Below are 57,671 nucleotides of genomic sequence, written 5' to 3' on the forward strand. Positions count from 1 at the left end.
ACTGGATCTTAGCGATGTCACCCCGAGCGTGGCCGGCCCCAAACGCCCGCAGGACCGTATCCGTGTGCCCGAGCTGCCAAACGCCTTCACCGAGTCGCTCACGGCTCCCTCCGGTCCCACCGGCTTCGGACTCGACGACGATCGGCTGGACGACACCGGACACTACGACGACGGCACACACGAATTCGACATGACGCACGGGGACGTGGTAATTGCGGCAATAACGAGCTGCACCAACACGTCGAACCCGTCCGTGATGCTGGGCGCGGGTCTGCTCGCCAAGAATGCGGTGGAGGCCGGACTGACCGTTAATCCGGCGGTCAAAACCAGCCTTGCTCCTGGCTCGAAGGTTGTGACCGATTATCTGAAGGAGGGCAACCTCCTCCCCTACCTCGAAGAGCTCGGCTTTGCGACGGTCGGCTACGGCTGCACCACCTGCATCGGCAACAGCGGCCCGCTCCCCGACCCCGTCGAGGAGGCCATCACGGACGGCGACCTCATCGTTTCCGGCGTGCTCTCGGGCAATCGAAACTTTGAAGGCCGCATCCACTCGCTCGTGCAGGCCAACTACCTCGCCTCTCCCCCGCTCGTGGTGGCCTACGCGCTGGCCGGCACAGTGGACATCGACCTCACCGAGGAGCCGCTCGGCCAGAATGCGGACGGGGACGACATTTATCTGGAGGACATCTGGCCGTCGAGCGACGAGATCAAAGAGATGATCGAGACGGTCGTGAAGCCGGAGTTCTTCGCCGAGGAGTACGAGGGCATCGAGACCTCAAACGAGACCTGGAACCAGATCAAAATTCCAGAGGGCTCGGTCTACGAGTGGGAAGACGACTCCACCTACATCCAGGAGCCGCCCTTCTTCGTGGACCTGACGCCGGAGGTGCCGGACATCGAATCCATCAACGACGCCCGCGTGCTGGTGAAGGTCGGCGACTCGACCACGACGGACCACATCAGCCCGGCCGGCTCGATTCCGGCCGACAGCCCCGCCGGGAAGTACCTGATCGACAAGGGGGTCGAGCCGCACAAGTTCAACTCGTACGGCGCCCGCCGCGGCAACCACGAGGTGATGATGCGCGGGACGTTCGCCAACATCCGCATCAAGAACGAACTGGTGCCCGGCACGGAGGGCGGCATCACGAAGAACTTCCTGAAGGACGGCGAGGTGACCTCCGTCTACGAGGCCGCGATGGACTACAAGGAGAACGAAGTGCCGCTCGTGGTGCTCGCGGGCGAGGACTACGGCATGGGCTCCAGTCGCGATTGGGCAGCGAAGGGCACCGACCTGCTCGGCGTGGAGGCCGTCATTGCCGCGAGTTACGAGCGCATCCACCGCTCCAACCTCATCGGGATGGGCGTGCTGCCGCTCCAGTTCGCCGACGGCGAAGATGCTGATTCGCTGGGGCTGGACGGGACCGAGACGTTCGACATTCCGGTCGACGGGGACCTGGCGCCCGGTCAGGAAATTGAGGTCACGGCCACGGCTGCGGACGGCACCGAGACGACGTTCACGACGATCAACCGGTGCGATACGCCGATCGAAGTGGAGTACTACCGCCACGGCGGCATTCTGCACTACGTGCTTCGGGACTTTGTGCGGGGGGAGAAAGTGGCTGCGTAGGCGTTCATCCATCATGGGATCCGGGCCTCCCCGACGCGAGGTTGGCGTCTGGGAGTATGGGCGTGGGGGGGCAACAGGGTTCATTACCAGGTGAACAGCCGGGTCATACTACTGGAAGCGACGGTGCCTCCTTTGCCTATGCCCCTCTCGCCCAGACGCCCATACCTTTTGGGGTACGAACGGAAGATGAAGGGCATGCGAGTTCTCCTCACTCGGATGAAATGTACAACGTGGATTGCCCTGTCCCCCGTTGTCCTTCGCCCGGCGAGTCAGTAGGTTGTGCTCACGTACTACTCCAAAACTGAACCGCCACCATGGACCGGGATACGATCATCGAACCCTTCCGCATTAAGTCCGTCGAGCCCATCCGGATGACGGATCGGGCGGAACGGGAACGGCTTATCCGCGAGGCTAACTACAACCTCTTCAACCTGCACGCGGACGACGTCATCATCGACCTGCTCACGGACTCGGGCACCTCAGCCATGAGCGCCGCGCAGTGGGCCGGGCTCATGCAGGGCGATGAGAGCTACGCGGGCTCGCCCTCCTATTTCCGGTTCGAGGAAGCGGTCAAAGACTTGATGCCCTTCGAGCACATTATTCCAACGCACCAGGGCCGGGCCGCCGAGCGCATTCTGATGGGCATCGTGGCGGACCCCGACGCGAAAATCCCAAGCAATACGCACTTCGATACGACGCGCGCCAACATCGAGTCCACCGGTGCCGAGGCCGTGGACCTCGTGATTGAAGAAGGCCTCGACCCGGACCTGGAGCATCCGTTCAAGGGCAACATCGACCTCGATCGGCTGGAAACGCTCTTGGAGGACGAGGGAGAAAACGTCCCGATCGTGATGCTTACGATCACAAACAATTCGGGCGGCGGGCAACCGGTCTCCCTAGAAAACATCCGCGGCGCCGCAGCGCTCTGTGAGGAGCACGATGTACCGTTCATCCTCGATGCCTGCCGATTTGCCGAGAATGCTTATTTCATCAAGCAGCGGGAGGACGGATATGGCGACCATTCAGTCAAGGAAATCGTCCGGGAGATCTTTTCGCACGCGGACGGCATGACGATGAGTGCGAAGAAGGATGCCCTGGTAAACATCGGCGGATGGCTGGCGCTCGACGATGACGACTGGGCACGGGAGGCACGCAATCAACTCATCCTCACGGAGGGCTTCCCGACGTACGGCGGTCTGGCGGGACGCGACCTGGAGGCCATTGCCGTGGGCCTGCAGGAGATCGTGGACGAGGACTACCTGGAATACCGCATGGCCTCGACCCGCTACCTCGGCGAGGCCCTCACCGACCTGGGCGTCCCGATCGTGACGCCGGTGGGCGGGCACGCGGTCTATGTAAACGCGAAGGCCCTTCTTCCCCACATTCCCCCGCTGGAGTATCCGGGACAGGCACTGGCCGTCGCCCTCTACACGACCGGGGGCATTCGAGGTGTCGAGATTGGCAGTGTCATGTTCGGCCAGCAGCCCGACGGCAGCGAGGAGCCCGCGCGAATGGAACTGGTGCGGCTCGCCATTCCCCGACGCGTCTACACCCAGAGCCACGTCGATTACGTGATCGAGTGCTTCGAGGAGGTATACGACCGCCGCGAGGAGCTCACCGGCTTTGAGATCACCGAGGAACCGCCGCAACTCCGCCACTTCACGGCCCACTTCCAGCCCCTGGAACCGGACGCCGTCCATCGCGAGACGAGCGTGCCCGAAGAAGTGGCGCGTGCGTCGTAAGTGACCTCGAGTCCGCTTGCCGAATTCGGGATGGGTGTGAGGAGGTATGGAAGCCCCCCTCCCCACTTCCATGCGTCCAGCCGCCCACACCCGAACGGAGCATGCGGAGGTTGTATGCCACGTGATCCGTGAGACCGATTTTCGTGTCACGCCCCCGTCTCCCGCTTCATGCATCATGCCTCCCTCTTCCCTCATCGAAACCGGGCAAGGCGACGCCGGGCCCGCCCCAGAGCGGGCGGCACGTCGTCCGGCGGCGTGAGTTCGCCCCGCAGATTGGTCTGCATCTGGTCGCGCACGGCCTCGGCCGTGTAGCCGTGATCGAACAGGTAGTACAGCTTCGCCAGGGCGGCCTCCGTAGTCATGTCGTAACCACTTACCACTCCCGCCTCTGCGAGCGCCTGTCCGGTAGCGTACAGGTTTAGATCGGCCGTGCCCCGCAGCGGTTGGGTGACGGCCACCAGTACGACGCCCCGGTCGGTCGCCCGGCGCAGCGTGTCTAAAAACGCCTCCTCTTCCGGAGCATTGCCCGACCCGAAGCACTCCAGCACCACGCCCTGCACGGGCGGAGAGAGAAGATTGTCGAGGTGGCGCGCCTCCATGCCTGGGAAGAGCCGAAACGTGGACACCGTCGCCTCACCTAGGGGCGTAATGTTCGGCGAGCGGGCCGGGGACTCGGACGCCGGCACGAGCGACCAGTCGACGTCCAGATTGATGCCGGCCGTCCCTACCGCCGGGTAGTTCGGGGAGGCAAAGGCCGAAAACGAATCGGCGTTCACTTTGGTGGTGCGATTGCCCCTGTACAGTCGATCGTCGAAGCAGAGGTGAACCCCCGCAAGGCGGTCCGGATATTGCCCCAGCAGAAGAAGGGACGTAAGAAGATTGCCTTGCGCATCGGTGCGCGTTTCGTCCAGCGGCAACTGCGCCCCGGTGAGCACGACAGGCTTATCGAGCGGGTGTAGCATAAACGAGAGCGCGGAGGCCGTAAACGCCATCGTGTCCGTCCCGTGAACCACCAGAAAGCCGTCGTAGGTGGAGTAGTGCTCCTGGATGACTTCGGCAATCCGCAGCCAGTCCTCCGGCGCCATGTTGGAGCTATCAAGCAACGGATCAAACTCGTGAATGTCGTACGTCGGCACATCGTCGGCCTGAAACGGCGGCAGCTCCTGCATCTGCTTCTGGAGGTAGCCGGACACCGGCACGTGTCCCTCCGCAGTCTCCTTCATTCCAATGGTCCCACCCGCATAGGCCACGAGAATACGAGGATCGGACACCGCCATAATGTGCAAGAGTTGGATGTGTGAACAGAGTGCGTCACCGTCCAGAATCGCGGTCCCCGATTGCGCCGTCCCCGACTCCCTCCCATCCAAGAGCACCTCCGGGCCGTCCCCTCTCAACGTTCCACTTTTTGCCGCTCCAGACCAACAGAGGGCTGCTTCGATTGAAGACGACACTCGCAACAGGACTCCATCATTACCGGAAATTCAGTCCTCATCCAAGATGTAGATGTCGGCGAGATTTCGGGCCAGCTGGCCGTAATCCAGCCCGTAGCCGATGACAAAGAGGTCCGGAATTTGAAACCCGACGTAGTCAAGCGTAAGATCCGGCTCTGTGGCCGTCGGCTTATGAAGAAGCGTCGCGACCCGAAGAGAGGCCGGGTTGTACTCCTGGAGTCGTCCCTTCATGAAGTCCATCGACAGACCGGTATCTACGATGTCCTCCACGATCAGTACGTCGCGGCCCTCCAGTTCAGCATCCACACTTTTGAGCTCGTGCACCTCGCCGCTCGACACCTTGGCTGCACCGTAGGACGAGAGCTTAATAAAGTCGATCTCACAATCCGTGTTGATGGCACGCATGAGATCAGCGGTAAACATGAACGCCCCGTTGAGCACGCTCACCAGAATGGGCGTCGTGTCGGCGTAGTCCGCTGATATTTGCTGCCCCATCTCCGCCACCCGCGACTGGATGGTGTCGGCATCGAGGTACCGACGAAATCGATCTCCGCGGTAGGTCACGGTGGCGTCGTCGAGTTCAACGGGCGCATCGGTAAGGTCTCGCGTGGCGGGCATATGGTCGAGGGTGGCGATGGACAGAACGGAGCAAACGGTAGAGAAAAAGCTACGCGGGACCTGTGCCGAAATGCAATCGATCGGCACCCCGATCCATGCAAATGTGCCTGAAAATTCTGCCGAGAACGAAGACTGTCCCCTACTGAGCACTCCGACCCGGTCGGCATACACGGCGTCACGGCACAGGACGTTCATGCGGATGCCAGGTGAGCCGTGCGATGTGCGTCGTATCAGAACGGACCCGCACCCGGTGGTCGAGCCGGTGTCCTACGAGCCAGGCAGGGTGTTCATCGGTCGTCAACAGATACACGCTGTCGCGGCGGTGGGAGGGAATCTTGGCGTCGGTCAGCAAGTCGCTCACGAGCCTCGTCCCCTCCATTCCAAGAGGTTGAAGCCGATCGCCGTCCTGCCACGTCCCGACCGATAAGGGATCGACGAGACGGTTCGCATCGGCGTACACGACATTGGGATCGCCGGTATCCAACGTCTCCGGCGGAGCGTCGAGCGGGTCGATGCGGAGTACGCCGCCGGGAAGCGGCACGTCTTCTCCCCACGGCACCGGAACCGGCGGGTGCACCGGTTCGGGCTGTCGTTCCTCCGGCACAAACCAGAGCACCGAACGCTCGCGCCATACGGTCCCGCCTCCAAACTCCACACGCCGGCCCACCTGTGCATCCACGAGGGCCACCAGCTCTTTAGCCACAGCTGAGGACTGCGGGGCCCCGGGCAACATCTCATGGAGGGCCTTCAGTAGAAGCCGCCGCTGCCACACCGGTGCACGCTCCCGAAGCGGGGCGAGTTGGAGCGTGCCGCCGATGTCTCGCTCCTGATAGCAATCCTCCCAGTGCGCCTGCAGGATCGGCGTGATGGTCTCTTCTACGTATTCGCGCATCAGACCGGCGGCCTGCGCAATGCTGTCGGTGGCACCGGGAAAGTTCTTTTGCAATAACGGAAGAATCTCCATGCGCATCACCGCCCGATCATAATCGGAATCTTGATTGCTCGGATCGTCGCGCCACGGAAGATCTTCCCTTTCCGCAAACGCCTCGATCTCGTCCCGCGACACGTCGAGCAGGGGGCGGACGAGCCGAACGGACGCGTTGGCGTTCATCGGGCGGGACGGCGGCATGCCCGCCAGTCCCTCCGGCCCGGCGCCGCGGACGAGGTTGAGGAGCAACGTTTCGGCCTGATCGTCGCGGTGATGCCCGACCGCTACGACCTTGGCTCCGATCTCGTTGGCCCGCCGGCCCATCGCGTCGTACCGGAGCGTCCGCGCCGCCTCCTGGAGCGACTCGTCCTTCTGCTCTGCCCGCACCTCAGCGTCGAGAGACTTTACGCACAGCGGAATGGGGGGAGAGTGTGCCCCGCACCAGTCCTGCACGAGGGACGCGTCAGCGGTGGCCCCAGGCCGCAGTCCATAGTTTACGTGGAGGGCATGCACGTCGTACCCCAGCTGATGCAGAACTGCAAGACACACCATCGAATCTGGCCCTCCGCTCACGCCGACGAGGACCCGTGCTCCGTCCGTCAGCAGTTCGTGCCGCCGGATGTACTCTGCAATCGTGTCGACAAATTCCGGCATCGCTATCGTTGGTGCGTTCGGGCGTAGGTGCGTGTCTTCGACAGCATCCGCTGCAGAAAAATGATTTCGTGCTTCAGAAGGCCAGGACGACTTGACCACTCACACACCCAAAAACGCCCATCCCCCCAAATACCGCATCTCGGCCCATCCAACGCCCTCCCCGGGCGTCTCCCTCCCACGACCAGGACGCCCCGCCAAAATGCTACGCTCTCCCAAACCGCTTTGCAATCTCTTCCAGCGACCACTTTGCGATGGTGGGCGTGCCCGATGGATCGGCGTACGGCATCTCACACTCGAACAAGTCACGGAGGAGCGATCGGCGCTCGGACTCAGAGAGCGGCTGCCCGCGCCGCACGGCACTCTTCTGTGCCATCACGCGCGCCAGCTGCTCGCGCCGCTCGTCCTCCACCGTGTCCTGTGCAGACTTGTACTGCTCCAGAATGTCCTCCAGTACTGCGCTCTCGTCTCCGTCCGGCACGTCGGCCGGCACCCCACGCACCGCCACCGTGCGCCCGCTCATCCGTTCTACCTCAAAACCCAGTGCCCGGAGATCCTGTCGGAGGTCCTCGAACAGATCAACATCGGCAGGCGAGAGTTCGACCGTGTGCGGAAAGAGAAGCTGCTGCGAATTGCCCTGCTCCTCCCGCAGTCGCTCCAGATTTCGCTCATGAAGCACGCGCACGTGGGCGGCCCGCTGGTCCACGAGCATCATGCCGGTGTCCGTGGGCGTCACGATGTAGGTGTCGTGCAACCCCCAAACCGGACGTTGATCCTGCTCCGCCATGGCCTCCCTCTCCGAGTCCGGCTGAGCGTTCACATCGTCGGAGGAGGCCTTCTCTTCGTCCGGCGGACGGTACAAGGCATCGGACTGGTCGCCGGGCGGAACGCTCGGGCTGCCGTTCTCCTGCTTCCGAGGACGGCGGGGCGACGATGGGGATGGGGATTGCGGCGACGATGAGCTTGATTCCGCGTCTGAATTCGACGACCGTCGGGGCTGAAACGAGGTGGGTGTGGAACGCGACCACGACCCTTCAGAGGAAGACCCGCCGGCAGTCGTCTCGGGGCCTTCATCTGGCGAGTCCTCCTCTCCCTCCATTTGGGGCGTAGCGTGCACGCGCCCTAGTGCCCGCCGCACTGCACTCCGCAGGAAGCCGTAGATGCCGCTCTGGTCGTCGAACTTCACCTCCGATTTCTGGGGATGCACGTTCACGTCCACCCGGCGAGGATCCATGCGCAAGAAGAGCGCAAAAAACGGAAAGGCCCCGTCCGGCAACAGGTCGCCGTAGGCTTTCTTCACGGCGTGACTGAGGTAGCGATCCTTCACGTAGCGCTCGTTTACAAACAGGAACTGCTCTCCCCGCGTTTTGCGGTGGAATGAGGGCTCTCCCACAAAGCCCTCGATCGTGAGGTCGCTCGACGAATCCTGAACCGGCACGAGCTCGTCGGCGTGCTCATCCCCAAAGAGCCCCAGCACCCGCTCCTTCATGGCGCCGAGGAAGTCGTCCGACTGCGCGGCGGCCAGGTCGTAGTGCTCGTGGCCATCGTGCTCAAGGCGAAAGGCGACGGTCGGATTGGCAAGGGACAGAAACTGTGCCGTGGTGGTGAGGTGCTTCAGTTCGGTGGCCGGCGTCTTCAAGAAGTTGCGTCGGGCCGGCACATTGAAGAAAAGATTCTGGACGGCCACGGACGTGCCGTGTTGAATTGCACAAGGCCGCTGCTCCATAATTTCGCCTCCCTTCACTCGCACGAGCGTCCCTGCGTCGTCCTCCACGCGCTTCGTCTTGAGCTCGACCTGTGATACGGCGGCGATCGACGCAAGGGCTTCCCCGCGAAAGCCGAGGGTCCGAATCCGCTCCAGGTCATCGACCGATTGAATCTTGCTCGTGGCGTGGCGCTCGAAGCACCGCTCGGCATCGGCAGGACTCATGCCGCAACCGTCGTCGATCACCTGTACGAGCGTGCTGCCTGCATCTTTGAGAATGACCTCCACGGACGACGCCCCCGCATCAATTGCGTTCTCGATGAGTTCCTTTTCCACCGAGGCCGGACGCTGCACCACCTCCCCCGCCGCAATCTGATTGGCGAGGCGGTCCGACATCACGTGAATGATGCCCTCAGACGTAGAGGACTCGGCAGATTCAGCCACGAAGAGACAACGGGATCAGTGGACAAATCACAGGAAAACGACGCGAGCGGGCGTCCCGCGGCACGGCACGCCCTTCTTCTCCAGCATTGAATCGCTCCTCGGATGCGACGAGTCCCCCCCACGCCCATCCTCCGATCCGCAGATTCAATCCGGACTCAACGCGAAGACGAGAGGCGGACGAGCTCTTTTCCTCGACGAGCTTTTAATCCGTGGTCGCCCCTCAAAGCGTGTAATAGAGAACGAGGGTTAGGAGGAGGAGCCCAATCATCACCACGAGACTGAGCCCACTCTTTCGATTGCGGCCCCGTCCCCGAGCACGCATCTTGCGTTTGAGCTCCTGCTTCTCATCCTCGTCCGGATCGTAGAAGCGAGGAGTGTACTCGAACCCACGCGGCCCTCGCCCAGCAGAAAACAAACCCATAACGCGCGATCAATGATCACTAGTGCATGCGGACAAAAGTTACTCTCCGCCCGCCACGCACGTTCCTCTTTCAAGGCGAGCTGCCACTTCCGTACGTCCACACATCCAGACGTACATCCCCCAACGGAGCGTGCAAGCGGAGCTGGGATTATGCGTAGTATTCGACGACCGTCTCCGCCTTCGCCGGCCCCACCACCTCCGCTAATGCGTCCTCGTCGGCCTCCTTCACTTTTGCCACGGAGCCAAACGTCCCAAGGAGCTTTTGGGCTGTCTTCTCGCCAATGCCGTGGATGTCGAGGAGCTCGGACTGGAGCGTCTGCTTCTTGCGCCGTTTGCGCTGATACGTGACGGCAAAGCGGTGCGCCTCGTTGCGAACCTTTTGCAACAGCTGGAGCGCGGGGCTGTCCTTCCCGATGAGCACCGGATCTGAATCGCCGGGACGGAAGACCTCCTCCAGCCGTTTGGCCAGCCCGATCACCTGGAACCGGTCCATGAGGCCCAGCTCCTGCAGCACTTCCGTTGCGGCGTTGAGCTGGCCCTTTCCCCCATCGATGACGACGAGATCGGGCCACGGCCCCTCCTCGTCGATCATGCGGCGGTAGCGGCGCTCCACCACCTCCCGCATCGCCTGGTAGTCGTCCGGCCGTCCCTCCTCGGTCGTGCGAATCTTGTAGGTCCGGTAGTCACTCTTGCGCGGTGTACCATCGGTAAAGACCACACAGGACGCCACCGTCTCCTTCCCGCCATGGTGCGACACGTCGATGCCATCGATGCGGCGGGGCAGGTCCTCCATCCGCAACTCGCCCTTCAGGGCCTTCACGGACTCCGGAATGCGATCCCGCTCCCGCTTCATCTGTTGCGTCTTCCACTCGCCCACCAGCAGCTTGGCGTTGGATTTCGCCATTCGGGTGAGACTCGCCTTGTCGCCCTGCTGTGGCACATTGATCGGCACCTGTCGCCCTTTCTCCTGCCGAAGCAACTCCTCCAGCGCATGCGTGTCCTGCGCCGGATGATCGTTCGGATCGTGCGAGAGCAGCACCTCCTCCGGGTAGAAATTCGCATCGGCGTAGTAATTCTCTACGAACGAGAGCATCAGCTCCTCGTCCGTCCGCCCGGTGATGCGCTTCAGGTACTTGTGCCGCTTCCCGATCATCTTGCCCTCCCGTACCTGAAACAGCACACCGCACCCGATGCCCTCCTCTCGGTCCAGGTGCAGGGCAAACACGTCGCGGTCGGCAAAATCTTGACTGACGACCTTCTGCTGCTGTGAGTACTCCTTGAGGGCCTGCACCTGATCGCGCAGCCGCGCCGCCTCCTCAAAGTTTTTTCGGTCGGACTGCTCGTGCATCTCGTCCTTCAGGAGATCGATGAGCGCCTGCGTCTGGCCATTGAGCAGCTTCTCCACCTGCTCAATCGTCTCCATGTAGTCGTCCTCGGACTGCTTCCCCACGCACGGTGCCTTGCAGTTGTCGATGTGATGCTGGAGACACACGTCGTACTTCCCCGCCTCGACCTTCTCCTCGCTGAGATCGAGCGAGCAGGTCCGCAGCTGAAAGACCGACCGGATCGCGTCCATCATCGTGTTCATCTTCGACACGTCCGCGTACGGACCGAAGTACTTCGACCCATCCTGCTTAACGTTGCGCGTCTTGAACACCCGGGGGAAGCGCTCATTCTTGATGCAAATGTAGGGATAGGTCTTGTCGTCCCGCAGGTTGACGTTGTAGCGGGGCTGGAGCTCTTTGATCTGGTTGTTCTCCAAAATCAACGCCTCCGCTTCCGTGTCCGTGATAATGACATCCACGTCCACGGCCTTCTTCACCATGACCTCGATGCGTCCGTCCCGCTGCCGGCTTTGCTGAAAGTACGTGCGTACCCGATTGCGCAGATTTTTGGCCTTGCCCACGTAGAGCACCGAGCCGTCATCATCCAAAAACTTGTAGACTCCCGGATCGGTGGGCAGCCCGTCAAGCTTCTGCTGCAGGGCCTCCGGCTTGTCGTCGAGAATCTCAGTCATAGGGGTAGGAAGCGTCGTACATCACGTGTGCTGCCTCAATTCTGCATAGCGGAAGACGTTTCACGCCAGCCGGGCGTTCCGTCTCCGGACGTCCACCCCACAGGGTCTTTCGCCTCCATCTGCGACCGTCCTCCTGAGATCCGGGGCTCCCCCTGCGGACTAACCGCCGACCTGGACCTCTGACGGCGGATCCGCTCGTTGCCCTTCCGACAAGCTCCTGGTATCCTACAGACCCGAGTCCGGCCGGTTTACATAACGCGTCATATTCGGGAGTATCCAGACTAGATCAGTATATTGCTCTTCTAATTTTCCATAACCGGTTGGGATGACGGAGGATACTCACTGGTCCGTCCCGGCGTATGCCGAACGCGTCCGTGATGTATCACCGAACGCATCGGCATAAGAATAAGTTATACTGAGGCGCTTTACACTCGACCCTTGAACCGATGAGGACTTGCGCCTACTGTGGAAAGAAAGGACAGCTCTCCAAAGAGCATCTGTATCCCGACTGTCTCCAGAGTCGTCGTGATGGTGATCGAGTCTACTCCTCGAATGCAATCTCAGATAAATTCGTCCCGGGTTCTGCGTTGCAGATAAAAGATGTCTGTGAGACCTGCAACAACGGGGTCCTTTCAGAGCTAGATCAGTACTTCTGCGGCCTGTATGACTCCTTTATCGACGGACGAACTGTGCGATCAGGGGAGCAGGTTCAGTTTCGGTATGAGTACGATGATCTGCTCCGATGGCTTCTGAAGATGCTTTACAACAATGCTCGGGCGGGAAAGGCTGCAAAGAAGCACGTTGACAGGTTGCAGGAGTACTCCGGGTACATTATTGGCGAAGAAAGCATCCCTCCCGAAGTTCTTCTCCTCGCCCGACTCACAGTGCCGTTTGAAGGAGAGAATGGGGAAATTCCTCCCTCTCACATGACCTGTGGCCTGATTGAACTTGAGGAGTTCGACTACAGACTTGGTGAGACCTATTTGGTCAGCATTGACAGCTTCTCATTCATCGTGGTCGCTCTTGTCGGGGCTTCGAACCTATTTCGACAGAAGGCCCGCGAATTGCTGAAAGAGGACGCATCACTAGGAGAGACGTCAAGACTTACTCCTGGCGTTGAACAGACGAGGTTAGAAGCCTCCGATGCGACCTCTCTCCATGTCGACGGCCAGCTTGTAATGGCAGATTGGGCAAAGTGGATACGCAGGACTCAAAAGGACTGACCGGGACCTCAGTATAACCCTGCGCTAGAGGTGACGGAGGGCTGATGCCATCATCGAACGAGGTCCCTCAGGCAGTTTCGACTTCGCTGATTTGGAATGGCAACGACTAAAAATGGATACTCCTTCCGACGTTGTTATTTTGTCGGACGACGTTCTCATTGGCGGTTTCCTGCCCTCCGCACCTCAGCTAAATCGTTATGACGCGCTGGACCACTGCTTCTGCTCGTCTCGGTTGAGACAATACCGATTGTCTAAGGCGCCACCGTCTCTCGATCTTAGGATCGTCCGGACGCCTGATATCTGTGGCGGAAAGCCGCGCATCGCAGGACACCGGATTGGTGGACTACGAAATCGTTTGGGAGGTGGCGACCGAGAAGGCCCCAGAATAGGGAAAAGCAATCGGTGCCCTTCTCGAAGAGGAAGATGCAGCCTCCCCCACATTGCAACCGACGACGGGCTGTGGCTTCTTTGAGTGTTGACCGTTTTGCGATTGGGAGGTCTGCCGTCCGCGCTCGTGCCCTCCACGCCGTCCAGAAAAGGGCCCACTGGACGGCCACAGTCGACAGTCTGCTCGCCCCCCGTTTGGAATCAAAACAGTCGCTTACAGCGGAAGGTCGAGCCCGGCCCGACTCTCCCGCAGCGCGTCGGCCGACGCCCGTAGGGCCTCCTCCTCGTCTGTCGAGAGATCCGGGGTCACGTGTCGCTCCACCCCTTCAATGCCCACGACACAGGGCGTGCTCAGGCACACGCCTTCGATGCCGTACGCTCCCTCCTGCCGCACACTCACGGGAAGCACGTTCCGCTGATCCTCCAGGATGGCTCGGACAATCCGGGCAATGACGACGCCAATGGCGGAGTCGGTATAGCCCTTCCGGTCGATAATTTCGTAGGCGGCGTCGCGGGCCTGCTCAAAGAGCGACTGCATCGTATCCGAATTCCAGGGTTCCCCCAAGACGTCCCGGCCCCGAATCGGCTGTCCTCCAATGGTCGCATTGCTCCAGATGGGCACCTCCGTATCGCCGTGCTCGCCCAGGATGTAGGCATGCACGGAGCGCGGATCGACGCCGTAGTGCTGCCCCAGCAATGCGCGGAAGCGCGCCGTGTCAAGGAGCGTTCCCGTTCCAATGATGCGCTCATTGGGCCGCTCACTCATCTCCTGCGAGAGGTCCGTGAGTACATCCACTGGATTCGTGGCGACAACGAGAATGGCGTCGGGGGCCTGCTCGTCGAGCGCCGAAATGATCTCCTGGAAAATGCGGGCGTTGCGCTCCAGCAGGTCGAGCCGAGACTCGTCCGGCGACTTCTGACTGCTGCCCGCCGCGAGAACGATCACTTGCGCATCGCTCATCGCCTCATAGCCGACCGCGCGGCACGTGACCCGGCCTACCAGCAGTTGGCCGTGCATCAAATCCATCGCCTCACCCTCGGCCCGACGCTCGTCAACGTCATGGAGAAGAATTTCACTGGCGAGGCCCTGGTTGAAAAGCGCATAGGCGGCTGCCGTGCCCACATTCCCCGTGCCGACAATGCCTACGGTTCGACGCTGAATCATAATGGGGGCGACAACTCAGATGGTGACGAATGGGAGACGAACGTAGTAGCGCATCCTCTCTTTTCCCTTACCCAGACATCATAATCAAGAGAATCGTCACGAGGAAGCTCACCAGCAGAACCCCAATGAACACGAGAGCCATAGTGCTGCTCGTTTGCGAGTGCTGGGCCGGCCCCGCCGCCACGGGCGACCGCGCCGCGGAAGACGAATCCGACGCCGATTCCGGCACGTCCCCCTCCGGGGCGAGGTCGGTATCGGCCCCGGCGTCGGGATCGGTGGCAAAGCGCACGGGGTCACTCCAGGGCCCCTCCGTATCGTTGGGAAAAAGGGCCGCGACGCGCCAGTGCAGGGTCGCACGCTCCTCGGGCAGTTCGTTGAAGATCGTAAGCGAGGTCGCCTCCACTGTCAGGTCCACGATCGGATCTGCGAACGCCTCGTCGTGGGCCACCTGGAGCCGATACCCACTGGCCTCCGGGACCGCCTCCCACGTGAAGGCCGGAGCCTCCGCATCCACCACATCGTCTTCGATCGGATAGATGGACACCGGCGGGGCGTCAACGAGAAACTGTGCCTCCTGCGATGCGTCCGGCTCGCCCCACGTGAAGTGGGCTGCGGTACTCCAGGGCGCCTGCGGGGCCTCCACTCGCACCCGCCATACGACTGCCCCTGCATCCTCGGGCAGCACCTCGTCGAGAGCAATGTCGGTGGGCGCCTCCACGACCTCGTCGTAGAAGAACGACTCGAAGGCCTCCGTTTCGGCCAGCTGGAGCCGGTAGGCCTCCGCCTCCGGAATCGAGGTCCATCGAAATTCCGACGACGCATCCGGCACGGGCCGCTGAGCAACGGGGTGAGTGGGGTGGGGAGCCGGAAGGGTCGAGGGCGGTACGTCCGGGCGAGAAGAAGTGGAAGTAGCCATAAGGTCCAAGCAATCGTAAAAAGCGGGCACAGCGCGCAACGATAACGTAAGGAAGCCGACCGACCTCGTCCATCCTCCACGGCAACTCTTCGTTAAAATACGGCGTAGGGACTGCGGGACGGCGTAAACAGAACTCCGGCGGGATTCCCTCCGGCCCCGGTCGACGCACAGGTGTGGCTTAGGGATAACTGCTCCAAAATCTCTCACGCGACACCTTTGTCTTCTGCCTCGTACCCGTTATTCTGTATCGTCTCCTGTCGGCGGTCCCTTCCTGTCCCCCCGGCAGGATCCCCCCCCTTCTCATGTCACGACGCGCAATACGGCTGTTTCCATGACGCTGAATATCGACACCATCCTCTTCCCCACCGACTTCTCGGACGTGGCGGAAGGCGCATTCGCCCATGCCGCGCACCTCGCTCTTCGGTACCACGCCACGATTCACGTCTTCAACGTCGTGGCTCCGGACGGAGGAGATACATCCAACCCCATGGACTTCCTCCCTGTGGAGCCGGCCGCCGACACCGACGCGGACGAACCTGCGGCCCAACACGTGGAGGTCCAAACGGCCACTCAGGAGCGCGGCACCGTCCCCGTAGTGTACACCCAAACCGATAGCACTTCTCCCTCGGAGGCCATCATCAACTACGCCGACGAGAAGGACATGGACCTCGTGGTGATGGGAACACATGGCCGCAAGGGCATGGACCGGCTGCTGAGCGGAAGCGTCTCGGAGGAGGTTGTGCGTGGGGCTCCCTGCCCCGTCTTCACGGTGCTTCCCTCCGCGGACGAGGGCAGCGTGCCTACAATCTCCCGCGTGCTTGCCCCTGTGGACCTCTCGGAGCAGTCGGATATGGTAGTGCATCACGCCGCGGCCCTGTCGGACGCCTACGCGGCTCCGCTCGACCTTCTGCACGTGGTCGAGGAGGCGGCCTATCCCAGTGCTTACGGCCTCGATCCCCTCACGCCCTCCCTACCCAATGTGCAGGACCGTGCCCGGGAGGCCCTGGAAACGCTGGCCGGGCGGCTCGACCTGCGCACCGACCCGGTGAACGTGCACGTGCTGGCGGGCTACGCGGCGCGGGACATCGTTGAGTTTGCGCAAGAGCACGAGGTGGACCTCATCGTGATGGCCACGCACGGTCGCACCGGGCTCGACCGCTTCCTGATCGGGAGCGTGGCCGAGAAGGTGGTACGCCGCGCGCCGTGCCCCGTCTTCACCCTTAAAAGCTTCGGCAAGTCGTTGTTGCCGGAAAGCGAGACGCAGGAATCGGAATAACGTGCCCCCGCACGCACCTCGTCGCCCGCGTTCCGTATGATCCTCCCCCTATGCTCCACCTCGAACGTCCCCTCGTCTTCCTGGACCTTGAAGCGACCGGTACCGATCCGCAGGAGGCACGCGTGATCCAGATCGCCCTGCAGCGCTTCGTACCGGCCGACGACGGGGCCACCCTCGACGCCAGCCTCGACCGGCTCGTGGACCCGCAACAGGACGTCCCCTCGGACGTGACGTCGCTGACCGGGATCACCACGGCCGACGTGCAGGGCCACCCGACCTTCGACGCACTCACGTCCTCCCTCGTCCCCCTTCTGGAGGACGCCGACCTGGCGGGCTACAATGCGCTTGCGTACGACCTCCCGCTGCTTCAAGCCGAATTTGAGCGAGCGGGGCAGTCTCTGCCCGGCCCCTCCGACCGCGTGGTCCTCGATCCGTACCGACTGGAACAGGTGCTTCGTCCCCGCACCCTCACCGCTCTGTACGAGCGCTATACGGGTCGGTCGCTGGAGAACGCCCACGACGCTCACGCCGACGTCGAGGCCGCTGGGGCCGTCCTACAACACCAGATGGCCGAGCATGACCTCGACGCAACGCCGGCCGAGCTGGCGAATCTGGCCCGTGGCGACTACCTCGACGATGGGCGAAAACTTAAGCAGGATGGGAACCAGGTCGTCGTCTGCTTCGGCAAGCACAGCGGCAAAACACTCCGCCAGCTCCAGTCCGACCACGCCGACTATTTCGACTGGATGTACCGAACGATCGACGAGATTCGCCCCCACATTGACGACGCCCTAGGCTGACCCCGCCCCCCTGCTTCCGATGGGCGAAGTGCCTGTCTCACTCGATGGGGCTTGTGTGTATTTCGTCGCGCGCCTCTTGCCTGTACGCCCTGCCCCTCTCCCTCTGAACTCATGACCCTGCCTCCATGACGGAGACGATCATTCAGAATCAGTTGTACGACTGGTGCTCGGACAAACGCCATCCGGTCACGATCGACAATTGCGGCGCCTGTACGATTGGCAAAGCGGACCTCTTAAGCGTAACAAAGGCCCGCCTCGTGCACGAGTTTGAAATCAAGTGCACCGTAACCGACTTCGAGCGTGATTTCACGGACAAGGACACGAAGCACAAGCGCCTGGGCCGGGCCGACAACCGACTCATGTCGTTGCCGAACTATTTCTGGTTCGCTACGCCGCCGAACCTGCTGGACCTGGACGACATCCCGGACTACGCCGGCCTCATGATCGTGGACGACGATGGATGCGTTGAAGAAAAACCCGCCCCTCGCATCCACTCCGACAACCTTTCGGACAAGGACCGTCGCTACATTGAACGCGGCCTTACTCACCGCTACTGGCGCCGGCGAAACGACTGAATCGATTGACTTTTCCCGTACAGTGTCTGCACCCCTGCCTGGACTCGAACCAGGACCTGCGGCTTAGGAGGCCACTGCTCTTTCCAGGTTGAGCTACAGGGGCAACTGTCTACTCGCCGGGCGCTGCCCTGAGAAAAAGTCCTATTCCCTCAGGGGCGTGCGTACGCTACGGCGCTCCGTGAACTTTGAAAAACGCTAGCTGGAGACAATCTCGATTTCGATGTCGTAGTCGGCCGTCGTCAGTGTAATGGTACGGTTTTGGTTTGCGAGGCCGTAGTCTTCAATCGCATCGGGAAAAGCCCCGTCCGGCGTGTCCATGTTGAACAACGCATCGGCCACCACCTTCCAGTCCTCCGGGGTCAGGTGAACCGTCGCCGCCCCGTCTTCCGCCACCATCGGGGCGTAGTCGAGCACTCGTTCCAGGTGATTGATCGCCTGTTTTAGATGCTTGTTCTCAGGAATGTCGGGATCGAGTTCAGCCATGTCGAGGGGGATGAGACAACATCAGTACAGAAGAACCAGTCGTCTGCGCTCTACGAAGCGGCTCGGCGGCACGTTCCTCTCCAAGACCGTTTGGCGAGCACATGCAGGAAACGGAAGATCGGGACAGAGTCGCCCCTGCATGCCGTAGCGGTCCGCCGCCCCGACGCTCATATGCGCCCATCAGGCTCAATGCTGAACGCCCCGTAACTACGCCCCGAAACGGAACGGGCTCCACTCCACCGACCTCAACGGCACATGCGGTATCAGCAGCATTTGCAGATCAACATCCCGTTCTCCGCAGAAGAATACAAAAATTTACCAGCGCCGTCCCTGCGAATCGCCGAACGAGTTCTGCGATTACGGCGCTCGCTTTGTATCCTTGTACCGGTCCGTTCCCCCCCTCTCAACGAACAATGCCTGCACCGCACGGGTCTTCGTCCCCGTTGAACGGAGGGATTTTTGTCCGGACCACTGTGGCTCCCCCTTGCACTATGCGTTCTCGTCATGCGGATCTATCTCGACTACCTCCAGGACATTCTCGACCACGGCACCGAGCACGCCGATCGCACCGGCACCGGTACGCTCCGCGTGTTTGGGCGCCAGCTCCGATTTGACTTAACGGACGGATTTCCCCTTCTCACCACGAAACGAGTGTGGATGCGGGGCGTGACGGAGGAGCTGCTCTGGTTCCTGCGGGGCGAGACCAACATTCAGCCGCTCGTACAGGCCGGCGTATCCATCTGGACGGACTGGCCCCTTCAGCGATATCGTGAGCAGACCGGGGCCGAGATCTCTCAGGATGCGTTCGAGGAGCGCATTGCCACAGACGATGCCTTTGCAGAGAAATGGGGCGACCTCGGTCCCATCTACGGGAAGCAGTGGCGCGACTTCGAAGGTCCTGATCGTCGCGTGGATCAAATCCGGCAGCTCGTCGACGGACTGCGCGAGCGTCCGCACTCCCGTCGCCACGTCGTCAGTGCCTGGCACCCGGCCCAAATCGAGGACGCCGCCCTTCCGCCCTGCCACTACGCCTTTCAGTGCTTTGTGGAGGGGGGCGATCCTGATTCTCCAGGCCGGCTCTCCCTAATGTGGCAACAGCGGTCGGTGGACAGCTTCCTCGGGCTTCCGTTCAACATTGCCAGCTATGCCCTGCTCACTCACATGCTGGCCCAGCAGACCGGCCTCGTCCCCCATGAACTGATTTTCCACGGCGGCGACTGTCACATCTACCAGAACCACCTGGAGCAGGTCCAAGAGCAACTTTCACGCGCCCCCTACGAACGCCCCACACTTCGCCTCCGCCCGCAGGACTCGCTCGACGCCTACACAACGGACGATGTGAACATCGCCGGGTACGAACACCATCCGGCACTCAAGGCCCCGATCGCCGTGTAGATCGGCTTCGGACATTTGCCAAACGGCGCGGCGGCTGGCGATCGGTACTGTTCCCCATTCAATCCCCCTTCGCACGCATGCCTCCTTCTGAGTTGCCCGATGAGGATGCTCTTCAACGTTCGGACGACGCCCTCCTTCCCGACGAGGCGCCTGACCCCATTCCGGTGTTGACCGAAGCTGCCTCTCGGGTCCTGCAACGCCGCTTCCGGATCGTGCTCCTCATCCGGAATGCCTACGAGCGAATGCTATCACACTCGGACGTGCTGTCGGCGGTGTGGCGGGACCTCAGGACGATGCTGCGACTTGTCATTCGATGGGTCGACCAGTCGTACCAACGCATCTCCTGGACGCCTCTGCTACTGATCGTTGGGGCACTCATCTACTTCGTCACCCCGGTCGACGTGGTCCCCGATGCCCTTGGGGCCCTCGGCTTTGTGGACGACGTGACGGTGATCTCGACGGTCGTTCAGCGAGTGCGACACGAACTCGACCGCTTCCGTCACTGGGAAAAGACCACGGCCCTCACCGACTGAGTCCGTCTCTCCCTCCAATCGGCTGGCCGTCCCCCCGTCGCAACCGTCATAACAAGCGCCTACAGATTGCCATGACTCTCCAACTGGTGCTCGCCCTCCTCGCCGGACTACTTACCGGAGCCCTCATTGCCTGGTACCGGCGGTCACGGGGAGAGTGACGCGTGAAACGTGATCCCGGAACGACCCGCGAATCACGCCTCACGTGCCACGCGTGACTCACGGGACAATCTGCTCTCCGTTCTCGTCCGTCAGGATTAACGCATCCACCGGGCAAATGGCCGTCGCTTCCTCCAGTCGACCGGCGTCAATGTCCGGCGTCTCGTCCTGAAAGTCGACAATATTCTCCTGATCGATGACGAAAACCTCAGGGGCGAGGTTGGTGCAATTGCCCGACCCAATGCAAAGGGTCCGATCGATGCCCACCGTCATGCCACTGATTTCGCGCTCTCGGTACTCGTCGTCCATGCGTATAGGAAAGATTTACTGAGGAGTGATTCGGCGAAAATCGATATCTGCCACGACACTAGGGCGAACACGTTCCCGGCGTGTGCATCCTTCCCCCGGACGTTACGAACCGGAACCGCCGGTCGCCCCCGCCCCTCCCGACCAGAACCGGCCTCGCCTTCACCCTTCCCCCGACAGGTCCAGCGTACGATCTTCAAGCTCCTGATCCTCCCGTGCCAGTGAATCATCGAGGAGGTTGCCAGCAATCTGGATAAAGTCGCGCTCGGTGATAATTCCAACGAGCCGCTCCTCTCGCACCACAGGAAGTGCCCCAATTTGGTGCTCGCGCATCATTTCGACGGCCTCGCGAGTGGGCAACTCTGGCGAAACCGAGATCGGATCCTCCACCATAATCTCCTTCACCGGAACGCCCCCCTCCGGCACCTCCGTCCGCTCAGCCATATGACGCAGGAGCGTCCGGTGGCTAATGAGCCCCACGAGGCGATGTCGCTCATCCTCCACCAGCACATGGCGGATGCGTTGCCAATCCATGAGGCGCGCCACAAACTCGATCGACTCCTCCTCATGAACGGTGAAGAGCTCCGTCGTCATGTAGTCTTCGACGTTCGTGTCTTTCATGCCCGTCGGGGTGTAGCCTTCCTCCAGCGCCGCCAGGGACCATTCGTGCACAGGAGCCCCCTCCCGCTGACGCTCCACCATACCACGAGTCAGAGCCCCCAGCCGCTCGGCCCGCGAGCCGACGTTCTTCATCCGGGCCATCGAGTCGAGCTGCCACTGCGCGCCGGTTTGCTGCGTCTCTACTCGTTTCTGGATGATGCCCAGATAGCGATCGATGTCGCCATCGCTGATGTCGGAGTTTCGCAGGCCCGACTCCGCCCGGGGCAGTAGCGTATCGAGAATGAGTTCGTGGGCGGGCCGCTTCGAGCCGTCGAGCCACGTAAATTGCGAGGCAAGGCCATTGCGGGCCGCCGCGATGAAGTTGTGACGGGCATCATCGAAGTCCATGTCGCGGGAAACGTCCTTGTACTCGTCGGCCAGGCCTGCCACAAGGCCGTACCAGAACACGGCATTGGCAATTTCGTCGAGGACGGTCGGGCCGGACGGCAACACCCGGTTTTCAATGCGCAGGTGCGGCTTGCCGTCGGTAATGCCGTAGCACGCCCGATTCCAGCGGTACACCGTGCCATTGTGGAGCTGAAGGGCCATGAGGTTGGGGACCTTCCCCTCCTCTAGCATTTTGAGGGGCTCCTCATTAAGCTCCGTCGTCAGCAGCACACGGAACCGTGAGATGTCCTCCTTGAAGATTTCCAGCACCGATTCGTCCACCCAGTCGGTCCCGAAGTGCACGCGGGGCCGCATCTCGCGGAGGTAGAGGTTGCTTGACCGCGTATCCACAGCCTGCTGGAAGAGGGCAATGCGCGTCTCTCGCCAGAGGCGCTTGCCGAAGAGAAGCGGCGAGTTGGTCCCCGCCGCCAGACACGGCGCCGCCACGACCTGCGCTATGTTGTAGTAGCGGGGAAATTCCTCGGGCGACACCTGAAAGTGGGTCTGGAAACTCGTGTTGCACCCCTCCAGCATGATGGAATCATGCTTGAGGAAGAGCTCATCGATCCCTCGAATCTGGTACTGCCCGGGCCCGCCCCGCAAACGGCCCAGTGCATCATTCAGAGCGTAGTATCGGGGCCGCGGCGTCATGTAGTCAAGCGCAAAATCCGACAGGTGTGCCGTGGGCAAGATGCCGGTCATAGCAATGTCGCCGCCCACCTCCTGCGTGAGCGCCCGAACCTTCTCCACGAGCTCCCCAGTGGCCCGCTCCATTTCCTGGAAACAGTCGCCTCCGTACTGGAGGGGATCCATGTTGAACTCGATATTGAACTTCGTGAGCTCCGTCACGATTCGCTCGTCGGTGTTGCGCTCCAGCACCTCTTCGATGATGGGTGCAGGGGCGCCCCGCTCGTCCACCATGAAGAGCTCTTGTTCTGCCCCGATTCGCCGCACGCCGGACTCGAACATGTCCTCATGCAGCATCAATTCCAGGGCCCGCACGTCCTGAATCAAGTGGTTCGTGAACTCCCGTAGAACGGACGGATCCGCATCTCGGTGTACGTTGTGCTCACCCATAAGAGTCGATCGCGCTGTAGTCAAAAAAACGGTTGGAGTCCAGGCGGAGGAAGCGCTTTCCTCCGTTCTTCCCGGAATAAAGATTGCCGGCTCTCTTCGTCGAAAGAAGATCGATTCCCGTTCCCAGTCATGGCACGCTGGCGACCTTCATGCCAACGGACCTCCCACGAAAAAAGGGGACAACGGGACGCAATATAATCAAACTTCTGTAAACCAATCCAGCAGATCGGCAGGATCGGCACAGAAACCTCCCGATCGACACCACCGTTCAGATTGATTGGTTCTTTAACTGTTTCTTGACCGGTTTGCTGCAGGATGATTTCCGATCAGGTTCGTCCGTGGGAGTCCCTTCTTTCCCTCTGTGCATGCCTCACACTCCTTCTCCTCCTTGGTCCTTTCCTCTCTTCTTCGGCTTCTGCTCAAGAGGGCCCGCCTCGGTCAGCCATCTCAAATCGAACCGCGAAGGCGCTGTTCGTGCGTGGCCTTACTCAGTCGTACCTGCAGGACTACGAACAGGCCATCTCGCTCTTCGAAAAAGCCTTGGACGCGTCCCCGCGCCAATCCGCCATCCTGAGCGCCCTAGCGGAGGCGGAAGCGGGTCGCGATAACCGTACGTCCGCCCTCTACTACGCCCGGCAGGCGCAGGAGTACGCCCCAGAGGAGCCCTACTACTACCACGCGCTCGCCGACCTCCTTCGAGACGCCAACCGCCCCGCGGAGGCCAAGGAAACGTACCGCTCTCTTCTCTCCCGCTTTCCCAACAACCAGGCCGCCCGGCTGTCCCTGGCTCGTCTGCAGGCAAACACCGGTGCTCCCCGTGCGGCCTTGCGCACCTATGAGACACTAGTCGACTCTTCGGCCTCCGTACAACCGCAGGCCTACGCCGAAATGCTGTCGCTATACCAACAGGTGGGCGATGAGGACGGACTGGAACGAACACTGAAAGCTCTCGTCGACCTCCGCCACAACACGCCCCGCTATCGCGAAATGCTGGGCCAACTCTACATCAGGCAGGACCGATATGAGGAAGCAATCCCCCTCTTCGAGACCCTGCTTCTAAAGCGCCCCAGCAACCCGCGTCTGCTTAGCCGTCTGAAGATGCTGTACACAGAAACGGGCCAACCGCAGAAGGCACGGACCGTCGGAACGGTTGCCTCGGAAACGACCGCTCCGTCCCAACTCGTGGCCCGGGCCCGCTCGCTCTACAGCCAGGCCCAATCGTCCGACAGCACCGTGACCCAGACGGCAATCGAGTTGCTGCAACAAGCGTTGGACACCGCTCCGACTCAGGTCGATGCGCTGGACCTGCTCGGGACCATCTATCTCGATCGAGGCAAATATGCAGCAGCGGCCCCTCTTTTCCAAAAGGCCATCGACGAGAACCCCCGCGACCCGACCCGCTGGCGCCGCGCAGCAACGGCTCACCTCCGGGCCGACTCTGCCCGTCAGGCTGCTGCCCTGGCCGAGGAGGGGCAACTTCTCTTTCCCGGCCGCTACGATCTTGCACGAGTCGAAGCGTTTGCGCGCCTTCGTCTTGGCGAGTACGAGAGCGCACGGGCTCGTTTTCGAGAAGCCCAAAACCGAATGGACACGACCTCCGTCTCGGGCCCCGAACGCGCCGAACTCCTTTCCGGGCTCGGCCTCGCCCAGCAGCGCCTTGGGCACATCCAGAACGCCCACCGAACCTACGATGCCGCCCTCCGCGTGGATGCAAATTCCCCGACGGCTCTTCGGTACTATGCCTATAGCCTCGCTCAACAGGGCACCCAACTGGACCGGGCGCTGGCGCTGGCTCAGCGCGCTCTGGAGACCGCCGGGCCCACGGCCGATGTTCTTGACACGCTCGGGTGGGTTTATTTCAAGCGAAAAAACTACACACAGGCCGAATCCACGTTCGAGCGCGCCCTCTCAATAGGAGGGGCTTCCGCCCGCGTTTACGAGCATTTTGGCGATGTCCAGCGTGCCCTTGGCAACGAGTCGGACGCTCGTACGTATTGGCACAAGGCGCTCGAACGAGACCCGGACCGTGAATCTGTGAAACGGAAACTCGATTCGAGTCCGCAGAGCTGACGTTCGTAACGCGATCCTCCCGCCTGTCCTCCGTGCTAGAACTGCCCCTGTTCGTGCCCTCTCGTCGTCCGCCGCGCCCCCTCCTGCTTCTCGCACTGGCATGTAGTCTGGGCCTGCTCGGCTGCAGCGGTCCGTCCTCTACCCGGGCTCCTTCGGCTCTCCCCTCCGCCTTTCCCAATCACTCCGCCGATCAGATTCGGACGCGCCTGCAACAACCGAGCGATACCCTCCAGCGGTACGCCGCCGAGGCCCGCGTGTCCGTCCGTACCCCCTCGGAGAACCGATCGTTCAACGCCCAGATCCGGCAAGAAAAGGCCGACTCGCTCTTCATGCGGTTCAGCCTCTTCGGCTTTGAAGGCGGCCGCATGCTGCTGACCCCCGATAGTGTCTTCTTCTACGACAGCCGCAAGCAAACCCTGCGTGTCGGGCCAGTGGCAAAGGCGCAGCAGATTCTCCCGGCCCCCGTTGCCTCCGACGAGGTGTTCGACAACATGCTCGGCCTCGCGTCTCCGGACGGCCCCACCGACTGGACCGTAACAGCCGACAGTACGCGCTACTACCTCTCTGACCCTGAGGAGCACCGGCGCTGGACGGTGGATCCCCGTCACTGGCGCGTCGTCCGATTTACGCGGACGGACGGAAACGGCACGATTCTCGAAAAGCGCCGATTTTCCAACTTTCACACCACGCAGGGGCTGACGCTGCCCCGCCGTGTGATCTTCGAGCGCCCACAGGAAAACTTGAGGGCCCAAATCGACTATAAGCAGATTCAACTGAATCCGTCGCGCTTGTCCTTCACCCTGGGCGTTCCCCCAAACGTGCCCCGCCGCCCCCTCCGCTAAGCGGCACGCCTGTACAACCGACCGGCTTTCCCGATGCCTCCGACGTGGTCTTCCGATAGGAGTAGTGCCCCGCGTTCGGGCCTCCGATGGGGCCTGCTGTTCGTGGCGTGGATGCTCCTCACACTTCCCGTTCAGGCCCAGGAAGACCTGCAGGCCCGTCGTGCCTCCACCGAAGACCGCCTGCAAAACCTGAAGCAGCAAATTCAGCAGGACCAGTCTCGCCTTCAAGAGACGACCAAAGCCGAAGAGGCCACCCAGGAAAAGCTGGAATCCCTCCAGCGCGAGATTGCGCTCCGCGAAGAGCTGGTCTCCACCTACCAGCAACGGCTCGACGAGCTCGAACAAGAACGAACGACCCTTCGCAACAAGCTCCGGGACCTGCAGGACCGGCTCGACGACCTTCAGCAGGAGTACCGGAAACGGGTGGTACACGCCTATAAGTACAACCGCATTCCGGACCTGGCCCTCATCCTTGCCTCCCGCTCCATCAACCAAATGCTGGTTCGCATCCGCTACCTCCAGCGCTTTGCACAGCAGCGGCAGGCCCAGCGCTCCGACGTAAAACAAGCCGCGGCTCAGGTGCGGGCCTCCCGCAAGAAGCTCAAACAGAAGCAGGCCCAGACGGAAGAGCTACTCGCCAACGCGCGTCTGGAGCGCGAAAACCTGGAGGCCCTCAAAGCCGACCGGCAGCAGGTGATTTCCCAACTTCGCTCCCGCCGCTCGGAGCTGGAGGAACAGATCCAGCAAAAGCAGGCCCAGGCCCGCCAGATAGAGGAGCAGATCCGTCAGATCGTCGCCAAGGTAGAACGGCGACAGGAGCAGAAGCCGGAGGCGCAGCAAGCCGAACAAGCCGCTCTCTCCGCCAACTTATCCGCCTCCTTTAAGCAAAACAAGGGGGAGCTGCCGTGGCCTGCCAAGGGGGCAATCACAGAGGGCTTCGGCAACCGCGTCGATCCGGTACACGGCACCGAAACGTATCATCCCGGCATTCTCATCGCCACGAATCCGGAAGAGCAGGTCCGTTCCGTATTCAAAGGCACCGTGAGCGGGGTGGACTTCGTGCCGGGATACGGGACGTATCTCGTAGTGCGGCATGGCGAGTACCTGTCCGTCTACAGCAACTTCTCCACTCTATACGTCGAACAGGGCGACGACGTAGCGGCCGGCGAGGTGATTGGGCTCGCCGGCACCGACGAGCAGCCGCGCGGGGCCGGCGTCTTCTTCGCCGTCTTCGACCGGGGCCAGAGTACGTCGGTCGACCCCACGGCCTGGCTCACCGCTCGGTAGCGGTCCCAACTCATCCGGATTCACAAAAACCTTTCTGCCGGTGGGGACCGGGGATTTGGGATTGGCGGGGAACGGAGCGTATTTTGCGTTGATTCACCCCTTCCTCTGTACGCAACCCCTTCCCCCCATGGCTACCCATTACGACTGTGTCATCATCGGCAGCGGGCCCGGCGGCTACGAAACAGCAGTGCGCGCCTCCCAGCTCGACATGAAGACTGCTATCGTCGAGAAAGATAAGCTCGGGGGTGTGTGCCTGAACGTCGGCTGCATTCCGACGAAGGCCCTTCTCAAAAGTGCCGAGGTGATGGCGGAGTCTTCCCACCTGTCCGACTTCGGGCTGGAACTGGACGGCTCGGTCTCTCCCAACTTTCCGAAAGTCATCGAGCGCAGCCGCGGCGCGGCCAACCAGATGAATCAGGGCGTGCAGTTCCTGATGAAGAAAAACGACATCGACGTGCTGTACGGCCGCGGACGGCTGGCCGACGACAGCACCGTCGAGATCGAACCATCGGTTAACATGGACGGGGAGGAGATCGGCGAGGAGCAAACGGTGACGGCCGACCACATCATCCTGGCCACCGGCGCACGCCCGAACGAGCTCCCCTTCCTCCCCATCGACGGCGAGAACGTAATTAGCTCCACGGAGGCGATGCTCCAAACCGAGCAGCCCGACTCGATGGTGATCGTCGGTGCCGGCGCCATCGGCGTCGAGTTTGCCTACTTCTACCACCACATGGGCACAGACGTGACGATCATCGAGGTGATGGACCGCATCGTGCCGAACGAGGACAAGGACGTGTCCAAAGAGCTGACGAAAGCCTACAAGCGAATGGGCATTGACGTGATGACGGGGGCCGGCGTACAGGGCGTCGACGACAGCGGATCGCCGCTCGAAGTGGAGGTCGATACGGGCGACGGCACCGAACACCTCGAATGCGACCAGGTCCTTTCTGCCGTGGGCGTCGTGGGCAATGTCGAAAACCTCGGCCTCGAAGAGGTGGGTGTCGAGACAGACGGCAACGACATCGTGGTGGACGACTACTACCGAACCAACGTGGATGGCGTGTACGCCATCGGCGACGTGACGGGCGCCCCCTGGCTCGCGCACAAGGCCAGCCACGAAGGCATCCTCTGCATCGAGAACATTGCGGGTCACGACGTGCGGCCGATCGACAAGAACGACATCCCGGCCTGCACCTACTGCCAGCCGCAGATCGCGTCCGTGGGCTATACCGAAGAGGAGGCGAAGGAGGAAGGCTACGACGTGAAGGTTGGCAAATTCCCGTTCAAGGCCAACGGCAAGGCCGCCGCGCTGGGTCACCAGGACGGCTTCGTCAAGACCATCTACGACGACAAGTACGGCGAATTCCTGGGCTGCCACATCATTGGCAACGACGCCACGGAGCTGATCGCGGAGGTCGTGGCCTCGCGCAAGCTGGAAACGACGGGCCACGAGATTATGGAGTCCATGCACCCGCACCCGACGCTCTCGGAGGCGGTGATGGAGGCCACCCGCTCCGCTTACGGCCAGCCGATTAATATCTAAGCTCTGTTCTGCTTCTCTTTCACGGCGCCGTTCCGTAATCGGAGCGGCGCCGTTTTCTTTTTGTGGGATTCCAAAAGAATGGTGCGGGTACATCCCCACTGCAGAACCGAGCAAACGACCGCGCTCATCAGAGACTCGTCCGCATGGGCTGGGGCCATTCGATCTCCACCCCTTGCCCTGTTAGAAACTGCTGAAACTGATCCAATACCGCTTCTCGCTCCCGCACCTCTTTTAGCCGTCTCTCCTCCTCGATGCAAAACGACGCAAGCAGCCCTGCAGACTCTCCGATATTCCACTCCACCGGATGGAGGCGATAGCAGCCATTTGCGATGTGGGTGACCCCAATGTTTTTGCAGGCTGGGATCAGGTTCTTCGTCTTTACCGGAATGAGGGAGCCCAGCGGAATCTGGAACGGAAGAGAGCTGAAGTCGACGTAATTTCGCCCGCCGGTTGACGGATGCAGGTCGATTCGATATGCCCCCACCCCAACCGAGTCCTCAAACTCGGCGGCCGTTACGTCCTCGGTCCCCTCTCCAGTGATGTCCATCCTCGCCTCCGCCCCCACGTGCCGCTCTGTCACTGTAAATTCGGCCTTGATTCGGCGTGCCTCGCGAACGTACGGGTACTTCGCCAGGCCATGGTCGGTCCCTCCCATGACGTCTCCACGCAGACGCAACTCGGGCCACCCCACGCCCCCATCCGGACGGGGGGCCTCTGTCTGCAGCCAGTAGAGCAGCGACCGACTCAACTGCTGTGCCTCGTGTAGATTCTGCTTTCTTTCCTCTTCGTCCACCTCCAGGATATTCCCCAACCAGTAGTCATTTTGCGGCCAATTGACGAGGGAGATGCCGCCCTCGTACCCGGCCCCCTCAAAGTTGGAGGGATCGATGAGGCGCCTGTACTTCCAAAAGTTGAAGCCCTCGCTTTCTCCTGCCGGGTTGAAGCCCGCAGTCGTCGGCTCCAACGTTCTCGGATTCGTGTAGGTGAAGTCCAACAACCGTCCTGGCCACGACGGGTCCAGGTCGGGCTCGTACGAGCGCCAGAAATCGTACATGTCCGGCTTTTCGATGGTACGCCGCTTGCCCTCAACATAGTCGACCGCGAAGCACCAGGTCAGGGCCTGAAAACTCTCAGGATCTGGTTCGTCGGGCGCGTGGGGCTCTCCGGTTTGGTGTACCGATTCCGCCCCCGTGACGTACGCCGTGTCCGTCAGGGGCAACACATCTCCCAACTCCGTCGCATCCAGAAAGAAGTCAGCCGTTATGTCTACGTCCGCCTCCGTCCTCGTATCCTGAACCGTGACCGACTCCACCCGATCGCCAGTGACAGAGGCGGACACCGGCACATGATTCGTCACGATGGTTAGCAGGCCGCTGCTGACGTACGGCTGCAGCATGGACCGCAGCACGGCCAGCGAGATTCGCGGCTCGTGACAGATGCGCGAGACCGCACAACTGCCGGGATTGAAGTGCCGTGTTCCGTGCGCCTCCGCGTTGAGGTTGTATGAGCGACGATAGTAGTCCCTGACCGCGCGACGGTATTCGCGGTACGATTCGGTGGCCCCGAACTGCTCAATCCACGGGTGCTCATCGGGAGGAACGCCTTGCTGCGACAACTGCCCTCCAATCCACTCCGTTTGTTCCGTCATCACGACCCGGTGCCCGTTCCGAACGGCAGCAAGGGCGGCCGCACATCCTCCAACGCCGCCGCCGATGATGCCGATGTCGGCCTGAATCTCTCCTCGCGAAAGCGAATCGACCACATACTCCAGATTGTCGATCCCACGCAGTCCTCCCATCCCCGATAGAGAGGCTCCCATTCCGAGCAGCTGCAAAAACCGACGCCGTTCCATCGTTTGTGCTATCTGTTGAATACGAAAATGTCGTCGAAAGAGCCGTGGTTGCCGTCTCGGATCGGTCGGGTCACCGCGCCTTCAGCACCCATCCCTTCGGATCGATTCGAATTTCTGCCTGCGGCGATACGTCAAGGCGTCCCTCCCCGCCGGTCATCGAGACGGTTTGTTTCTCCCCCGCCACCCGAACGGGAACCGGCACCTCAAACCGTTCGGCCGAATTCGCCCACCGAAGCGTAAGCTGCCCCTCCGTGCGAGTTGAATCCAGCCGTGGGAGGTCAGCCTGATAGAGGTACGTCTCCGCAAACGCGTCGAGCTCCCGCCCGGCAACCGATTCGGCCCTCCGAAGAAACTCGTCGGTGTCCACGTGCCGACACGCCTGCCCCGCGGTCGAGTCCGGTGCAATGAATTGGCGAAGTACCGTTTCGACGGCGTCCTTGCCGATCCTGGAACGGAGCGTGTGGAGAACGAGGGCGCCTTTGTAGTACACGTCGCGCCCATAGATGCTTTGAGCAGAGGTCGGCTCTGTGCGAGCGATGGGTGCACGATTGGCCACCTGACGGCGGAAATAGTCGATGACCTCGTGGTAAGCCTCCGGGCCCCGCAACGACTCGGCGTAGAGGGCCTCCAGGTAGGTCGCCGTGCCCTCGTGGATCCAAAAATCTTTCCAGTCGCGCACCGTCAGGCAGTTGCCGTACCACTCGTGCGCCAGTTCATGGAAGTGTAGCGCATCGAACCCAGCGTCGTACCCGAGTCCCCCCGACCGATTGAAGTCATTCCCATAGGCAATGAGGGTCTGGTGCTCCATCCCCAAGAAGGGCGTCTGTGCAATGCCGTACTTATCGGTCCGGAACGGGTACGCCCCAAGGGTCTCCTCCAAAAATCGGAGATGATCCAGAAAATGCGGCAGATTGGCCTGCGCCTGGGCCGTATCCCCCGGCAGGGCGTAGAAAGAGACCGGAATCGGTGTGCCCGCAGTGCTGGCATACGTAGTGTCGACCGTCTCGTAGGGCGCCACGTTCATCGTGACCGCGTAGGTATTGATGGACGTCGACACGTGCCAGCGGTACGTCTTCGTGCTGTCGGAGGCGCGCGTGACGTCCCGCAGCACCCCGTTCGACGCAGCGACGAGGGTGTCGGGGACCGTAAAGGCCAAGTCCATCGAATCCGGCTCATCAGAGGGGTGATCCTTCACCGGCCACCACAAATCGGCTCCCGCCGTCTGCCCCGAAGTGGCAATCCACGGATCCCCGTTCGGAGTCTCGGCCCAGGTAAGCCCGCCCTGCCACGGCGGATTGGGAGCCACGCGGGGCGTCCCTTCGTACGCGACCGTGAGCGACACCCGATCCCCGGCGGTCTTCAGCCCCGGGAGATCGATCCACAACTCGTTCTCGTCGTTCTTGCGCCGAAACGATCGTGACCGCTGGTCCTCCCCCTGCCAAATGTCCGTCACCGACAGCCGGCGGTCGAGATTCAAGACAAAGACCCCAAGCGAATCAGTGACGTCGGCTTGTACCGTCAGTCGACCGTCAACCGACTGTCGGTCCGGGTGCACAGTGAGGGCCAAGTCGTAGTGCGTCACGTCGTAGGCGGCCTGTTCAGGAAGGAGCCGCCCGCCCGAGTCTTGTGCGGGGGCCGTCTGGCAGCCAGTCGCAAGGACGAACGAGAGGAAGAGAAAGAACCACGTGAACCGATCGGGGTGCATGTAGACGAAAGAGGATCGAACGGGTAGCGAACGCCTCTTGTACCTCCGTTCCTAGCGCTTGTTGTCCCGGCAGGGACTCTCGCGGCCAGACGCGTGGGTACGAGCCTGTCCGGAAGACTGCTACCCGCGAAGGAACAGATCGGCGTAGCCCCAGGCGTATCCGAGGACAAAACCGTAGACGCCACCGAGAGCCGTGCAGAGCAACAGATCGACCAAGAAAACGTCCGTTGCGTAGATGGCCCCGGGCTCTATCAGAAAAAACAAGGCCCCCAATCCACTGCAAAGCGGGACGGTGACCGAGGTTCGTCCATGGATGGTCTCGTAATCGGCCGAGAGGCCGCCCACCTTGTCCAGAATCGCCTGACTGACAGAAATGGTGCGGGGCTCCTCCTTGGAACGTCGTCGCCATTCCTCTTTGTAGGACCGCCGGCGCACGTGTACCTCGTCCACCGTGTCGGCGACATCCGTTTCTTCGTCGGAGGCGTCATATTTTGCCCGCCTCTGCGGATCGCTCAGGAGTTCAAAGGCTTTTCGGACCCGCTGGAATTCCTCCTTTGCAGCGTCTTCTTTCCCCTCCGCCGCCCGATCCGGATGACATTCGAGGGCCCGCTCCCGAAACGCCTCCTTAATCTCTTCCTGACTGGCATCTTGACGGACCCCAAGAACGGCGTAGCAGTCCATCATGGCCGAAATGCAGGTGCGTGGTGGAGTCGGTGGAGAAGGCTCCCAGACTGTTATTAAAATCCACCGGCCGGACGACTGTTGCACGCCGGATCGAATTCATATCCCTGCCCTCACACTTTTCCGCCTCGCTCTACGCTGGCGCCCGTAGTGACGCCTCCGGATCCAGGGCCTCCAGCAGGTGCAGGACAATTTGGGCCGAGGATCGCGCCGCCTCGTGCAGAAACGCCTGAAAATCGATGTCCGACGACCCGTCGGCACGGTCGGAAATGGCGCGCACGAGTAGAAACGGCACGTCGTTAAGGGTGCAAACCTGCCCGACCGCCGCCCCCTCCATCTCGACGCAGTCGCCGTCGAGCTCCTCCTGAATCTGCGCCCGGAGCGTTTCCTCCTGAATAAAGGCATCGCCGGTGCAGACTCGTCCCCTCCGAATCGAATGCTCAGCCAGGTCCACCTCCATGGCACGCGCGACCAGTTGCTCCGCCGCGGAGAAAAACCGCAGGTTGGAGAACGGGATCTGTCCTCGCGGCAGGCCCAAAAATTCCACCGTCACGTCATGTTGCACGCAATCCTTAGCCACAATCACATCCCCAATATCGAGTCCATCGTGAAGTGCCCCCGCCGCCCCCGTACAGATCACCGCGCCGACATCGAAGACATCAATGAGCAGCTGCGTGCACATCGCCGCGTTGACCTTGCCGACCCCGCCCTTCACCAAAACGAGATCGTGCCCGTGATACCGGGCCTTATGGAGAGTACGTCCGGCCTGTTCGCGACTCCCTACTACCGTACAGGCATCTAGATAGTGCTCAATCTCTTCCGCCATCGCGGACATGATTGCAAGTGCCATCGTGCGGGGGCCGTTGGGGAAAGACCGCGAGTACTGCTCCTATCAAAAGGCAGCGTGCACCAAAATGTACAGCACACGCTCCCAAACGCCAATCCCCCTACTCGATCTCTCTGTCCCCACCCATTGCCCTCCCACCCCGGCACGAGCCCCGCCCTTTCCTTACAGCCACAGGACCGGCCGTATTTTTCAGATCGTCATCGACGAGTAGCCGCCGTCCACCGGGATATTGGCTCCGGTGATGAACGAGCCCGCCGTCTCGGAGGCAAGGAGCAGCGTCGTTCCCACCAGTTCCTCTGCCTCGCCGAACCGATTCATCGGCGTGTGGCCCATGATATCGGCAATGCGCTCATCGGACAGGATTTCCTTGTTCTGTTCGGCGGGAAAGAAGCCGGGAGCAATGCAGTTCACGCGAATGTCGTGGGGGGCCCATTCCCGTGCGAGGTTTTTGCTGAGGTTGATGAGCCCGGCCTTCGATGCCGAATACGTAAACACCCGCGAGAGCGGCGTCATGCCGGCCATTGAGCTGATGTTGATGATGCTCCCCCCGTCATCTTGATCGATGAGATACCGGCCCACTTCCTGACAGGCTAAAAAGACGCCTTTGAGGTTGACGTTCATAATGCGGTCCCACTCTGCCTCCTCAATCTCGAAAAACGGGGTTGCAGAGTTGACGCCCGCAGAGTTGACCCACACGTCGATTTGGCCGAATGCGGCATCCGAAGTCTCCACCAGGGCCTGCAGATCGCCCCGATCGGTGGTATCGCACGCCTGAAACAGGGCCTCCCCCGCTCCGTCCGGATTGGAGAACTCCTCGGCTCGCTGAATGCCTTCCTCTTCGTTCCGACCGGCAATCACGGTGTTGGCCCCCGCCCGACAAAGCCCTTCGGCGATGGCTCCCCCGAGTTCGCCGGTGGCGCCGATCACCACCGCAGTCTTGTCTTCAAGGTCAAACTGATCGTTCGTAAAGCTGCTCATCAAAGGGAAAGCCTATATAAATGTCGAATAACAATTGCACCGAGGGACACTCCCCCGAACGGTCACGGCGCTCTACGCACGGACGGGCAGAAACGACGACCGTTACGAACCGCCGAGCTGTCGAATCCGGAGATCGCGGAACCGGTAGATCTTGCCGTCTTCGCCGTGGTGCTGGATCCCGATGACGCCCTCCTGGTCCACCGTGTCTCGAACAGCGGTCGTCATCTCCCCATTCACCCAGATCTTGAGGCTGTCCCCTTCGGCCCGAATCCTGTACTCGTTCCACCCGGTGGGCTTGAACGCGCCCCCATGATCCTCACGGAAATTGACGCCCGCAAGAGAATCGCCCTCCGCCGGATGGAGCCAGCCGCGCCGTCCCTCGTCGTAGAGGCCGCCGGACCACGCCCGATCGGTCGGGTCCACCTCCGCCTGGTAGCCGTACACGCGGTTGGAGTCCACCTGCGCCCGAAACATAAATCCGGAGTTTGACTCTCGATCCGGCAGGCGCACCTCGCCTTCAAAGACAAAGTCGCGGTAGGTGTCCTCCGTCACCAGAAAAAACTTGTCGTCGGCCTGCAGCGCAATCACGTCGTTCTCGACGCGGGCCCGGCCCCAATCGTAGGGATTGCGCCACCCGTCGAGCGACTCGCCATCGAAGAGCGTCGTCCACTCCTCGGCTCCGTCGTCAGGGTCCGAAGAGGCCTCATCTCCGGACGACTGGCAGCCGACCAGCAGGACGGCCACCGGCAGCAGAAACAGGAAAAATCCGTGCCGAAGGGACAATGAATTGATCATGGCAGTTGAGAATCGGTGTGTAACGTCAGAAAGCAACGATCGCTCCTTACACGCTCGGCTCCCAGCCCGGCTCATAGTCGCGACTCCAGAGCGCCATCGCCTCCTCGTCCTCGACGATCTTTCCGGTCTCGGGATTTGTCTGAAGGGTGTGACCGGTGCGCTGGGCAATGTTGCCGAGGTGACACAGGAGAACACTCTTGCGGCCCTCCTCGATTGGAGAGTGCGGATCCTCCTCGCCCCGAATGGCCGCGAGGAAGTTCGCCACGTGCCGATCGGTGTTTGAGCCGCCCCCCACCGTGCCGGTCCCGCTCACCTGCTCGCCGGTTTGGGCCTCATTGGCGTACTCGATGAGATTGTTGTCGTTGTCGTAGACGACGTAACCGCCCCGATCAACGATGAGCGTCCCTTCCGTGCCGTGAATCGAAGCGCCGCGACCGCCTCCGGGATTGCCGTCCGTCCCCTTCACCGGATTGGCGTTGCAACTGCGCCCCTCCCACGTGATCATCTTGTCGTCCCCGAACTCGTAGCTGGCAACCTGTGTGTCGAAGGCCTCCCAGTCGTCGTCGTAGTGGTACCGCCCCCCACTGGAGGTCACCTTGGTTGGGTGATCGACGTCGAGCGCCCAGCGACACACGTCAATCTCGTGCGTCCCGTTGTTGCAAATCTCGGCGGTGCCCCAGTGCCAGCGCCAGTGCCAGTTGTAATGGACGAGGTTTTCCATGTAGTCGTGGCGCGGGGCCGGGCCCTGCCAGAGTTCATAGTTGAGCCAGTCGGGCGCCTGGGCGGGCGTCGTCAGATCCAACGGCCCGCGGTCGTTTGCGTACCAGGCCCGTCCGAAGTACGGCTCCCCAATGATGCCGTCGCGGATCTTCTGAATGGCTTCGATGGAGCGAGGCGAGGAGCGCTGTTGATTGCCCATCTGCACCACGAGGTCCGGGTGCTTCTGCTGCGCGTCGAGCAGTAGCTCGCCCTCGTGGGGGTTGTGGCTGCACGGCTTCTCGACGTAGACGTGCTTGCCCGCGTCCATCGCCATGAGCGTAGCAGGAGCATGCCAGTGATCCGGAGCCGCAATGGCAATGGCATCGAGGTCGTCGTTCTCCAGCATGCGGCGCACGTCGGTCACGCCCTCTGGCGTCCGTTCCTGCAACGGCTCGCCTCCGTCCGGCTCGGTAATCGACGCCACGGCCCGCTCTACAGCCCGCCCGTCCACGTCGCAAACGTACCCGACCTCGGCCCCGGCCGTCCGCGCAAACACTTCGGTGAGATAATGGCCGCGGCTGTTGACGCCCATCACGCCCACCACGACGCGATCGTTGGGCGCCCCCGCCCCGAATGCCGGCGACAACGACCCGGCCACTCCCAGCCCCACCCCGGCCGCAGCTGTTCGCTTTAGAAAGTCTCGACGATGTACCCCTTCGGTGTCACTCATGACGGATGGTTCAGTTGATCAAAAGAGGAAGCAGTGCGGATCATCTTATTCCGCCGCCGACAACTCACGAATTTTGATGTTGCGGAACCAGAAATCATTGCCGTGGTCCTGGAGGACGATGTGCCCAGCCCGCCGGGTCCGAAAGCCTGCGATGTCGGCGTACTTGCTGGCCGCAAAGAGGGAGTCAAATTCGGCAGTGTCGAGGTTGTACTCGGCCACCTTTTTCCCATTAAGCCAATGCTCGCCGTGATTTCCGCGAAAGACCAGTCGGGCCTGATTCCACTCTCCGACCGGCTTCAGTGACTTCTGCTCGTTGGGCGGAATCAAATCATAGAGGCCTGCCGCGCGGTGGCTCGGTTCTTCCGAGTCGGGATGCCGCTTGTCGTCAAGCAGCTGGTACTCGAACCCAAGGGCGGCGTACTGCGGCTCGTGGGCCGTTGACAACGAATCGGACACGTTGTATTTGATGCCGCTATTTCCGCCTTTGCTCGTCTTCCACTCCAGCTTGAGCTCAAAATTGCGGTACGTGTCGGTCGTCATAATGTCGCCGCCCTCCAGCGGCTGCCCGTCCGGAGCGGTGGGCACGTCGCCGCTCTCCACCTTGTGGATGGTGCCGTCCTCGATTTTCCAATGCCCCTCCGGGATTGAATCGCGCCCGAGCCCGGTCCAGCCCTCAAAGCTGGTTCCGTCGAAGAGCAGGGCCCACCCCGCCTCCGTCTCAGACTGGGTCAGTGTGTTCGGGGCCGACGCCTCTTCGGAATCGTCGCTCGTCGACGAGCAGGCAAGCCCGGTAAAGAGGATCGCACTCAGAAGAAGAACGCCGAGGGTGCGAGTACTAGTCATTCGGATGGGTATGTTCATTTCGAAGAATCGGACGTGATGGAGGGGGACGTTCCTTCCGAAATCGCCATCGTTCCCACCCCCTCCACGTGATCGAGAAGATGGCGCCGTAAAACCTCGTAGTGCTCCTCCTCGTGTTGGTCGAGCAGGTCGAAGAAGTGCTCCTTAAATCGATCCCTGTCGTCTTTTTCGGCCGACAGAATGGAGCCGTACGTGATGTGCAGCAGTTGTCGCCCGTTGTTCTCCTCCAAATACGTCTCTTCCAGGGCCTCGTCCGCCACCTCGTCCGGCGCCGGAATCGCACTCAGGTCCGTAGAGACATGGTACGTCTTCCGGTCGTCGGCAAACCGATCGAAGGCGAGGGAAACGATTCGACGGAAGAATGCTGGGTCATGCCGGGCCGGAATGCGGAGCGCCTCCAGAAAGCTCGTCCCGGCGGTCTTAAGGTGGACGTGCTCCCCTGCGTACTCCCCAATGATGGGATAGACGGAAAATTTGTCGCTGCCGGAATGAATGCTGAGCTTGTACCCCCCGAACGCCTGGGCAATGGCGGCGTGCTGCCGAAACGAGAACTCGAATGCGGCACGATCGCCAATGTAGTCGATGCCTTTCTCAAAGTCACCGACAAACCGAGGCGCCAGACTTGTTACCTCGACCCCGAGACGGTCTAACTCCGACGCCACAAAATAGTGCTCATGGGGGGCGGTAGGCGCGTCGGTTTCGTCAACCGACATCTCCAGATCATACGCTTCTCCCGACCGGTGTTTATCGTACTGACCGGCGAGATACTCGGCCAGTTTCCGCGTGTGGGCCAACGCCTTTCCGTACTTCACAGCCGCTCGCATCAACGCCTCTTCGTCGAAGGAAATTTCGACCTCGTCCTCCTCTCCCGCCACCAAGAGTGGCTCCCCTACGTATCGCTTTAGCGCCGCTTCGGGAGAGGTGTCAAGAAGATCCCACGGTAGGGCCGCGTACTGCTCCACAAGGGCATCCATCCCGAGCTCATCGGCCGCCGTGTGTACGTGCTCGGAGGGATCGATGGTGTACATCGTGAAGCCCGCCTGCAGGCACGCATCGATATGATCCGTCCGCTTCAGATGGTCGGCGTCGGCCCCGTAGCCGTCCGTGTATCCCTCCTGGAAGACCGCCCAGCTAGCGTCGTCGAGCACCTCCTGCGGCGGGCGGCCGGTCCGCTCCATCTCACGGATGGACTGCTGCGCGAGCACCGGACGAACGCCTGCCGCCCGGCACGCACGGATGTGGCCGGGCGTGGCCTTTCCCAGCCGATCCCCGCAGCCGAGGGCCGAGGTACGCCCAATTGGTTCTGGAGCCGTCCACGGGAAACGACGCCGAAGCCGACGCGCGTTCTCGGCCGAAAGGGGACAAAGATACACTGTTCGGCCCTCTCTCTGGACCGCGCTATCGTATGAAAACTCGGGGGGCTCGTCCGCGAGAATCACGAACTGCTTCGCTTCATCGCCTCGCACGAGAAAATATATACGTCCGTCTACCGTCCGTACTGAGGAGCGATACACTGTTGCCGGATCTACCTCGGTGTCCAAAAGAAGGCGCCGTAGAGCCCCTTCATCGAAGGACACGTTGCGAGCCTTGGTCGGCATATCAGTACAGTGGCGGTGCGAGAGAAATCGGGGAACGCCGGAGAGGACACAGCCCCCCTCCCTGCTGCTCGTCCGGAAGCCCTTCCGGTTTGTCCAGTGATGCATATCCCCGTCACTTAACCGATTAAGTAACCGCCAGAGCGTCCAAAGTCAAGACGAATTGAATCGATCGACTATCCCTCTCCTCTCTCTTTCAGATACGGAGGGGTAATGTCGTCTGGCTCAATCACGTGGGTCGGAATCTGGATCTCCCGTGGCTCTCGGTTGGGATCCTGCATCTCGTCTAGGAGCATAGAGAAGGCCTCCCGCCCCATCTTTTGTGCTGGCTGACAGATCGAAACGTGCGGATACGCAAAGAAGCGGTTCAGTCCGTGCTGGCCAAACGAGTAGATTTGGATGTCTTCTTGTCGGAGGTGGTCCTGCTCTCGGATGGCATCGCCCACGCCCAGCGCAACGGGAAATGTAACCGCAAAGATGGCATCGGGCACCCTGCCTCGTTCAAGCAATGCATTTGTGGCCTGGTATCCGTGCATCTCATCAAAGCCTCCTTCCACAATCAAGGCCTCATCCACGGGAATCCCATGCTCCCGTAGGGCAGCCTCATACCCTGCTCGGCGGCGTTGTCCAATGCCTACATTCGATGTCCCTGCTACGTGTGCAATCGTGTCGTGCCCGGCCTGAAGGGCATGTTCGGTGGCCTGATACGCCCCTTTCTCGTCGTCCACGACCACCCGACTGGCAGACACGCTGTCGAGGACCCGATCGAAAAACACCAGGGGCACCTCTTCCTCTTCAATCTGCTCAAAAATGTCGACACTCTCCGTTTCTTCCGACACTGAGATGAGCAGACCGTCGACCTGCATTGAGAGCAGTGTGCGGAGGTGTCGGCGCTCGGCCGCTTCCTGCTCCTCGCTCACACAAAGAATGATTTCATAGTCGTGCTCGGAGGCCCGTTCATTAATCCCCTGAAGGGCATCGGCGAAGAAGTTGTGGTCAAGCTTCGGCACAACGACCCCAATCGTGGCCGTCCGATTGGTCGTGAGGGAGCGGGCCAGCCGGTTCGGCGTGTATCCCATTTCCCGGGCCGCCTCCTGCACCTTCGCCTTCGTCTCTGTCGAAATGTCGGGGTGATCGCGGAGAGCCTTCGAGATGCTGACCTTCGTCAGGTCGAGGCGCTCGGCGATGTCGCTAAGCGTGACGCGTGAGGACTCTGCCATACCCGTTGGGCGCGTAGTTCAGTCTGGTCAGGGACGTCCGTGGCGGAATACAAAACCCGACCCACGATGTCGGGATTCCGGGAGGGGGATTTGCATCAGCATGACGGGAACTTTCATTTACAAAGATGGTGGTCCCGTCATCAACCGTCGGACTTCCGTATAGAGCGATCGGTCCAACACATGGGATGGGCTCAAAGTTCGACCAAATGAACTGGCGGGGCGTCACTACCGGTCCACGTCGCCCGTCTGCGTCTCGTCATTCAAGAACATCTGCACCTCCGCCCAGGTCGGGATGCCCTCTGAGTCCCCAGCGACGGTTGTGGCGAGTCCACCCGCCACATTGCCCAGCCGTAGCGACTGCCCGATCGTTCGTCCTCGGAGTTGTCCTGCTAAATATCCGGCCGTAAAGGCATCGCCGGCCCCCACGACATCTACTACCTCCACGTCGATGGACGCTCGTCGCTCAAGACGACCGTCTTCACTGACGACAAGGGCCCCCTCCTCTCCGAGCCGCACGACGACCTGTTTCGGCCCCATCTCACGCAGCGCCCGAGCGGCCGCTGCCGGATCGCTCTCATCGGTCAAAAGGGCCGCCTCTCCTTTCCCTGTGAGCACCGTGTGGACATACGGCATCATGTCACAGAGTTCAGTGCGCGCCTCTTCCTCCGACCATAACTTTCGGCGCACGTTGGGATCGAGCGATACGGCCACCTCCTTTGCCTCTGCAATCCGCAGGGCCTCCCACACCGTCTCCCGACACGTCTCGCTCAAGGCGGGCGTAATGCCGGTCAGGTGGAGATACTCCGCCTGGGCAATATAGTCCGCGTCCAGATCTGCCGGGGCCATGCGGCTCGCGGCCGAATGGTCGCGGTAGTAGTAGACGCGTGTCATATCCGACCGGCGCCGCTCCTTAAAGTACACGCCGGTGGGAGCTTCCGCATCCTCGACCACTCGAGACACATCAACGCCTTCTCCTCGGATGGTCGACTGCACGCAGGCCCCAAACTCGTCGGCCCCAACCCGACTCATCCACCCTGCCTCGTGGCCTAGCCGCACCAGACCAATGGCTACGTTTGCCTCTGCGCCCCCGACATACCGCTCGAACTGCCGAGCGTGTCGCAATAGCCCCGATTGTGTCGGGGTCATTTGAATCATGGCCTCCCCCAGTGTTACGACGTCAAGCATGGAGCAGTGGAGGGGCAGGTGGAACAGGAATACGAAGGCACAGACGCGCCTCGTACGCTAGATGGCAGCGCAGAAAAGATCAAATCCGCACCGCCCCCCATCACTCTTAGAGACGACCCAAGACGTCCGACGAAGCACACGTCGCCCCGCGCTCCGCCTTCGTTCCCTCGCCTATCCGATCACGCCCCGCTCGGCCAGTGACGTGTGGTCGGTTCCAGCAATGATGAGATGGTCGTGCACCGGAATCCCCATTGTTTCGCCGGCCTCCACCAGCTGACGGGTGATGCGAATGTCCTCTCGGCTCGGTTCCGGATTGCCGGACGGATGGTTGTGAAGACAGAGGACGGCCGCCGCGTCATCGAGGATGGCCTGCTCAAACACCCCGCGCGGCTCCACGATGCTCGACGAAAGCCCACCTTCGCTGACGGTGTAGTCGCCGATGATGACATTGGCGGTATTGAGGTGCACGACCTTGAAGACCTCTTTCTGCAGATCACGCATGAGAGGCCCGTACACGTCCGCCACGTCCTCGGGACAGGTTACCTGCACCCGCTCGTCCTGCTGCCGCTGCGACTCGACCCGACGTCCGGCCTCGAAGGCCGCCGTAAGCTTGGCCGCTTTGGCCGGACCGATGCCCTGCGTGCGGGTCAGCTCCTTTGGTTTGCGCTGAGATACGGCATGAAGTGAGCCGTAGCTCTGCAGAAGCGACCGTCCGAGTTCGACCGCGGAGACAGGTCCATCACTCGTACGGGTGCCCGAGCCAAGCAACAGCGCCAGCACCTCAGCGTCGGAGAGCACCGTGGGCCCATGCTGTAACAGCTTCTCACGGGGCTGGTCCGAGGGGTCCCACTCGTGAATCGGTACGTGATAGAGCAGAGACGGCTCCCCCGACGACTCACAAGAAGAGTCGGCCCCCGATTCTGCGGACGACGAATTGGCGGATCCCATAAAACCGGATGATCTTGAGGTAAATTGTGACTACACCCTCAAGACACATGGTCTCCGTCAAGCATAACGTCCGGATCCGCAAGCCCGAGGAACCGCCCCATAGGGCCGAACGTCCGGCCTTTGTGCCCCCTATCGTCCTTACTCCGGCACCAGCTCATTCAACAGGTGCGCGTTGGTGGGGCTGTTCTGCAGATGGCGCTGGAGGGCCTGCATGGCTTCGATGGGCGAGCGGGAGTTGAGGGCCCGAAAGAGCTGGTTGTGCTTCTTCCGACGCACCTCACCCAACAGCCGCTCCTCATTCCGCGTGCCGCTTTCCCGCAGGTTGACCGCCGGGAAAATCCGCTTATCAGCCATCTCACGGTCGAGCACAATCTCGGAGTTTCCGGTCCCTTTAAACTCCTCAAAGATGACCTCGTCCATCCGGCTGCCAGTGTCGACGAGCGCGGTGGCGATAATCGTGAGCGATCCGCCGCCTTCGACGTTGCGTGCAGCCCCGAAGATCTGGCGCGGCACCTTGAGCGCTTCGGCGTCGAGCCCGCCGGAAAGTGTGCGGCCACTGCCGTCTACCCATAGGTTGAAGGTGCGACCGAGACGGGTGAGGGAGTCGAGCAGAAGGACGACATCCTTCCCCATCTCTACAAGCCGCTTTGCGTGCTCCAGGGCGAGAGTCGACACCCGAACGTGGTTGTCTTCGCCGCGATCGTTGGAAGAGGCAAACACCTGCGCTTCGGTGGTGCGCCGAAAGTCCGTAACCTCTTCCGGCCGTTCGTCCACAAGCAACGCCACGAGCTCCACCTCAGAATGATTGGCGGTCACGCCCGCCGCGATGTCCTTGAGCATAACCGTCTTCCCTGCTCGCGGCGGCGACACGATGAGCGCCCGCTGACCCTTTCCAAGCGGGGCCACGAGATCGAGCACCCGCATGGACATATCATCGGCCCCCGTGATGAGGTTCAGCTTCTCATCTGGGTAGATGCTGGCCCCATGGTCAAACGTCTTGAGCTGCGCCCATTCCTTGGGCGGCATGCCCATGACACTGTCGATCCAGCCAACCTGCATCCCGCCCTTACGGCCGGGTTTGAGGTCGCCTTCAATAACAACCCCATCCCGCAGATTGAACTTCCGGATGAGGGGAGGCGGCATAAACGGATCGTCGTCATCCTTCGGGAGGTCCGGCCGCAGCTCACGCATAAAGCCATACTTCTTGTCCCCGATCAACTCGAGGAGACGACGAAATTTCTTGTTCTCGTTTTCGGACATAATCGGTTACACGATGAGTGATAAAGCCGACAGGCATCGAACCGGACCGACCCTGTCGATACGCGTACAGAAAAAGGATTTCGATGCAAAACTGATCAGGCCACGCCCATGCCGTTCGTCAATTGGACGGCAAACGAGGCCCTGAACCGGGAGACGAGTTCGTCTTCCGAAATGGGCTTCGTGTCTGAATTCGTACTTCAACAGAATCACTGCCGTCCTCCCCCTTCCAGAGGAGCCCGCCATCGAGAGCCCTTCGCACGGCACCAACCTGATGCCGTGCCATGCGACTCCTTCGTTCGCTGTGCCGGAAGGCACCGGAGGAGGACGTACGTCTCGGAGGCGGGAACGTAGAAATAAAGGGACAAGCCCTGCGCCTCAGCAACACAACGAACGGAGCCAAACCGCCCCGAAACCAATCGGGGCCAATTGCACCGGAATCGTCTCTTGGTCTTGCTACTGAGAACGATTGGGCGTACAACGCAATGGAGTAGCGCTATACACTCACGTACACGGGGGAATAGACGCTATCGACGGGGAAGACCGTGGCCCACTGATGTCGGGACCAGCCCTGACACGTTTTCATTCACCATTGACTCTACACAATCCTCTAGATGCCCCTCGTGGGTCGTACTTCCATGACCCGACGTCGGGGAGACAAATCCAAGCCCTCACGCCAGCGAGGGGTCATTCTTAGAGAAGCCAAGACGACTTTCTTACAGGGAAACAGACTGGCGCCAAGCCAGAAGATAGGTCCTTCAATCATCGGCTGGAACGCCGCGGTATACAGATGGTTTCCCGCACTCCGCTCTGGTACTGCCCCATGACCATATTGACGAAAACTCCGTTTTTCAAACGATCTGTCTCGGGCTTTCGCTCGATGAGCCAGCGTCCTCTGCACGCTGATCGTACCAGAAGTGGGAACCGCTGTTCTGTTCGTTGAATGCCCCAATCTGTGACCTATCAGGACCTGCACATCGAGGCGCACGGCCCCCACGATGCCCCTCCTCTCCTCCTCCTTCATGGCTGGGGCAGCAGTGCCCGAAATTTGCGCCCCCTCGCCGACGCCCTGTCGACCTCCTACCGAACACATTCCATCGACCTGCCGGGCCATGGAACGTCGCCTCCCCCTCCTGAGCCGTGGGGCGTTCCCGAGCATGCCGCTCTTCTACACGCCTACATTGAGAACGAGATCCAATCCCCAGTCACCCTCCTCGGCCACTCCAACGGAGGACGTATTTCGTTGTATATGGCGAGCACCCCGTCGTACGCTGATCTCGTTGACCGCCTCGTCCTTATTAGCCCATCAGGGATCCGTCCTGAGCGCTCCTGGCGCTACCACCTGCGGTCCGGCCTGGCCCACATCCTGAAAGCGCCCTTCCAGGCCCTTCCGTCCCCTCTCCGGACCCCCGCCCTGGACTGGCTCCGACACTCTCTGGTGTGGCGCCTGCTGGGCTCCTCCGACTACAATACCCTTTCGGGGGTCATGCGCGAGACGTTTGTAAAAACGGTTAACCACTATCTGGACGACGAGCTGGAGCAGATTCACGTTCCTACGCTTCTGTTTTGGGGGACGGAAGACACGGCCGTCTCCCGTCGGCAAATGGGCATCATCGAAGAATCGATCGACGATTGTGGACTCGTCGAACTGGAAGGCGCCGGCCACTACGGTCATCTCGACAATTTTGACACTGTTCTCTCTGGTACCCGACATTTCTTAGAGAACACGTAGACGACTCGTGTACTAAAGGTTCTGTATTCTAGGAGGCTCTTTCGATTTCCGATCATCCTAGCCTGAAAAACGCGTATCCCAGTGGCATGGTACGGAGCGTATACGTCGGCCTCCCTGGCGGGACGCACGGGTCCGCAGTCGTTACAATCAGCTTGAATCCCCGTCGGATGAATCCAACACAGCCTCTATCGCCATTCTGCGCGAGCGACGGGATCGTGTAAAATCAAAACAACCTCTGCATCTGGAACGGCCCTTCTCTCTACCCAACGCTACGACCGATGACGATTGCCCTCTCCATTCTCGCGACCATAGCAACCGTATTCGCGGGGTGGCGGGCCATGCGGCGCACGCGTTTTTTCCTCCATATCTTTCAGCTGGAAACCTACAAGTTTGACCGATACGGCGACTGGCTCCTCACCCACATCCCCTCGGCTGTCGTCCGCCTTTCACATGCAGTCGGCGCCGGTCTCCTGGGACTGGCGGCAGCCGGATTCGCCTACTACGACGCTAACTGGGTCGCTCTGGGACTCCTTCCCCTCTGGACCCTGTCATTCATCTCGTCGCGACGCTACCGCAGCGATCAAGAAAAGAAACCGCTCGCCTTTACGGCTCGAATGACCCGTCTCGCACTCGCCACTGGCGCGGTGGCTCTCCTTCCTCTTGCGTGTGGGGCCCTGTACGGATGGATGCGTGCCGATCCAAGTGGCTTTTTCTGGTACCTGCTGGGCTTCCTCGTGACCGACCTCGGCGCGCCGCTCTGGGTCGCCCTCGGGGCTGGCCTCACTCACCCCATCGAAACCATCATTCAGGAAGGCTTCAAACGAGAGGCACGACAGCATCTGAAAGAGCGCTCGAACCTTTCGGTCATCGGCATTACCGGTTCCTACGGGAAAACGAGTACCAAATTTATCGTTGCCGAGCTGCTGCGGCAGAAATTCAATGTGTACGCAACCCCCAGCTCATACAACACGCCGATGGGGCTCTGCCTCGCCGTCAACGAGCATCTCAAGCCTGAACACCAGGTCCTCGTACTGGAGTACGGCATCCGCTACCCCGGCGATATCGATGAGCTCTGCGACATCGCGCGCCCGTCCCTCTCGGTCGTCACGACCATCGGCGTCGCCCACCTCGAAACGATGGGGTCCATGGACGCCATCGCGGACGAGAAGGGGAAGCTCGTCGAGTACACCTCTCCGAACGGCCCCACGGTCCTGAACGCCGACGATGATCGGGTAGACGCAATGGCGGCCCGTGCAGACGGGCCCGTATGGCGCATCTCGACCGAGGGTGCTCCCGACGCCGACATTACGGCCCACAACATCCGATACGACACAAACGGAACGTCCTTTTCCGTCACGGACGATACCGGCACGACGGCAACGTTCCACACACGCCTGCTCGGCGTGCACAACGTGACGAATGTATTGCTGGCCGTGGCCGTGGGCCGGAGCATGGGACTTCGGCTGCGGCAAATGGCTCACGCCGCCGAACGGATTGACCCGATCGAACATCGACTGCAACTCCGCGAGCGCGGAAACGTGACGATCATTGACGACGCCTTCAACTCGAACCCCATCGGAGCCCGCAATGCAGTCGAGATCTTGGGGCAAATGAACGAGGGACGACGCGTCATCGTGACTCCCGGGATGGTGGAGCTGGGCGAACGGCAGTGGTCGGAAAACAAAACGCTCGGCACGCACATTGCCGAGCACGGCATTGATCTGGCCGTGCTGATTGGCTCCGAACAAACGGCCCCTATTCGGGAGGGACTCGCAGAAGCAGAGTTTCCGGACGAGCGAGTGAAGATTTTCGAGTCTCTCTTCGAGGCGCAGGAGTTTCTGAAACAGTATCTTGAATCGGGAGATGTGGTGCTCTACGAAAATGACCTGCCCGATCAGTACTGATTGCGGACTCGGAAACAAAGAGGGGGACGGACGTGCCTTCCCTACCCCTGCCTGTGCCCCTCCCCATTCCTGCTCGCGCTCCTCCACACCCCCTTCTCGCCCCCCACCACCCTCATGCTCGACTACGAACAACGCCTGTGGACGGATGGATATCAGCGAGTAGCAGGCCTCGACGAGGCTGGACGGGGCTGTCTGGCCGGGCCCGTCGTGGCTGCCGCCGTCGTCCTCCCGCCCGAAACGGAGATCCCTGCGATTGCCGATAGTAAAGCGCTTTCCGAAGAACAACGGCTCGACGCCCGTACCCAGATCGAGGAACAGGCCCTCTCGTTCGCAATCGCCCATTGCTCGCCCGACGAGATCGACGAGCTCAACATCCTGCAGGCCGCCCTTGAGGCCATGCGCCGGGCCGCCAGCGAGTGCCAACCGCCCCCCGACTTCCTGCTGGTGGATGGCAATCAATGGTCGCGCTCCCTCACCGAGGCTCCCTGGCCGTACGAGACTGTAGTGAAAGGCGACGCAACGAGCCAGTCCATCGCTGCTGCCTCCATTCTTGCCAAAACGGAACGGGATGCCACAATGCGTACGCTACACGATCAGCATCCCGAGTACGGCTGGGATACAAACGTAGGCTATCCCACCCAGCAGCACTACGACGCCCTTGCCGAGCATGGGGTCACCCCTCATCATCGACAGTCGTTCACCCTCTTTCGGGATTAATCCTCCAACCCTACCAGGTCCTCGTTCCGGCTTGCCTCCGTCGCCCCCGCACATTTATCCTTGGAGAAAGGCAGGACTGAACTCTGTCCCAATGCCTTCTCCATCGCATCACACAACGCAAGACTGTTTCTCCATGCCTGGAACCGCTTCCACCCCCACAAACACATTTCCGTTTGACCAGGAGGTCGTGTGGACGCCCGACCCCGACGTGGTGGCCGATTCGAATCTGCAACACTTCATCGATGAGCACGGACTGTCCGGGCTCGATGATTTGCGCACTCGTGCCGCCAACGATGTCGGATGGTTCTGGGCGGCGGTGCTCGACGATCTCGACGTCGAATTCTACCAGGACTACGATGAGATCGTCGATTTGTCGGAGGGAATTCAGCACCCGACGTGGTGTGTGGGCGGCGAGATGAACATCGTCCACAACCTTCTCGACAAGTGGCAAGGCACTCCCGTCGAGGACCAGGTTGCTCTCCGGTGGGAAGGCGAAGACGGAACGACTCAGACCTTGACCTATGGGGCCCTTCATCAGCGCGTGTGTCGATGTGCCAACGCGCTCCGCGACATGGGATTGGGACGGGGCGATCGAATCGGGCTCTACATGCCCATGACGCCCGAAATCGTGATCGCCTTCCTTGCGATCATCAAGATCGGCGGCGTCCTCTTGCCTCTCTTCAGTGGCTACGGGGTGGGTGCGATTGTCACCCGACTGCAAGGCGCCGAGGCGAAGGCCCTGTTCACGGCCGACGGCTTTGCGCGCCGGGACTCTCCCATCAAAATGAAGGAGACGGCGGACGAGGCTGTTCGCCAGTGTCCATCGGTCGAGCACGTCATCGTGCATCGGCACCTTGACCGAACGGATGTGCCGATGACCGAGGGTCGGGACGTCTTCTGGTCGGAGGCACTGGCGGGCCACGACGATGAGGCCTACACGGAGCGTACGAAGGCCGAAGACGTGGTGATGATCATCTACACGAGTGGCACCACTGGTCCTCCCAAGGGGACGGTGCACACGCACTGCGGCTTTCCCCTCAAGGGCGCGCAGGACATGTACCACTCGATGGATCTGAAGCCAGAAGAGACAATGTACTGGATGAGCGACATGGGGTGGATGATGGGACCGTGGCTGGTGTTCGGCACCCTGACCGTCGGCGCCACCATGGTGCTGTATGACGGGGCCCCCGACCATCCGGATCCGGGACGTCTCTGGCGCATGGTGGACGATCACGAGGTCACGCACCTGGGGGTCTCACCTACCCTCATCCGGGCCCTCAAAACCCACGGAAACGAGCCCGTCGACGCCGCCGATCTATCGAGCCTGCGGGCCATTGGCTCCACCGGTAGCCCCTGGGACCCCGAATCTTGGATGTGGTGCTTCGAAACGGTGCTCGATGGCGAAAAACCCATTCTCAACTACTCCGGCGGGACCGAAATTTCCGGGGGCATTCTCTGCGGCAATTTCTTGGAGCCCTTAAAGCCGGCCGCCTTTTCCGGTCCTGTGCCTGGCATGGACGCCGACGTGGTGGACAGTGAGGGCACCCCGGTCCGGGGCGAGGTCGGCGAACTCATCCTTCGAAAGCCCTGGATTGGCATGACCCGGAGCTTTTGGGGTGACGATGATCGTTATCACGACGCCTATTGGAGCCGTTTCGAGGACGTGTGGGTCCACGGCGACTTCGCCGCCATCGACGAGGACGGCCTCTGGTACATCCTGGGGCGCTCGGACGATACCATCAACGTTGCGGGCAAGCGCATCGGCCCCGCCGAAATTGAAGCTCTCCTCAATGCACACGAGGCCGTGGCAGAAAGTGCCGCTATCGGGGTCCCGCATGACGTCAAGGGATCGGAGATCGTCGCCTTCGCGGTGCTGCAGCCCGAACACGACGAGAGCGATGCCCTGCGTGCCGACCTCATGCAACAGGTCGTCGCCGAAATGGGCAAACCGCTCAAGCCTCGTGAGATTCTGTTTGCCGATGCTCTTCCCAAAACGCGCAACGCCAAGGTGATGCGCCGCTTGATCCGGGCCGCGTATCTCAACGAAGACTTGGGCGACACATCAAGCCTGGAAGACCCCAATACTGTCCAGGCAATTCAAAACGCACGGTGAGACAGAACCATATGGGGACATTCGTCGTTTCTTTACACGTATTCAATCTCAGGATGGCTCGCCCGCTCCGGTCATGCCCGGCTTCTTCCGATCGTTGCTTTTCCTGCTTCTGATCGCCATTGCCTCCACTGCCCCAGTTCCAGCACAACCGAGAGGCAGCACCATTACTGGGACTGTGGTCGACGATAGCACCGGCGTGCCACTGCCACACACGCATGTCTTCATTTCCCGATCAATGACGGGCACAACCGTCGATGCCGACGGGCACTTTCGTCTGACCGGTATTTCCCCCGGGGCCAAGCGACTATACGTGACGCGACTGGGGTATGAGCCTACCCAGGTGAATCTCGTCCTTTCTTCGGATACGACGCTCACGTTCGATTTCCGTCTTCATCCGACCGTAATTCAGGCGGACACGGTTACGGTCTCCGCTCCGCGGGATAAGGACTGGTACGAACGACTCGACCGATTCGAGCGGCTATTCGTCGGTGCGTCCGAGATGGCCGCACGCTGCCGCCTGACCAATCCAAAAGTGCTGCAGTTTGACACGGCCTGGTGGGGCAAATTCTCGGCCAGTGCCTCCCGTCCCCTTATCTTCGAAAACCGTGCCCTGGGCTACCGCGTCACGTACTACCTGAAAGACTTCGAGGTACGGGGAGACCTGATACGCTGGGACGGTGAGCCCGTCTTTGCCCCTCTTTCCCCTCGCGACTCGGCAGAAGCTGCTCGTTGGGATGCCAACCGACGCAAAGCCTTTTACGGCTCGCTCCGCCACTTCCTCCTCGCGTTGATCAACGACCGGATCGAGGAGGAAGACTTTCGAATGTACCGCCTGCCTCGGGCCCAGGCGTTTCGGGCCATGGAACGGGCAGATCGGTTTCCGATTGGTCGGGACAAGATTGTGACTGGACGAGAGGATTCGCTGTATACCCTGAGCTTCCGCGGCATCCTGGAGGTCCAGTACGAAAGCGAATCCGAAGCCCACGCCTATCTTGAATGGGCTCATGCCCATCGTGCCCCGAAGGACTATCAGACGTCCCGCATCCGCCTGAATACTCATCCCATTCACGTGGACCGTCAGGGCAACATCGTAGAGCCGTACGGTACCACACTCTACCGGTATTTTGCATTCACCCGCCGGATGGCCCAGCTTCTTCCCCGGGGCTACCGCCCCTCCGACACCTCCCTCACCGCCACAGTGTCTTCGAACTGACCCTAGAAGCCGTTTTCATTTCAGACGCTGCGAGTCTGGCGGACGCAACGACCGTGGTTCCGTGTGCCTTCCCGTCGGAGAGGCACCCGTATACGCTCCGTTTTGCGATTGGACGATTGGTCCATGTCAGTCAAACTGAAGCTGTCAGGTTCCGAATTGAACCCGCTGTGTTGAACCACGGCATTCTGCGGCCTGAATACAGTCCACTGGCCCATCGTCCCACCCGACTTGGAAAACGGGATGCACCACTCGTGCCCTCAATGCTATCCTGAAAATGTCCCGATGGACGGAACTGGACGCCCCACAGCCCACACGTTCTGCTAGACACGCCTCGAGCCTCTTAGCGCCAGAAAGCGTTCTCATGGTGCTCAATCTCAGGCTCTGCCTCTGCCAACACGATGCCTACGACGTCAAACCGGGACGGTGCTCCCTCTAGTTGTCGCTCGTGCAAATATGCCCGCGAGACTTCAATAAGCGACCGCTTTTTCTCATCGGTCACCGACGCTTCGGGAGGCCCGAATCCGGAACCACTTCGGGTTTTTACCTCAACGAAGACAAGCTCTCCTCCCTTGTCGGGATCCAGGCACACGAGATCGACCTCGTTGCGCTCAAACCGGTAATTCCGTTCGAGTACGCGGTACCCTTCGTTTTTCAGAAACTCCGCCGCAAGATCCTCGCCTCGATCTCCGATGTCTTTGGTGCTAGGCATGAGCACGAAAAAGCAGTTAAAACCTTACGTATCTTGAGAAGCGTCGCCTTTATCCCCCTCCGAAGGCGCTGTATCAAGTGCATCCGCCGCATCGATCAACGTACGGATGACCGTTTCATTTTGATTTTTGACGAGGGGTAAAAGCACTCCTGAGACACGCTCAAAAACGTCGATGAGTTCGATGAGGTTCTGAATCCGCTGGTAGAGTTCACGATCGGCTTCGGGCCGATCCTCCAGCGACTGATCGTTCGGGATGAGATGCTCGGCAACAGCCTCCAGTTGGTCCCGCACCGGCCGAACCTCCTGCCGCTCTCGTTCTTCGATGATGCGAGCCGTTACCTGCCACACGTCGGTTTCCGCAACGTAATGGTCTTTTCGCGAGTCGGGCACATGTGTCTTTTCCACGAGGGACCACTCCACGAGAGATCGAAGATTCATGTTGGCACTACCGCGACTGATCTGGAGCCGCTCCATGATCTGGTCTGTATTGAGAGGCTGCTCCACACAATACAGCAGGGCATATACCTGTGCCATTGTCCGATTTATGCCCCAGCTAGAGGCCATCTTCCCCCAAAAGGCGACAAATCGATCGATGGCCTCCGCGTGCCGAGGACTTGTCTCAGAGGTGTTGAAAGGCGAATCTGAGAGGGTCATATCACCATCCGACCGCTCCGACGGTAGTTCGATTCGTAGATCATGCGGGCAAGAACACGGAAGCCTACTCCCGCTGCCCTAGCAATTGTTTCTATTCTCCCCTGGTAGGTCCCTCCGTCGGTTCGCTACTCCCCTCCGTTGCTCCACGTCTCATTACGAATCGACCGTCATGATTTGTACCTTTTCCTCGCACATCATCCTTCTCCTCAAACGCCTCCTTTCCGAATGAGCGCGGACGCGTCGATTATTACCCTCACCACCGACTTCGGCACCGAGGACGCGTACGTCCCTGCCATGAAGGGGACCATGCTCTCCATTGCGCCCGAAGCCCGACTCGTGGACGTCACCCACGAGATCGCCCCCCAAGACGTCATGGAGTCGGCGTTTGTCTTGCAGTCGGCCCAGCCGTATTTTCCCGACGGCACCATACACCTAGTCGTCGTAGATCCGGGAGTTGGAACCGAGCGGCGGGCCGTCGCCATTCGCGAGGATGGACACTGGTATGTGGGCCCCGACAACGGACTCTTCCCGTTGGTGATCGAGCAGGACCCGGACGCCATCGTGGAGCTGGACAATCCTGAGATGTGGCGCACCTCGTCCCCAAGCTCCACCTTCCACGGCCGGGATATTTTTGCCCCTGCCGCTGCTCATCTGGCTGCCGGTCGCTCACTAGAAGAATTGGGCTCCCCCGTTACGTCCCTGGAGCCCCTCCGCTGGGCAGAACCTTTTATCGAGTCCAATTCGATAGAGGGCTGGATTACTCACGTTGACCACTTCGGCAACTGCATCACCAACGTGCGCCGCTCCACTCTCCTCGACATGTTGGAACTCGACGAGGAGGAGTCCCTCGATGAATCCTCGCTCTCGTTGGAGGTATATGCTGGGAATACGGTGCTCGATTCGATCCACTCAACCTATGGGGACGTCTCGGGAGAGGATCCACTGCTGCTGTTCGGGAGTACCGGATTCCTGGAGGTGGCCGTGAACGGGGGGAACGCCGCAGAACTGTTGGACATTCGAAAGGGCGATTCCATCAAGATCGCTCTCTCGCAGTCGGCCTGAACGCTCGCGAATGTGGGGGCACTCCGCCAGCCGCAGTGTTTTTTTGCGTGCGACCGGAGTGTTGCTATCTGTAACTCTTCAGGAAGGCCAGTGGAGTGGCCCCCTCCTGTCCGGTCGTTTCGAGTGGAAGGAAGCCGTCGCCCGACCGGAGCCTTTTCCCTGAACCAAATGTCCCGAACAGGCACGGACTGAGGGCTTCCCTGCACCGACCTGCCCCCCATCGACCTCGAACAACTACTCCGACAAATGTGAACTCGATCGTTGCCAGTCGACTCTCGGATCGTTTGGTCCTCGTGCACTGATGGCTCCCCGCCGGCTCCAGGAACCGGAGAAAATCTCGTTGCGCTATCGACGATGCCAGGCCAGTCAGTCGCGCCCCCCGACGAGTACAGCGTCCCCCGTGATGTTCCCGGTGGGCTCGATGCCGAAGAGCCCCCCGTTTGTGGCGCCGCTGGAGTCCAACGGCGCTACAGAAGTGATTTCGGACGGAATCGCTACACGTACGCGGCGCGTCGTGACTCCCCACGTTCAAACTACTGACAGTTGACATCGCACTAGGCAGCCTGCCGCAATCTCACTCTCTTCAGTTGGACTCCCTATGGCTTCCTCGACTGCCTCCTCCTCTCTGGCCCGTCACGTACAGGCCCTCTATCCCCTGGCCCGTGTACTCGCCGGCGATAATGAGGCCGCTGCGCTCGTTGAGGACGTATACGACCACGCGGCGAACATGCCGCCCGACGAGCGACCCAGTGACGAGCGGTCCTGGCTGTTCCGTCTCCTGATCGACCGCCGGCACGGGTCCCTCTCGTCGACCGATGCAGAAATCCCCTCCGGAACCGAAACTTCTTTCACGGACGACCCCTTTCGGCGAGAGGTAGCCGAGCAGACGGCCAAACGCAAACTGCCGGTGGCCTTTGCGGCCTGCTCTCTCCACGAGCGCGTGATTCTTGCTCTCGACGTGCTGGCTTCTCCCTCCGACACAGCACTTGCCACGGCCCTGGACACAACGGAAGCCAACGCCCGCACCACTCGCGACCAGGCCCGATCGGCCCTCCGCGCCTCTCTTCGAGACGTGCTGAACGGCCCCGAGCGGATGCTCGTCGATGTGGCCCTGCCGGACAAAGCTCTCCGTGCCCACCTGCGCACGCTACTGGAGGACCGATTTCAGCCTACGCCCTCTTCCCTGCGCGCAACGGTTCGCGACATTTTGGAGCGGGCCCGCGCGAAACGGGAGGCCGACGCTGCGGACTCGGCGAACGCCTCGACGGGCTCCTTGCTGTCTACAATTTCCAACTGGCACTCCGTCCGCCCCCTCGTCTGGACGCTTGCCCTGGTCGGCGTCTTTGCCGTCGGCATCGCCGGATGGATGTATCTCTCCGCCTCCCCCCCATCGCCGTCCTCTCCGCAAAGCATTGTGGACTTGTCCGTGCAACGGGCTTCGGAGGTGACACCCGCACAGCCCGTCACGAGTGCCGATGAAGCCGAAACGTACATCCGGGCAACCTGGGGCCGTCGCGTGTCCGTCCCCTCGATCAAAAATGCCTCCCTGCGGAGCGTGAGTCGCTTACAACCGGGGAGAAACGTCACCGTACCGGTCCTCCTGTACGACGACCCGCCGGAAACAACCCGCATTGCCGTCTACGCTTTCAGCTACGCACTACTCGACCGCCTCGGGAGTCGGGGCACTCTCGACCGTGCACTCCGGACAAAATTGGCCACCAACCAATCTCTGCTCGACGAGACGCATGACGATCAGAGCGTGGTCCTGTGGCGCCAAAAGGACGATATCTTCGTAGCCGTGGCCCCGCATCTCGCCCCGTCCTCCCTCCGAGGCCGGATCCAGCTTTGATACAGCAGCCGGGACGAGTTGCGTCCCCCCTCTGGCCCCTTCTCCTTCTCCTCCAGCAGAGCTCATCACGAATCCGGTAGCTCCACCCGAAAGGTAGAGCCCTCGCCTACGGTCGACTCGACGAGTTCAAGCGTGCCGCCGTGGTACGTTTCGACAACTCGGCGCGCGAGACTGAGTCCGAGTCCCCACCCCCGCTTTTTCGTGCTGAAGCCCGGCCGAAAGACGTTTCCCCACTGCCGGCGTTCAATGCCGGCTCCGGTGTCCTCCACCTCCACGTAGACCCGGCCGTCCTCCCGTCCGCCGGTAACGGCAATGCGGCCGGTCTCGTCCTGAATTGCGTCGAGCGCGTTCTTGAGCAGATTCTCCATCACCCAGGCAAAAAGCTCCTGATTCACCTCCACCTCCAGCGCTGACGGCAAATCTACAGCGAGTTCCACGTCCTGCCCCCGGTGCGGCAACCGACGCCGGATGTAGGTGGCCGACTCCACAACGATGGGCACAAGGTTGCGCCGTTCCAGCTTCGGTTGGGAGCCGATGTCGGAGAACCGATTGGCGATGCGTCGGAGCCGTTCCACGTCGTTTTCGATCTCGTCGAGTGCCTCCGCTCGTTGCTCCTCCTCCAGCTCCGACGACCGCAGCATCTGAATCCATCCCATCAGGCTGGACAGCGGGGTGCCGAGCTGATGGGCTGCCTCTCGGGCCATCCCCATCCAGAGGCTGCTCTGCTCATTCCGCCGGATGTAGGAAAAGCCGAGGTAGCCCACCAGAATGAAGAGCCCCACGAACAGAAACTGCACCCACGGAAAGATGCGAAGCTCCTGGATGAGCCAGGACTCATCGTAGTACAGGTACTGGGTGAATTGCGCTCCCGACCGTGCGGTGATGCTCTCGTCTGCCGTCGAAAGATCAACCCGAATCGGAATGGGCTCAAACGTAGCGGCCATCTCCTCCGTACGGCGACGGAGCTGTCGGAGTGCCACCGAATCCTTCGTCGCCAGAGACGACAGGGTGTCGGGAACCTCTACGTTGCGCCAGAAGCGTGGATGCCGGCCGGTCGAGTCCGTTATGATGGCCGGGATGCCAAACCGATTCGGCTCGATGATCTCGTTGAGAATAAAATTGAGCTCATTCGTCGGCGGCATGGTCTGTGCCCAGTCGACGGCTTGCTGGTACCGTGCCAGCTGTTCGACCGGCGGCCGGGCGGGGGGATCGCCCTGCTCCACCCGACGGAGATAATCTTCCAGGGCCCGGAAGTCACTCAGGTGGGGATTAACGGACTGTCGCTGCGCCTTCACCACCTCGGCGTGGGCATCGGCCCAGAGCTGAATGAGGGCCTGCTCCCGCTCACGGAGGCGGTCCACCAGACGCTGAGTGTAGAGGAGCGACGCAACGGCAATGACGCCCGCCAGCACAATGAGTCCAAGCTTCAGGCGGACGGACCAGCGATACGTGTTCATGAAAGAAGGTCCTGTTCGTCGTTCCGAAAACAACCACGGGACGGCTTCCCAAGGACCAGACCCGCACTGGTTCCCACCCCCAGACGCCCCACGCGCTCCAGACGGCCCAACGGGGGACAATACATAGCAGAGCGCCGCTGGACTCCAACGGCGCTCTGCACAAATGCTCTACAATGTGTGGACTCTGATTCGGTCACGGCAACCAGCAGTGCCTCAACGG

At 61.2% G+C, this 57,671-nt stretch carries 47 protein-coding genes and 1 tRNA gene (1 of these 48 cut by a window edge); 20 read left to right on the forward strand and 28 right to left on the reverse strand.

Features of this window, described 5'->3' with window-relative positions; all coding sequences use genetic code 11:
• Nucleotides 1–1,627 carry the 3' portion of an aconitate hydratase AcnA gene (gene acnA, locus BSZ35_RS03145; RefSeq protein ID WP_105011090.1) on the forward strand. It extends 1,112 nt beyond the left edge of the window, so 1,627 of the gene's 2,739 nt are visible here — the last part of the coding sequence; the start codon falls outside the window, past its left edge; it ends in the stop codon at nucleotides 1,625–1,627.
• A gap of 314 nt (nucleotides 1,628–1,941) precedes the next feature.
• Nucleotides 1,942–3,369, forward strand: coding sequence for a tryptophanase (locus BSZ35_RS03150; RefSeq protein WP_105011091.1), 1,428 nt, complete (start codon nucleotides 1,942–1,944; stop codon nucleotides 3,367–3,369).
• A gap of 191 nt (nucleotides 3,370–3,560) precedes the next feature.
• Here the strand turns inward: BSZ35_RS03150 and ansA are convergent, their stop codons facing one another.
• From ansA to uvrC, 6 genes are all read right to left on the reverse strand, one after another.
• Nucleotides 3,561–4,646 (reverse strand): asparaginase, encoded by a 1,086-nt coding sequence (gene ansA / locus BSZ35_RS03155; protein ID WP_105011092.1) that lies wholly within the window; start codon nucleotides 4,644–4,646, stop codon nucleotides 3,561–3,563.
• 204 nt (nucleotides 4,647–4,850) lie between these two features.
• The gene (hpt, locus tag BSZ35_RS03160) at nucleotides 4,851–5,438 is read right to left on the reverse strand and encodes a hypoxanthine phosphoribosyltransferase (RefSeq protein WP_105013701.1); all 588 of its coding nucleotides are present in this window, start codon (nucleotides 5,436–5,438) and stop codon (nucleotides 4,851–4,853) included.
• A gap of 175 nt (nucleotides 5,439–5,613) precedes the next feature.
• A complete protein-coding gene (gene tilS, locus BSZ35_RS03165; protein WP_105011093.1) occupies nucleotides 5,614–7,020 on the reverse strand; it encodes a tRNA lysidine(34) synthetase TilS in 1,407 nt (468 codons plus the stop codon).
• Between the two features lie 202 nt (nucleotides 7,021–7,222).
• Nucleotides 7,223–9,166, reverse strand: a complete 1,944-nt coding sequence (gene mutL / locus BSZ35_RS03170; protein ID WP_258096049.1) for a DNA mismatch repair endonuclease MutL — start codon at nucleotides 9,164–9,166, stop codon at nucleotides 7,223–7,225.
• Between the two features lie 220 nt (nucleotides 9,167–9,386).
• Nucleotides 9,387–9,587 carry a hypothetical protein gene (locus BSZ35_RS03175; protein WP_105011095.1) on the reverse strand — a complete coding sequence of 67 codons (201 nt, stop codon included), beginning with the start codon at nucleotides 9,585–9,587 and terminating at the stop codon, nucleotides 9,387–9,389.
• A gap of 148 nt (nucleotides 9,588–9,735) precedes the next feature.
• Nucleotides 9,736–11,604: an excinuclease ABC subunit UvrC gene (gene uvrC, locus BSZ35_RS03180; protein WP_105011096.1), complete on the reverse strand. Its 1,869-nt coding sequence runs from the start codon at nucleotides 11,602–11,604 to the stop codon at nucleotides 9,736–9,738.
• Nucleotides 11,605–12,050: 446 nt separating this feature from the next.
• On the opposite strand from uvrC, the gene BSZ35_RS03185 reads away from it, so the two are divergent.
• A complete protein-coding gene (locus BSZ35_RS03185; protein WP_146109982.1) occupies nucleotides 12,051–12,827 on the forward strand; it encodes an HNH endonuclease in 777 nt (258 codons plus the stop codon).
• Between the two features lie 601 nt (nucleotides 12,828–13,428).
• On the opposite strand, the gene BSZ35_RS03190 is transcribed toward BSZ35_RS03185, so the two are convergent.
• Nucleotides 13,429–14,379: an L-lactate dehydrogenase gene (locus BSZ35_RS03190; RefSeq protein WP_105011098.1), complete on the reverse strand. Its 951-nt coding sequence runs from the start codon at nucleotides 14,377–14,379 to the stop codon at nucleotides 13,429–13,431.
• 67 nt (nucleotides 14,380–14,446) lie between these two features.
• Nucleotides 14,447–15,295: a DNA-binding protein gene (locus tag BSZ35_RS03195; RefSeq protein ID WP_105011099.1), complete on the reverse strand. Its 849-nt coding sequence runs from the start codon at nucleotides 15,293–15,295 to the stop codon at nucleotides 14,447–14,449.
• 331 nt (nucleotides 15,296–15,626) lie between these two features.
• Between BSZ35_RS03195 and BSZ35_RS03200 the strand changes: the two genes are divergently transcribed.
• The 3 genes from BSZ35_RS03200 (at nucleotide 15,627) to BSZ35_RS03210 (ending at nucleotide 17,946) form a co-directional block, all read left to right on the forward strand.
• Entirely contained in the window at nucleotides 15,627–16,571 is a 945-nt protein-coding gene (locus BSZ35_RS03200) for a universal stress protein (RefSeq protein ID WP_105011100.1), read from the forward strand.
• Nucleotides 16,572–16,621: 50 nt separating this feature from the next.
• On the forward strand, nucleotides 16,622–17,371 hold the full coding sequence (locus BSZ35_RS03205) for a 3'-5' exonuclease (RefSeq protein WP_105011101.1): 750 nt from the start codon (nucleotides 16,622–16,624) through the stop codon (nucleotides 17,369–17,371).
• Nucleotides 17,372–17,496: 125 nt separating this feature from the next.
• A complete protein-coding gene (locus BSZ35_RS03210) occupies nucleotides 17,497–17,946 on the forward strand; it encodes a hypothetical protein (protein WP_105011102.1) in 450 nt (149 codons plus the stop codon).
• A 29-nt stretch (nucleotides 17,947–17,975) separates the two neighbouring features.
• On the opposite strand, the gene BSZ35_RS03215 is transcribed toward BSZ35_RS03210, so the two are convergent.
• Both BSZ35_RS03215 and BSZ35_RS03220 read right to left on the reverse strand, forming a co-directional pair.
• Nucleotides 17,976–18,049 (reverse strand) — tRNA-Arg (locus BSZ35_RS03215).
• Nucleotides 18,050–18,141: 92 nt separating this feature from the next.
• Nucleotides 18,142–18,429, reverse strand: a complete 288-nt coding sequence (locus BSZ35_RS03220) for a hypothetical protein (protein WP_105011103.1) — start codon at nucleotides 18,427–18,429, stop codon at nucleotides 18,142–18,144.
• 504 nt (nucleotides 18,430–18,933) lie between these two features.
• Between BSZ35_RS03220 and thyA the strand changes: the two genes are divergently transcribed.
• Together thyA and BSZ35_RS03230 are read left to right on the forward strand one after the other, a co-directional pair.
• Nucleotides 18,934–19,824 (forward strand): thymidylate synthase, encoded by an 891-nt coding sequence (gene thyA, locus BSZ35_RS03225; protein ID WP_105011104.1) that lies wholly within the window; start codon nucleotides 18,934–18,936, stop codon nucleotides 19,822–19,824.
• Nucleotides 19,825–19,901: 77 nt separating this feature from the next.
• Nucleotides 19,902–20,357: a YkvA family protein gene (locus BSZ35_RS03230; protein WP_105011105.1), complete on the forward strand. Its 456-nt coding sequence runs from the start codon at nucleotides 19,902–19,904 to the stop codon at nucleotides 20,355–20,357.
• Nucleotides 20,358–20,573: 216 nt separating this feature from the next.
• On the opposite strand, the gene BSZ35_RS03235 is transcribed toward BSZ35_RS03230, so the two are convergent.
• Both BSZ35_RS03235 and BSZ35_RS03240 read right to left on the reverse strand, forming a co-directional pair.
• On the reverse strand, nucleotides 20,574–20,822 hold the full coding sequence (locus BSZ35_RS03235) for a ferredoxin (RefSeq protein ID WP_105011106.1): 249 nt from the start codon (nucleotides 20,820–20,822) through the stop codon (nucleotides 20,574–20,576).
• A gap of 159 nt (nucleotides 20,823–20,981) precedes the next feature.
• Nucleotides 20,982–22,943, reverse strand: a complete 1,962-nt coding sequence (locus BSZ35_RS03240) for a CBS domain-containing protein (RefSeq protein ID WP_105011107.1) — start codon at nucleotides 22,941–22,943, stop codon at nucleotides 20,982–20,984.
• A gap of 315 nt (nucleotides 22,944–23,258) precedes the next feature.
• Between BSZ35_RS03240 and BSZ35_RS19700 the strand changes: the two genes are divergently transcribed.
• The 4 genes from BSZ35_RS19700 to lpdA all read left to right on the forward strand — a co-directional run bounded on the left by BSZ35_RS19700 (nucleotide 23,259) and on the right by lpdA (nucleotide 28,688).
• Nucleotides 23,259–25,013 carry a tetratricopeptide repeat protein gene (locus BSZ35_RS19700; protein WP_105011108.1) on the forward strand — a complete coding sequence of 585 codons (1,755 nt, stop codon included), beginning with the start codon at nucleotides 23,259–23,261 and terminating at the stop codon, nucleotides 25,011–25,013.
• Nucleotides 25,014–25,066: 53 nt separating this feature from the next.
• Nucleotides 25,067–25,855 carry a DUF4292 domain-containing protein gene (locus BSZ35_RS03250; RefSeq protein WP_258096050.1) on the forward strand — a complete coding sequence of 263 codons (789 nt, stop codon included), beginning with the start codon at nucleotides 25,067–25,069 and terminating at the stop codon, nucleotides 25,853–25,855.
• A 33-nt stretch (nucleotides 25,856–25,888) separates the two neighbouring features.
• The gene (locus tag BSZ35_RS03255) at nucleotides 25,889–27,142 is read left to right on the forward strand and encodes a peptidoglycan DD-metalloendopeptidase family protein (RefSeq protein WP_105011109.1); all 1,254 of its coding nucleotides are present in this window, start codon (nucleotides 25,889–25,891) and stop codon (nucleotides 27,140–27,142) included.
• Nucleotides 27,143–27,269: 127 nt separating this feature from the next.
• On the forward strand, nucleotides 27,270–28,688 hold the full coding sequence (lpdA, locus tag BSZ35_RS03260) for a dihydrolipoyl dehydrogenase (protein WP_105011110.1): 1,419 nt from the start codon (nucleotides 27,270–27,272) through the stop codon (nucleotides 28,686–28,688).
• Between the two features lie 127 nt (nucleotides 28,689–28,815).
• Here the strand turns inward: lpdA and BSZ35_RS03265 are convergent, their stop codons facing one another.
• From BSZ35_RS03265 to rho, 13 genes are all read right to left on the reverse strand, one after another.
• Complete coding sequence (locus BSZ35_RS03265; protein ID WP_105011111.1) at nucleotides 28,816–30,540, reverse strand: FAD-dependent oxidoreductase; 1,725 nt, start codon at nucleotides 30,538–30,540, stop codon at nucleotides 28,816–28,818.
• Nucleotides 30,541–30,610: 70 nt separating this feature from the next.
• Nucleotides 30,611–32,245, reverse strand: a complete 1,635-nt coding sequence (locus BSZ35_RS03270) for a M1 family metallopeptidase (RefSeq protein WP_105011112.1) — start codon at nucleotides 32,243–32,245, stop codon at nucleotides 30,611–30,613.
• Nucleotides 32,246–32,365: 120 nt separating this feature from the next.
• Nucleotides 32,366–32,929: a J domain-containing protein gene (locus BSZ35_RS03275; protein ID WP_105011113.1), complete on the reverse strand. Its 564-nt coding sequence runs from the start codon at nucleotides 32,927–32,929 to the stop codon at nucleotides 32,366–32,368.
• Between the two features lie 130 nt (nucleotides 32,930–33,059).
• On the reverse strand, nucleotides 33,060–33,776 hold the full coding sequence (locus tag BSZ35_RS03280; RefSeq protein WP_105011114.1) for a 5'-methylthioadenosine/adenosylhomocysteine nucleosidase: 717 nt from the start codon (nucleotides 33,774–33,776) through the stop codon (nucleotides 33,060–33,062).
• A gap of 186 nt (nucleotides 33,777–33,962) precedes the next feature.
• A complete protein-coding gene (locus BSZ35_RS03285; RefSeq protein ID WP_105011115.1) occupies nucleotides 33,963–34,751 on the reverse strand; it encodes a glucose 1-dehydrogenase in 789 nt (262 codons plus the stop codon).
• Between the two features lie 102 nt (nucleotides 34,752–34,853).
• Complete coding sequence (locus BSZ35_RS03290; protein WP_181149159.1) at nucleotides 34,854–35,546, reverse strand: DUF1080 domain-containing protein; 693 nt, start codon at nucleotides 35,544–35,546, stop codon at nucleotides 34,854–34,856.
• Between the two features lie 46 nt (nucleotides 35,547–35,592).
• A complete protein-coding gene (locus BSZ35_RS03295; RefSeq protein ID WP_105011117.1) occupies nucleotides 35,593–36,975 on the reverse strand; it encodes a Gfo/Idh/MocA family oxidoreductase in 1,383 nt (460 codons plus the stop codon).
• A gap of 45 nt (nucleotides 36,976–37,020) precedes the next feature.
• Entirely contained in the window at nucleotides 37,021–37,818 is a 798-nt protein-coding gene (locus tag BSZ35_RS03300; RefSeq protein ID WP_181149160.1) for a DUF1080 domain-containing protein, read from the reverse strand.
• 14 nt (nucleotides 37,819–37,832) lie between these two features.
• Entirely contained in the window at nucleotides 37,833–39,434 is a 1,602-nt protein-coding gene (locus BSZ35_RS03305; protein WP_181149161.1) for a tagaturonate epimerase family protein, read from the reverse strand.
• A 173-nt stretch (nucleotides 39,435–39,607) separates the two neighbouring features.
• Entirely contained in the window at nucleotides 39,608–40,651 is a 1,044-nt protein-coding gene (locus BSZ35_RS03310) for a LacI family DNA-binding transcriptional regulator (protein ID WP_105011120.1), read from the reverse strand.
• A 225-nt stretch (nucleotides 40,652–40,876) separates the two neighbouring features.
• Complete coding sequence (locus BSZ35_RS03315; RefSeq protein ID WP_105011121.1) at nucleotides 40,877–41,836, reverse strand: sugar kinase; 960 nt, start codon at nucleotides 41,834–41,836, stop codon at nucleotides 40,877–40,879.
• 171 nt (nucleotides 41,837–42,007) lie between these two features.
• Nucleotides 42,008–42,784: a DNA repair protein RadC gene (radC, locus tag BSZ35_RS03320; RefSeq protein ID WP_105011122.1), complete on the reverse strand. Its 777-nt coding sequence runs from the start codon at nucleotides 42,782–42,784 to the stop codon at nucleotides 42,008–42,010.
• Between the two features lie 138 nt (nucleotides 42,785–42,922).
• Nucleotides 42,923–44,044 carry a transcription termination factor Rho gene (gene rho, locus BSZ35_RS03325; protein WP_105011123.1) on the reverse strand — a complete coding sequence of 374 codons (1,122 nt, stop codon included), beginning with the start codon at nucleotides 44,042–44,044 and terminating at the stop codon, nucleotides 42,923–42,925.
• A 281-nt stretch (nucleotides 44,045–44,325) separates the two neighbouring features.
• Between rho and BSZ35_RS19195 the strand changes: the two genes are divergently transcribed.
• From BSZ35_RS19195 to BSZ35_RS03350, 6 genes are all read left to right on the forward strand, one after another.
• Nucleotides 44,326–44,535: a hypothetical protein gene (locus tag BSZ35_RS19195; RefSeq protein ID WP_146109984.1), complete on the forward strand. Its 210-nt coding sequence runs from the start codon at nucleotides 44,326–44,328 to the stop codon at nucleotides 44,533–44,535.
• A 449-nt stretch (nucleotides 44,536–44,984) separates the two neighbouring features.
• Nucleotides 44,985–45,773 (forward strand): alpha/beta hydrolase, encoded by a 789-nt coding sequence (locus BSZ35_RS03330; protein ID WP_105011124.1) that lies wholly within the window; start codon nucleotides 44,985–44,987, stop codon nucleotides 45,771–45,773.
• 278 nt (nucleotides 45,774–46,051) lie between these two features.
• A complete protein-coding gene (murF, locus tag BSZ35_RS03335; RefSeq protein WP_105011125.1) occupies nucleotides 46,052–47,677 on the forward strand; it encodes a UDP-N-acetylmuramoyl-tripeptide--D-alanyl-D-alanine ligase in 1,626 nt (541 codons plus the stop codon).
• Between the two features lie 114 nt (nucleotides 47,678–47,791).
• Nucleotides 47,792–48,394: a ribonuclease HII gene (locus tag BSZ35_RS03340; protein WP_105011126.1), complete on the forward strand. Its 603-nt coding sequence runs from the start codon at nucleotides 47,792–47,794 to the stop codon at nucleotides 48,392–48,394.
• Between the two features lie 133 nt (nucleotides 48,395–48,527).
• Nucleotides 48,528–50,507: an AMP-binding protein gene (locus BSZ35_RS03345; RefSeq protein WP_105011127.1), complete on the forward strand. Its 1,980-nt coding sequence runs from the start codon at nucleotides 48,528–48,530 to the stop codon at nucleotides 50,505–50,507.
• Nucleotides 50,508–50,580: 73 nt separating this feature from the next.
• Entirely contained in the window at nucleotides 50,581–51,720 is a 1,140-nt protein-coding gene (locus BSZ35_RS03350) for a carboxypeptidase-like regulatory domain-containing protein (protein WP_105011128.1), read from the forward strand.
• Nucleotides 51,721–52,060: 340 nt separating this feature from the next.
• Here the strand turns inward: BSZ35_RS03350 and BSZ35_RS03355 are convergent, their stop codons facing one another.
• Both BSZ35_RS03355 and BSZ35_RS03360 read right to left on the reverse strand, forming a co-directional pair.
• The gene (locus BSZ35_RS03355; RefSeq protein ID WP_105013703.1) at nucleotides 52,061–52,429 is read right to left on the reverse strand and encodes a YraN family protein; all 369 of its coding nucleotides are present in this window, start codon (nucleotides 52,427–52,429) and stop codon (nucleotides 52,061–52,063) included.
• 24 nt (nucleotides 52,430–52,453) lie between these two features.
• The gene (locus tag BSZ35_RS03360; protein ID WP_105011129.1) at nucleotides 52,454–53,083 is read right to left on the reverse strand and encodes a MarR family transcriptional regulator; all 630 of its coding nucleotides are present in this window, start codon (nucleotides 53,081–53,083) and stop codon (nucleotides 52,454–52,456) included.
• A gap of 225 nt (nucleotides 53,084–53,308) precedes the next feature.
• Here BSZ35_RS03360 and BSZ35_RS03365 point away from each other — a divergent pair, with 225 nt between their 5' ends.
• Together BSZ35_RS03365 and BSZ35_RS03370 are read left to right on the forward strand one after the other, a co-directional pair.
• On the forward strand, nucleotides 53,309–54,145 hold the full coding sequence (locus BSZ35_RS03365) for an SAM-dependent chlorinase/fluorinase (protein WP_105011130.1): 837 nt from the start codon (nucleotides 53,309–53,311) through the stop codon (nucleotides 54,143–54,145).
• A 598-nt stretch (nucleotides 54,146–54,743) separates the two neighbouring features.
• Nucleotides 54,744–55,994: a hypothetical protein gene (locus BSZ35_RS03370; RefSeq protein ID WP_105011131.1), complete on the forward strand. Its 1,251-nt coding sequence runs from the start codon at nucleotides 54,744–54,746 to the stop codon at nucleotides 55,992–55,994.
• A 65-nt stretch (nucleotides 55,995–56,059) separates the two neighbouring features.
• On the opposite strand, the gene BSZ35_RS03375 is transcribed toward BSZ35_RS03370, so the two are convergent.
• Nucleotides 56,060–57,451 carry a HAMP domain-containing sensor histidine kinase gene (locus BSZ35_RS03375; RefSeq protein ID WP_105011132.1) on the reverse strand — a complete coding sequence of 464 codons (1,392 nt, stop codon included), beginning with the start codon at nucleotides 57,449–57,451 and terminating at the stop codon, nucleotides 56,060–56,062.
• Nucleotides 57,452–57,671 lie beyond the last annotated feature (220 nt).

It is taken from the genome of Salinibacter sp. 10B (assembly GCF_002954405.1).
In the GTDB taxonomy this organism is placed as follows: domain Bacteria; phylum Bacteroidota; class Rhodothermia; order Rhodothermales; family Salinibacteraceae; genus Salinibacter.

Coding starts and splice junctions, on each gene's coding strand:
- BSZ35_RS03150 (WP_105011091.1), top strand. CDS start 1,942: ATGGACCGGGATACGATCATCGAACCCTTCCGCATTAAGTCCGTCGAG.
- ansA (WP_105011092.1), bottom strand. CDS start 4,646: ATGGCGGTGTCCGATCCTCGTATTCTCGTGGCCTATGCGGGTGGGACC.
- hpt (WP_105013701.1), bottom strand. CDS start 5,438: ATGCCCGCCACGCGAGACCTTACCGATGCGCCCGTTGAACTCGACGAC.
- tilS (WP_105011093.1), bottom strand. CDS start 7,020: ATGCCGGAATTTGTCGACACGATTGCAGAGTACATCCGGCGGCACGAA.
- BSZ35_RS03175 (WP_105011095.1), bottom strand. CDS start 9,587: ATGGGTTTGTTTTCTGCTGGGCGAGGGCCGCGTGGGTTCGAGTACACT.
- uvrC (WP_105011096.1), bottom strand. CDS start 11,604: ATGACTGAGATTCTCGACGACAAGCCGGAGGCCCTGCAGCAGAAGCTT.
- BSZ35_RS03185 (WP_146109982.1), top strand. CDS start 12,051: ATGAGGACTTGCGCCTACTGTGGAAAGAAAGGACAGCTCTCCAAAGAG.
- BSZ35_RS03190 (WP_105011098.1), bottom strand. CDS start 14,379: ATGATTCAGCGTCGAACCGTAGGCATTGTCGGCACGGGGAATGTGGGC.
- BSZ35_RS03195 (WP_105011099.1), bottom strand. CDS start 15,295: ATGGCTACTTCCACTTCTTCTCGCCCGGACGTACCGCCCTCGACCCTT.
- BSZ35_RS03200 (WP_105011100.1), top strand. CDS start 15,627: ATGACGCTGAATATCGACACCATCCTCTTCCCCACCGACTTCTCGGAC.
- BSZ35_RS03205 (WP_105011101.1), top strand. CDS start 16,622: ATGCTCCACCTCGAACGTCCCCTCGTCTTCCTGGACCTTGAAGCGACC.
- BSZ35_RS03210 (WP_105011102.1), top strand. CDS start 17,497: ATGACGGAGACGATCATTCAGAATCAGTTGTACGACTGGTGCTCGGAC.
- BSZ35_RS03220 (WP_105011103.1), bottom strand. CDS start 18,429: ATGGCTGAACTCGATCCCGACATTCCTGAGAACAAGCATCTAAAACAG.
- thyA (WP_105011104.1), top strand. CDS start 18,934: ATGCGGATCTATCTCGACTACCTCCAGGACATTCTCGACCACGGCACC.
- BSZ35_RS03230 (WP_105011105.1), top strand. CDS start 19,902: ATGCCTCCTTCTGAGTTGCCCGATGAGGATGCTCTTCAACGTTCGGAC.
- BSZ35_RS03235 (WP_105011106.1), bottom strand. CDS start 20,822: ATGGACGACGAGTACCGAGAGCGCGAAATCAGTGGCATGACGGTGGGC.
- BSZ35_RS03240 (WP_105011107.1), bottom strand. CDS start 22,943: ATGGGTGAGCACAACGTACACCGAGATGCGGATCCGTCCGTTCTACGG.
- BSZ35_RS19700 (WP_105011108.1), top strand. CDS start 23,259: ATGATTTCCGATCAGGTTCGTCCGTGGGAGTCCCTTCTTTCCCTCTGT.
- BSZ35_RS03255 (WP_105011109.1), top strand. CDS start 25,889: ATGCCTCCGACGTGGTCTTCCGATAGGAGTAGTGCCCCGCGTTCGGGC.
- lpdA (WP_105011110.1), top strand. CDS start 27,270: ATGGCTACCCATTACGACTGTGTCATCATCGGCAGCGGGCCCGGCGGC.
- BSZ35_RS03265 (WP_105011111.1), bottom strand. CDS start 30,540: ATGGAACGGCGTCGGTTTTTGCAGCTGCTCGGAATGGGAGCCTCTCTA.
- BSZ35_RS03270 (WP_105011112.1), bottom strand. CDS start 32,245: ATGCACCCCGATCGGTTCACGTGGTTCTTTCTCTTCCTCTCGTTCGTC.
- BSZ35_RS03275 (WP_105011113.1), bottom strand. CDS start 32,929: ATGATGGACTGCTACGCCGTTCTTGGGGTCCGTCAAGATGCCAGTCAG.
- BSZ35_RS03280 (WP_105011114.1), bottom strand. CDS start 33,776: ATGGCACTTGCAATCATGTCCGCGATGGCGGAAGAGATTGAGCACTAT.
- BSZ35_RS03285 (WP_105011115.1), bottom strand. CDS start 34,751: ATGAGCAGCTTTACGAACGATCAGTTTGACCTTGAAGACAAGACTGCG.
- BSZ35_RS03290 (WP_181149159.1), bottom strand. CDS start 35,546: ATGATCAATTCATTGTCCCTTCGGCACGGATTTTTCCTGTTTCTGCTG.
- BSZ35_RS03295 (WP_105011117.1), bottom strand. CDS start 36,975: ATGAGTGACACCGAAGGGGTACATCGTCGAGACTTTCTAAAGCGAACA.
- BSZ35_RS03300 (WP_181149160.1), bottom strand. CDS start 37,818: ATGACTAGTACTCGCACCCTCGGCGTTCTTCTTCTGAGTGCGATCCTC.
- BSZ35_RS03305 (WP_181149161.1), bottom strand. CDS start 39,434: ATGCCGACCAAGGCTCGCAACGTGTCCTTCGATGAAGGGGCTCTACGG.
- BSZ35_RS03310 (WP_105011120.1), bottom strand. CDS start 40,651: ATGGCAGAGTCCTCACGCGTCACGCTTAGCGACATCGCCGAGCGCCTC.
- BSZ35_RS03315 (WP_105011121.1), bottom strand. CDS start 41,836: ATGCTTGACGTCGTAACACTGGGGGAGGCCATGATTCAAATGACCCCG.
- radC (WP_105011122.1), bottom strand. CDS start 42,784: ATGGGATCCGCCAATTCGTCGTCCGCAGAATCGGGGGCCGACTCTTCT.
- rho (WP_105011123.1), bottom strand. CDS start 44,044: ATGTCCGAAAACGAGAACAAGAAATTTCGTCGTCTCCTCGAGTTGATC.
- BSZ35_RS19195 (WP_146109984.1), top strand. CDS start 44,326: ATGCGACTCCTTCGTTCGCTGTGCCGGAAGGCACCGGAGGAGGACGTA.
- BSZ35_RS03330 (WP_105011124.1), top strand. CDS start 44,985: ATGCCCCAATCTGTGACCTATCAGGACCTGCACATCGAGGCGCACGGC.
- murF (WP_105011125.1), top strand. CDS start 46,052: ATGACGATTGCCCTCTCCATTCTCGCGACCATAGCAACCGTATTCGCG.
- BSZ35_RS03340 (WP_105011126.1), top strand. CDS start 47,792: ATGCTCGACTACGAACAACGCCTGTGGACGGATGGATATCAGCGAGTA.
- BSZ35_RS03345 (WP_105011127.1), top strand. CDS start 48,528: ATGCCTGGAACCGCTTCCACCCCCACAAACACATTTCCGTTTGACCAG.
- BSZ35_RS03350 (WP_105011128.1), top strand. CDS start 50,581: ATGCCCGGCTTCTTCCGATCGTTGCTTTTCCTGCTTCTGATCGCCATT.
- BSZ35_RS03355 (WP_105013703.1), bottom strand. CDS start 52,429: ATGCCTAGCACCAAAGACATCGGAGATCGAGGCGAGGATCTTGCGGCG.
- BSZ35_RS03360 (WP_105011129.1), bottom strand. CDS start 53,083: ATGACCCTCTCAGATTCGCCTTTCAACACCTCTGAGACAAGTCCTCGG.
- BSZ35_RS03365 (WP_105011130.1), top strand. CDS start 53,309: ATGAGCGCGGACGCGTCGATTATTACCCTCACCACCGACTTCGGCACC.
- BSZ35_RS03370 (WP_105011131.1), top strand. CDS start 54,744: ATGGCTTCCTCGACTGCCTCCTCCTCTCTGGCCCGTCACGTACAGGCC.
- BSZ35_RS03375 (WP_105011132.1), bottom strand. CDS start 57,451: ATGAACACGTATCGCTGGTCCGTCCGCCTGAAGCTTGGACTCATTGTG.